The 57,671-nt window shown below is 38.9% G+C and carries 70 protein-coding genes and 2 other annotated features; all 70 genes read right to left on the bottom strand.

The features are described 5' to 3' along the window. Window positions 1-382: 382 nt before the first annotated feature. The gene (gene rpsI, locus GHT08_RS16845) at window positions 383-775 is read right to left on the bottom strand and encodes a 30S ribosomal protein S9 (protein ID WP_163582607.1); all 393 of its coding nucleotides are present in this window, start codon (window positions 773-775) and stop codon (window positions 383-385) included. A 20-nt stretch (window positions 776-795) separates the two neighbouring features. Continuing rightward, window positions 796-1,233: a 50S ribosomal protein L13 gene (gene rplM, locus GHT08_RS16840; protein ID WP_018934244.1), complete on the bottom strand. Its 438-nt coding sequence runs from the start codon at window positions 1,231-1,233 to the stop codon at window positions 796-798. 323 nt (window positions 1,234-1,556) lie between these two features. Further along, the gene (gene truA / locus GHT08_RS16835; protein WP_163582606.1) at window positions 1,557-2,309 is read right to left on the bottom strand and encodes a tRNA pseudouridine(38-40) synthase TruA; all 753 of its coding nucleotides are present in this window, start codon (window positions 2,307-2,309) and stop codon (window positions 1,557-1,559) included. Between the two features lie 13 nt (window positions 2,310-2,322). Further along, entirely contained in the window at window positions 2,323-3,120 is a 798-nt protein-coding gene (locus GHT08_RS16830) for an energy-coupling factor transporter transmembrane component T family protein (protein ID WP_163582605.1), read from the bottom strand. Beyond that, a complete protein-coding gene (locus GHT08_RS16825; RefSeq protein WP_163582604.1) occupies window positions 3,117-3,986 on the bottom strand; it encodes an energy-coupling factor ABC transporter ATP-binding protein in 870 nt (289 codons plus the stop codon). Before GHT08_RS16825 ends, GHT08_RS16830 begins: the two co-directional genes overlap by 4 nt. Beyond that, window positions 3,962-4,798: an energy-coupling factor transporter ATPase gene (locus GHT08_RS16820; protein WP_163582603.1), complete on the bottom strand. Its 837-nt coding sequence runs from the start codon at window positions 4,796-4,798 to the stop codon at window positions 3,962-3,964. Before GHT08_RS16820 ends, GHT08_RS16825 begins: the two co-directional genes overlap by 25 nt. 226 nt (window positions 4,799-5,024) lie before the next feature. Next, the gene (locus GHT08_RS16815) at window positions 5,025-6,455 is read right to left on the bottom strand and encodes a vWA domain-containing protein (RefSeq protein ID WP_163582602.1); all 1,431 of its coding nucleotides are present in this window, start codon (window positions 6,453-6,455) and stop codon (window positions 5,025-5,027) included. A 328-nt stretch (window positions 6,456-6,783) separates the two neighbouring features. Further along, the gene (gene rplQ / locus GHT08_RS16810; RefSeq protein WP_018934238.1) at window positions 6,784-7,137 is read right to left on the bottom strand and encodes a 50S ribosomal protein L17; all 354 of its coding nucleotides are present in this window, start codon (window positions 7,135-7,137) and stop codon (window positions 6,784-6,786) included. Window positions 7,138-7,180: 43 nt separating this feature from the next. Further along, a complete protein-coding gene (locus GHT08_RS16805; RefSeq protein ID WP_163582601.1) occupies window positions 7,181-8,125 on the bottom strand; it encodes a DNA-directed RNA polymerase subunit alpha in 945 nt (314 codons plus the stop codon). A gap of 207 nt (window positions 8,126-8,332) precedes the next feature. Then, the gene (gene rpsK / locus GHT08_RS16800) at window positions 8,333-8,722 is read right to left on the bottom strand and encodes a 30S ribosomal protein S11 (protein WP_018934236.1); all 390 of its coding nucleotides are present in this window, start codon (window positions 8,720-8,722) and stop codon (window positions 8,333-8,335) included. Between the two features lie 23 nt (window positions 8,723-8,745). Next, complete coding sequence (rpsM, locus tag GHT08_RS16795) at window positions 8,746-9,111, bottom strand: 30S ribosomal protein S13 (protein WP_018934235.1); 366 nt, start codon at window positions 9,109-9,111, stop codon at window positions 8,746-8,748. Between the two features lie 17 nt (window positions 9,112-9,128). Continuing rightward, window positions 9,129-9,242, bottom strand: a complete 114-nt coding sequence (gene rpmJ, locus GHT08_RS16790) for a 50S ribosomal protein L36 (RefSeq protein WP_003156543.1) — start codon at window positions 9,240-9,242, stop codon at window positions 9,129-9,131. 30 nt (window positions 9,243-9,272) lie between these two features. Then, window positions 9,273-9,491: a translation initiation factor IF-1 gene (gene infA / locus GHT08_RS16785; protein WP_018934234.1), complete on the bottom strand. Its 219-nt coding sequence runs from the start codon at window positions 9,489-9,491 to the stop codon at window positions 9,273-9,275. Then, window positions 9,469-9,804 (bottom strand): KOW domain-containing RNA-binding protein, encoded by a 336-nt coding sequence (locus GHT08_RS16780; protein ID WP_018934233.1) that lies wholly within the window; start codon window positions 9,802-9,804, stop codon window positions 9,469-9,471. The genes infA and GHT08_RS16780 overlap by 23 nt, the downstream gene beginning before the upstream one ends. Before the next feature lie 80 nt (window positions 9,805-9,884). Beyond that, complete coding sequence (locus GHT08_RS16775; protein ID WP_163582600.1) at window positions 9,885-10,535, bottom strand: adenylate kinase; 651 nt, start codon at window positions 10,533-10,535, stop codon at window positions 9,885-9,887. 43 nt (window positions 10,536-10,578) lie between these two features. Further along, the gene (gene secY, locus GHT08_RS16770) at window positions 10,579-11,874 is read right to left on the bottom strand and encodes a preprotein translocase subunit SecY (protein ID WP_163582599.1); all 1,296 of its coding nucleotides are present in this window, start codon (window positions 11,872-11,874) and stop codon (window positions 10,579-10,581) included. Then, window positions 11,874-12,311, bottom strand: a complete 438-nt coding sequence (gene rplO / locus GHT08_RS16765) for a 50S ribosomal protein L15 (RefSeq protein WP_163582598.1) — start codon at window positions 12,309-12,311, stop codon at window positions 11,874-11,876. The genes secY and rplO overlap by 1 nt, the downstream gene beginning before the upstream one ends. Window positions 12,312-12,341: 30 nt before the next feature. After that, window positions 12,342-12,524, bottom strand: a complete 183-nt coding sequence (gene rpmD / locus GHT08_RS16760; RefSeq protein WP_100362610.1) for a 50S ribosomal protein L30 — start codon at window positions 12,522-12,524, stop codon at window positions 12,342-12,344. Window positions 12,525-12,537: 13 nt separating this feature from the next. Next, on the bottom strand, window positions 12,538-13,044 hold the full coding sequence (rpsE, locus tag GHT08_RS16755) for a 30S ribosomal protein S5 (protein WP_018934228.1): 507 nt from the start codon (window positions 13,042-13,044) through the stop codon (window positions 12,538-12,540). 18 nt (window positions 13,045-13,062) lie between these two features. Beyond that, a complete protein-coding gene (gene rplR / locus GHT08_RS16750) occupies window positions 13,063-13,425 on the bottom strand; it encodes a 50S ribosomal protein L18 (RefSeq protein WP_153835623.1) in 363 nt (120 codons plus the stop codon). A gap of 32 nt (window positions 13,426-13,457) precedes the next feature. After that, a complete protein-coding gene (rplF, locus tag GHT08_RS16745; protein ID WP_018934226.1) occupies window positions 13,458-13,994 on the bottom strand; it encodes a 50S ribosomal protein L6 in 537 nt (178 codons plus the stop codon). Window positions 13,995-14,025: 31 nt separating this feature from the next. Then, window positions 14,026-14,424, bottom strand: a complete 399-nt coding sequence (gene rpsH, locus GHT08_RS16740) for a 30S ribosomal protein S8 (protein ID WP_163582597.1) — start codon at window positions 14,422-14,424, stop codon at window positions 14,026-14,028. A gap of 30 nt (window positions 14,425-14,454) precedes the next feature. Continuing rightward, on the bottom strand, window positions 14,455-14,640 hold the full coding sequence (rpsN, locus tag GHT08_RS16735; RefSeq protein WP_018934224.1) for a 30S ribosomal protein S14: 186 nt from the start codon (window positions 14,638-14,640) through the stop codon (window positions 14,455-14,457). 29 nt (window positions 14,641-14,669) lie between these two features. After that, on the bottom strand, window positions 14,670-15,209 hold the full coding sequence (gene rplE, locus GHT08_RS16730; RefSeq protein WP_163582596.1) for a 50S ribosomal protein L5: 540 nt from the start codon (window positions 15,207-15,209) through the stop codon (window positions 14,670-14,672). 27 nt (window positions 15,210-15,236) lie between these two features. Continuing rightward, complete coding sequence (gene rplX, locus GHT08_RS16725) at window positions 15,237-15,548, bottom strand: 50S ribosomal protein L24 (protein ID WP_163582595.1); 312 nt, start codon at window positions 15,546-15,548, stop codon at window positions 15,237-15,239. A 39-nt stretch (window positions 15,549-15,587) separates the two neighbouring features. Beyond that, window positions 15,588-15,956 carry a 50S ribosomal protein L14 gene (gene rplN, locus GHT08_RS16720; RefSeq protein ID WP_018934221.1) on the bottom strand — a complete coding sequence of 123 codons (369 nt, stop codon included), beginning with the start codon at window positions 15,954-15,956 and terminating at the stop codon, window positions 15,588-15,590. Window positions 15,957-15,999: 43 nt separating this feature from the next. After that, window positions 16,000-16,263 (bottom strand): 30S ribosomal protein S17, encoded by a 264-nt coding sequence (rpsQ, locus tag GHT08_RS16715; protein WP_153835621.1) that lies wholly within the window; start codon window positions 16,261-16,263, stop codon window positions 16,000-16,002. 22 nt (window positions 16,264-16,285) lie between these two features. Beyond that, window positions 16,286-16,486: a 50S ribosomal protein L29 gene (gene rpmC, locus GHT08_RS16710; RefSeq protein WP_018934219.1), complete on the bottom strand. Its 201-nt coding sequence runs from the start codon at window positions 16,484-16,486 to the stop codon at window positions 16,286-16,288. Continuing rightward, entirely contained in the window at window positions 16,476-16,910 is a 435-nt protein-coding gene (gene rplP, locus GHT08_RS16705; RefSeq protein ID WP_018934218.1) for a 50S ribosomal protein L16, read from the bottom strand. Before rplP ends, rpmC begins: the two co-directional genes overlap by 11 nt. 18 nt (window positions 16,911-16,928) lie before the next feature. Further along, window positions 16,929-17,570 (bottom strand): 30S ribosomal protein S3, encoded by a 642-nt coding sequence (gene rpsC, locus GHT08_RS16700; RefSeq protein WP_018934217.1) that lies wholly within the window; start codon window positions 17,568-17,570, stop codon window positions 16,929-16,931. A 3-nt stretch (window positions 17,571-17,573) separates the two neighbouring features. Further along, window positions 17,574-17,915, bottom strand: a complete 342-nt coding sequence (gene rplV / locus GHT08_RS16695) for a 50S ribosomal protein L22 (protein ID WP_018934216.1) — start codon at window positions 17,913-17,915, stop codon at window positions 17,574-17,576. A 19-nt stretch (window positions 17,916-17,934) separates the two neighbouring features. After that, a complete protein-coding gene (gene rpsS / locus GHT08_RS16690; protein WP_018934215.1) occupies window positions 17,935-18,213 on the bottom strand; it encodes a 30S ribosomal protein S19 in 279 nt (92 codons plus the stop codon). A gap of 57 nt (window positions 18,214-18,270) precedes the next feature. Then, window positions 18,271-19,101 carry a 50S ribosomal protein L2 gene (rplB, locus tag GHT08_RS16685; protein WP_153835620.1) on the bottom strand — a complete coding sequence of 277 codons (831 nt, stop codon included), beginning with the start codon at window positions 19,099-19,101 and terminating at the stop codon, window positions 18,271-18,273. Between the two features lie 26 nt (window positions 19,102-19,127). Beyond that, the gene (gene rplW, locus GHT08_RS16680) at window positions 19,128-19,418 is read right to left on the bottom strand and encodes a 50S ribosomal protein L23 (protein ID WP_153835619.1); all 291 of its coding nucleotides are present in this window, start codon (window positions 19,416-19,418) and stop codon (window positions 19,128-19,130) included. Then, a complete protein-coding gene (rplD, locus tag GHT08_RS16675; protein WP_153835618.1) occupies window positions 19,418-20,041 on the bottom strand; it encodes a 50S ribosomal protein L4 in 624 nt (207 codons plus the stop codon). The genes rplW and rplD overlap by 1 nt, the downstream gene beginning before the upstream one ends. A gap of 25 nt (window positions 20,042-20,066) precedes the next feature. Continuing rightward, window positions 20,067-20,699: a 50S ribosomal protein L3 gene (gene rplC / locus GHT08_RS16670; RefSeq protein WP_153835617.1), complete on the bottom strand. Its 633-nt coding sequence runs from the start codon at window positions 20,697-20,699 to the stop codon at window positions 20,067-20,069. A 31-nt stretch (window positions 20,700-20,730) separates the two neighbouring features. Then, entirely contained in the window at window positions 20,731-21,039 is a 309-nt protein-coding gene (gene rpsJ, locus GHT08_RS16665) for a 30S ribosomal protein S10 (protein WP_018934210.1), read from the bottom strand. A 242-nt stretch (window positions 21,040-21,281) separates the two neighbouring features. Further along, a complete protein-coding gene (locus tag GHT08_RS16660) occupies window positions 21,282-22,007 on the bottom strand; it encodes an alpha/beta family hydrolase (protein ID WP_163582594.1) in 726 nt (241 codons plus the stop codon). A 112-nt stretch (window positions 22,008-22,119) separates the two neighbouring features. After that, a complete protein-coding gene (gene tuf, locus GHT08_RS16655) occupies window positions 22,120-23,310 on the bottom strand; it encodes an elongation factor Tu (RefSeq protein WP_153835615.1) in 1,191 nt (396 codons plus the stop codon). Window positions 23,311-23,429: 119 nt separating this feature from the next. After that, a complete protein-coding gene (fusA, locus tag GHT08_RS16650) occupies window positions 23,430-25,508 on the bottom strand; it encodes an elongation factor G (protein WP_163582593.1) in 2,079 nt (692 codons plus the stop codon). A 42-nt stretch (window positions 25,509-25,550) separates the two neighbouring features. Next, window positions 25,551-26,021, bottom strand: a complete 471-nt coding sequence (gene rpsG, locus GHT08_RS16645; protein WP_018934207.1) for a 30S ribosomal protein S7 — start codon at window positions 26,019-26,021, stop codon at window positions 25,551-25,553. Between the two features lie 40 nt (window positions 26,022-26,061). Next, the gene (rpsL, locus tag GHT08_RS16640) at window positions 26,062-26,475 is read right to left on the bottom strand and encodes a 30S ribosomal protein S12 (protein ID WP_163582592.1); all 414 of its coding nucleotides are present in this window, start codon (window positions 26,473-26,475) and stop codon (window positions 26,062-26,064) included. Window positions 26,476-26,574: 99 nt separating this feature from the next. Continuing rightward, the gene (locus GHT08_RS16635; RefSeq protein ID WP_153835612.1) at window positions 26,575-26,826 is read right to left on the bottom strand and encodes a 50S ribosomal protein L7ae-like protein; all 252 of its coding nucleotides are present in this window, start codon (window positions 26,824-26,826) and stop codon (window positions 26,575-26,577) included. A gap of 231 nt (window positions 26,827-27,057) precedes the next feature. Further along, the gene (gene rpoC / locus GHT08_RS16630; RefSeq protein ID WP_153835611.1) at window positions 27,058-30,669 is read right to left on the bottom strand and encodes a DNA-directed RNA polymerase subunit beta'; all 3,612 of its coding nucleotides are present in this window, start codon (window positions 30,667-30,669) and stop codon (window positions 27,058-27,060) included. A 106-nt stretch (window positions 30,670-30,775) separates the two neighbouring features. Then, window positions 30,776-34,318, bottom strand: a complete 3,543-nt coding sequence (gene rpoB, locus GHT08_RS16625; protein ID WP_018934203.1) for a DNA-directed RNA polymerase subunit beta — start codon at window positions 34,316-34,318, stop codon at window positions 30,776-30,778. 464 nt (window positions 34,319-34,782) lie between these two features. Beyond that, on the bottom strand, window positions 34,783-35,376 hold the full coding sequence (locus tag GHT08_RS16620) for a class I SAM-dependent methyltransferase (protein ID WP_163582591.1): 594 nt from the start codon (window positions 35,374-35,376) through the stop codon (window positions 34,783-34,785). 607 nt (window positions 35,377-35,983) lie between these two features. Continuing rightward, window positions 35,984-36,349 (bottom strand): 50S ribosomal protein L7/L12, encoded by a 366-nt coding sequence (rplL, locus tag GHT08_RS16615; protein ID WP_163582590.1) that lies wholly within the window; start codon window positions 36,347-36,349, stop codon window positions 35,984-35,986. 63 nt (window positions 36,350-36,412) lie between these two features. Continuing rightward, window positions 36,413-36,913, bottom strand: coding sequence for a 50S ribosomal protein L10 (rplJ, locus tag GHT08_RS16610; protein WP_163582589.1), 501 nt, complete (start codon window positions 36,911-36,913; stop codon window positions 36,413-36,415). A 35-nt stretch (window positions 36,914-36,948) separates the two neighbouring features. Next, window positions 36,949-37,107: a sequence feature (ribosomal protein L10 leader region), on the bottom strand. A gap of 64 nt (window positions 37,108-37,171) precedes the next feature. After that, window positions 37,172-37,867 carry a 50S ribosomal protein L1 gene (rplA, locus tag GHT08_RS16605; RefSeq protein WP_163582588.1) on the bottom strand — a complete coding sequence of 232 codons (696 nt, stop codon included), beginning with the start codon at window positions 37,865-37,867 and terminating at the stop codon, window positions 37,172-37,174. A 171-nt stretch (window positions 37,868-38,038) separates the two neighbouring features. Continuing rightward, window positions 38,039-38,464: a 50S ribosomal protein L11 gene (rplK, locus tag GHT08_RS16600; protein ID WP_018934198.1), complete on the bottom strand. Its 426-nt coding sequence runs from the start codon at window positions 38,462-38,464 to the stop codon at window positions 38,039-38,041. Between the two features lie 168 nt (window positions 38,465-38,632). After that, on the bottom strand, window positions 38,633-39,169 hold the full coding sequence (gene nusG / locus GHT08_RS16595) for a transcription termination/antitermination protein NusG (protein ID WP_018934197.1): 537 nt from the start codon (window positions 39,167-39,169) through the stop codon (window positions 38,633-38,635). A gap of 136 nt (window positions 39,170-39,305) precedes the next feature. After that, a complete protein-coding gene (gene secE / locus GHT08_RS16590; protein WP_018934196.1) occupies window positions 39,306-39,485 on the bottom strand; it encodes a preprotein translocase subunit SecE in 180 nt (59 codons plus the stop codon). A 40-nt stretch (window positions 39,486-39,525) separates the two neighbouring features. Further along, window positions 39,526-39,672, bottom strand: coding sequence for a 50S ribosomal protein L33 (gene rpmG, locus GHT08_RS16585; protein WP_083939084.1), 147 nt, complete (start codon window positions 39,670-39,672; stop codon window positions 39,526-39,528). Between the two features lie 85 nt (window positions 39,673-39,757). After that, window positions 39,758-40,402 carry an RNA polymerase sporulation sigma factor SigH gene (gene sigH, locus GHT08_RS16580; RefSeq protein ID WP_018934195.1) on the bottom strand — a complete coding sequence of 215 codons (645 nt, stop codon included), beginning with the start codon at window positions 40,400-40,402 and terminating at the stop codon, window positions 39,758-39,760. Between the two features lie 106 nt (window positions 40,403-40,508). Further along, window positions 40,509-41,018 (bottom strand): NYN domain-containing protein, encoded by a 510-nt coding sequence (locus GHT08_RS16575; RefSeq protein ID WP_163582587.1) that lies wholly within the window; start codon window positions 41,016-41,018, stop codon window positions 40,509-40,511. Further along, window positions 41,018-41,764, bottom strand: coding sequence for a 23S rRNA (guanosine(2251)-2'-O)-methyltransferase RlmB (gene rlmB, locus GHT08_RS16570; protein WP_163582586.1), 747 nt, complete (start codon window positions 41,762-41,764; stop codon window positions 41,018-41,020). The genes GHT08_RS16575 and rlmB overlap by 1 nt, the downstream gene beginning before the upstream one ends. Beyond that, window positions 41,761-42,171, bottom strand: a complete 411-nt coding sequence (locus GHT08_RS16565) for a Mini-ribonuclease 3 (protein WP_163582585.1) — start codon at window positions 42,169-42,171, stop codon at window positions 41,761-41,763. The genes rlmB and GHT08_RS16565 overlap by 4 nt, the downstream gene beginning before the upstream one ends. Continuing rightward, a complete protein-coding gene (gene cysS / locus GHT08_RS16560; RefSeq protein ID WP_163582584.1) occupies window positions 42,171-43,571 on the bottom strand; it encodes a cysteine--tRNA ligase in 1,401 nt (466 codons plus the stop codon). The genes GHT08_RS16565 and cysS overlap by 1 nt, the downstream gene beginning before the upstream one ends. After that, the gene (cysE, locus tag GHT08_RS16555; protein ID WP_018934190.1) at window positions 43,561-44,220 is read right to left on the bottom strand and encodes a serine O-acetyltransferase; all 660 of its coding nucleotides are present in this window, start codon (window positions 44,218-44,220) and stop codon (window positions 43,561-43,563) included. Before cysE ends, cysS begins: the two co-directional genes overlap by 11 nt. A gap of 88 nt (window positions 44,221-44,308) precedes the next feature. Continuing rightward, window positions 44,309-44,522, bottom strand: a binding site (T-box leader). 38 nt (window positions 44,523-44,560) lie between these two features. After that, window positions 44,561-46,027 carry a glutamate--tRNA ligase gene (gltX, locus tag GHT08_RS16550; protein WP_163582583.1) on the bottom strand — a complete coding sequence of 489 codons (1,467 nt, stop codon included), beginning with the start codon at window positions 46,025-46,027 and terminating at the stop codon, window positions 44,561-44,563. An 82-nt stretch (window positions 46,028-46,109) separates the two neighbouring features. Further along, window positions 46,110-46,586 (bottom strand): 2-C-methyl-D-erythritol 2,4-cyclodiphosphate synthase, encoded by a 477-nt coding sequence (ispF, locus tag GHT08_RS16545; RefSeq protein ID WP_163582582.1) that lies wholly within the window; start codon window positions 46,584-46,586, stop codon window positions 46,110-46,112. Window positions 46,587-46,597: 11 nt separating this feature from the next. Next, entirely contained in the window at window positions 46,598-47,281 is a 684-nt protein-coding gene (gene ispD / locus GHT08_RS16540) for a 2-C-methyl-D-erythritol 4-phosphate cytidylyltransferase (RefSeq protein WP_163582581.1), read from the bottom strand. A gap of 615 nt (window positions 47,282-47,896) precedes the next feature. After that, complete coding sequence (locus GHT08_RS16535; RefSeq protein ID WP_163582580.1) at window positions 47,897-49,000, bottom strand: PIN/TRAM domain-containing protein; 1,104 nt, start codon at window positions 48,998-49,000, stop codon at window positions 47,897-47,899. Between the two features lie 122 nt (window positions 49,001-49,122). Beyond that, on the bottom strand, window positions 49,123-50,493 hold the full coding sequence (radA, locus tag GHT08_RS16530; protein ID WP_163582579.1) for a DNA repair protein RadA: 1,371 nt from the start codon (window positions 50,491-50,493) through the stop codon (window positions 49,123-49,125). A gap of 304 nt (window positions 50,494-50,797) precedes the next feature. Further along, window positions 50,798-53,224: an ATP-dependent protease ATP-binding subunit ClpC gene (clpC, locus tag GHT08_RS16525; RefSeq protein WP_163582578.1), complete on the bottom strand. Its 2,427-nt coding sequence runs from the start codon at window positions 53,222-53,224 to the stop codon at window positions 50,798-50,800. A 1-nt stretch (window position 53,225) separates the two neighbouring features. After that, complete coding sequence (locus tag GHT08_RS16520) at window positions 53,226-54,302, bottom strand: protein-arginine kinase McsB (RefSeq protein ID WP_163582577.1); 1,077 nt, start codon at window positions 54,300-54,302, stop codon at window positions 53,226-53,228. Next, window positions 54,299-54,841, bottom strand: a complete 543-nt coding sequence (locus tag GHT08_RS16515; protein WP_163582576.1) for a protein-arginine kinase activator protein McsA — start codon at window positions 54,839-54,841, stop codon at window positions 54,299-54,301. The genes GHT08_RS16520 and GHT08_RS16515 overlap by 4 nt, the downstream gene beginning before the upstream one ends. A 12-nt stretch (window positions 54,842-54,853) precedes the next feature. After that, the gene (locus tag GHT08_RS16510; RefSeq protein ID WP_163582575.1) at window positions 54,854-55,318 is read right to left on the bottom strand and encodes a CtsR family transcriptional regulator; all 465 of its coding nucleotides are present in this window, start codon (window positions 55,316-55,318) and stop codon (window positions 54,854-54,856) included. Window positions 55,319-55,441: 123 nt separating this feature from the next. Further along, window positions 55,442-56,137 (bottom strand): MgtC/SapB family protein, encoded by a 696-nt coding sequence (locus tag GHT08_RS16505; RefSeq protein WP_163582574.1) that lies wholly within the window; start codon window positions 56,135-56,137, stop codon window positions 55,442-55,444. Between the two features lie 111 nt (window positions 56,138-56,248). Beyond that, complete coding sequence (locus GHT08_RS16500; RefSeq protein ID WP_163582573.1) at window positions 56,249-57,430, bottom strand: GNAT family N-acetyltransferase; 1,182 nt, start codon at window positions 57,428-57,430, stop codon at window positions 56,249-56,251. Window positions 57,431-57,671: the final 241 nt, after the last annotated feature.

Raw genomic sequence — 57,671 nt, 5'->3', positions numbered from 1 at the left:
CTATGGCTACACATGCTTCTATGTTGTTTGCATCCGGGGCAAGAATCAAAGACATTCAGCAAAGATTAGGACATGCACGTATCAGTACCACAATGGATAATTTACGCACACATCACCGAAGATGTGGGCGGAAGTTTAAGTAAACTTTTGGCGAGCTACTTGAATTAAGAAACCGTCCCAAGCGAAGAAGATAATGAGGTATAAAAAGGTGTGACACACGCATGTTCGAATCCCTAAAAACAGCCGAGAGTGAGTCCTTCAAAATTTTTTTAAAAATACATTCAAATTACATTCACTTGGGCATTTTTCACCAGTTTTTGGTAAAATAAAGCCCATTTGAAATAAATTCCAAATGGGCGAAACCCTTGATACAAATGGGTTTTTAACGTTTTGAGAACTGTGGTGCACGACGAGCTTTTTTAAGACCGTATTTCTTACGTTCTTTAGCACGTGAGTCACGAGTTAAGAATCCAGCACGTTTAAGTGGTGTGCGGTATTCTGGATCAGCTTCTAATAATGCACGAGCAACGCCATGACGGATTGCACCAGCTTGACCAGTGTATCCTCCACCATCAACGTTTACTAATACATCATAGCTACCTTCTGTTTCAGTAGATGCTAATGGTTGCTTAATGATTGTACGTAGTGTTTCATATGGGAAGTAATCTTCCGCATCACGATTATTTACAACGATACGTCCACTACCTGGAACTAAACGTACACGTGCAGTTGAAGTTTTACGGCGTCCGGTACCGTAATATTGTACTTGTGCCACTATTCGTTACCTCCTTTTAATTATCCGCGAAGTTTGTAAACTTCTGGTTGTTGAGCTTCATGCTTATGTTCTGCTCCACGATAAACATGTAATTTTTTACCCATTTGACGACCTAATTTACCTTTTGGTAGCATCCCTTTAATGGTTAGTTCTAACATTTGTTCAGGATATTTTTCACGCATTTCGTTAGCAGTACGTGTTTTTAAACCACCTGGGTGATTAGAGTGACGGTGATATAACTTATCGCTAAGTTTTTTACCTGTAAGTTCGATTTTTTCCGCGTTGATAATGATAACATGATCACCAGTGTCAACATGCGGTGTATATGTTGGTTTGTGCTTACCGCGAAGGATTGTAGCAATTTCACTTGCTAAACGACCTAACGTTTGACCTTCTGCGTCGACAACAAACCATTTGCGTTCAATATTATTTTCATTTGCCATGAAAGTTGTGCGCATGATCGGTTACCTCCTAAATCAATGTTTCTAAAGTCTTTTTTAATTTGTCTAGCTCCGAGCGCCCAAAAACTAGTGCCTAACACTTGCGCTCTGTACGATAAGTCATCATCAGCTCCTTCGTCGCTGTGATTCCTTTATCTCCTACGCTTCAGTACAAGTCATACGTTTCTGAACGGGCGCTTACGCTTTTCTAGTTCCGAATTTATATTCTAACACGAGTAACTTTCCGGGGCTATTCGTGGTTTAGAAAATAAAATGCCATAGACCATAATATAATATACAACCCCAAATGTCAATAGATAGAACGCAAGGATTCGTTGTTTTTAGCCGCTTTTTTTATCGTAACTTACTTCCCATAAATACAATCCTTGTGGAGGAGCGGTTTTGCCAGCCTTAGAACGATCCTGAGCTGCGATGATTTCTGAGATTTCCTTTGACTCTCGTTTACCTAGTCCGATTTCAATTAAGGTGCCAACAATAATCCGTACCATATTATATAAAAAGCCAGTCCCTTTTACTCGAACAATAATGTCGTTTTCTTCTTTATTGACCGTAATGTCTGTAATCGTACGGACCTTATTTCCTTGTACATTACTGTTTGCTGCACAAAAAGAGGAAAAGTCATGACTGCCAAGAAAATGTTGACTTGCTTCATACATTGCGTCAGGATCAAGTTCGCCTTCTACAAAATGGGTATAATGGCGGCGAAACAAATTTTTCTCCGGTGCATTCAAGATATAATAACGATATTCCTTCTCACTAACATCATACCGAGCATGAAAATCATCCGGAACTTCTGTAATGGATACCACCTCGACATCATCCGGAAGCATGGTATTTAAAGCTCGCAACCAGTTTTCAGATGGGATCTTTAATTCCGTATCAAAGTGAATCACCTGACCCACAGCATGAACTCCCTGATCGGTTCTGCCTGATGCCGTTACACGGACGTGATCACCTTTATGCATTTTCGTTAAAACCTTTTCGATTACTCCTTGTACCGTTCGACCATTTGGCTGTACTTGATAGCCTGAAAAAAGCGTACCATCATATCGAATAATTGCTTTTAATCTCATTTTACTTTTCTCCTTAATTACGCAAACTGAAAAAGATAATGATAATCAAAACGTAGATAATCATCGCCATAAAATCTAACGACTTAAATTGTAATTGTCTTAATTTCGTTCGACCTTCACTTCCTCGATAACCTCTTGCTTCCATAGCCATCGCTAACTCTTCTGCACGTTTAAAGGCACTAATAAATAGTGGTACTAATAATGGAACTATCGCATAAATACGGTCTTTTATCGACCCTGTCCGTAAGTCCACACCTCGAGACGCTTGTGCCTTAGAGATTTTCTCTGTTTCATCTAGCAATGTCGGAATAAACCGGAGCGAGATCGACATCATAAGTGCTAATTCATGTACCGGTACTTTTATCTTCTTTAATGGTCCCAGAAGCTCTTCGATTGCATCTGTAATTTCCATCGGTGATGTCGTTAACGTTAATAAAGAAGTGACTAACACCAATAAGAAAAAACGCAACGAAATCGTTAACCCTTGCAGAACTCCACCCTCATGTATAGCAAAGCCGGCTATTTCTATTAAAACAGACCCTTCCTTTGTAATAATGAGATGAAGGATAAAGGTAAAGAAAATTAAAAACCATACAGGTGTAATACCCTTTAAGATATAACCGATACGTAATCTCGTTAATAGAACTAATATGAGTGCGAATAAAGTTAACCAACCATAACTCCAACTATTGTTTGCAAAGAAGACGATAATGACAAATGTAAAGATAACGATTAATTTGGTCCTAGGATCTAAGCGATGAATCAAGGAATTACCCGGTACATATTGTCCTATAATCATAAATGACTTCATAATGGCTTGTTCTCCCTTAATTGCTCCACTATTTCTTTAGCCAGTTCATCTGGTTTTTGTCGTTTATAGCAAAGATCAGTACCGAATTTTTGATTGATTTGATTCATTAATGAAAGGATATCAGGCATATTAAGCTTCGCCTCTTCTAGCGATTCCACTTGCGAAAAGATTTGCTCTGGAGATCCTTCCATATGCACACGACCATCTGCAAGTACAAAGATATGATCTGCATACTCAAGTGCGTGATTCATCTGGTGTGTAACTAAAATGGTAGTCATATGCTTCGTTTTATGCAAATCATAAAACATATTCATCACATCGTGTTGTCCCTTAGGATCAAGACCTGCCGTTGGCTCATCCAATATTAATACTTCTGGATCCATCGCAAGCACACCAGCAATCGCCACCCTACGCATTTGTCCACCACTTAATTCGAATGGAGATTTCTGTAAAACGTCATCTGATAAATGGACTTTTTCTAGCGCACTTGCAATCCTTGTTTGTGTTTCTTCAGCTGGCACTTGAAAGTTTTTCAAACCAAAACTTATATCACGCTCCACTGTCTCCTCAAACAATTGATGTTCCGGGTATTGAAAAACTACCCCTACTTTTTCCCGTAGTTTCTTCAAATCTTGTCTCCTATTGTCTCTTGAGAGTTGGAAATTCCCTACTTGTACTTGACCTTCAGTAGGAAGAAGTAATCCATTAATATGTTGGAGAAGTGTTGACTTGCCAGAACCTGTATGTCCAACTACTGCTACAAATTCCCCTGTTTTTATTTCCATGTTAATATCTTTTAGTGCTTGATAGGAAAAAGGTGTATTCATTTGATACGTATAACTCACTCTTTCAAATTGGATGTCCATAATGCTTTCAAAAACTCCTCATTATCTAATGGATATGTTGTAAATTGATAATCATATTGCCGCTCTAATTCTATTGCCAACTCAACCGTTAATGGTAATGACAAGCCGATAGACTGCAGCCCTTGATAATCATTGAATAATTGATTAACTGTAGTATCTTTATAAATCTGTCCTTGATTCATGACAATAACCCGATCAGTTAGGATAATCTCATGTAAATCATGGGTGATCATCACCATCGTAATCTCTAATTCTTCCTGCAGATCATGAATGGTCGATAGGATTTCCTTTCTACCTCTTGGGTCTAACATGGAGGTTGCTTCATCTAACAAAAGGATCTCTGGATATGTCGCCATGACACTCGCAATCGCTACCCGTTGCTTCTGTCCACCTGAAAGGTTGTGTGGTTCATGATCTTGATAGTTTTCCATTCCGACCTGGGTTAAAGAAGTATAAATTCGCTCAATCATTTCCTTACGTGGTATACCACGGTTTTCCAGACCAAACGCTACATCGTCTCTTACCGTTGTTCCAACAAATTGATTTTCAGGGTTTTGAAACACCATTCCGATGTTCTGCCGTATCTCCCATACGTTAGAAGCGGTCAGCCTTCTGCCATTAATCAAGATATCCCCAGCTTGTGGTACTAGTAAACCATTTGCTAATTTTGCGATGGTCGATTTACCTGATCCATTATGACCGATAATAGCAACAGTCTCATTTTCTTCTATTTTTAAATTGAACTTTTTTAATATCCATGGGGCATCTTCATTATATCGAAAATAAACATCACGAAATTCTATCGAAGTCATCATTACTTCTCCTTAAAGTCATTATTTCCCGGGTAATATTCATCAACGTCTATTGTATCATAATACACGCTTTATCAAGTTCTACAAATCTTGTTCTGGTTCATTTTTTTGAGATATTCTCTTTCCAAAAAGTGGATATTTATGCCAGTTTCAGTGTATCCTACATCCTGTTCAATTAGTCTCTAAATAGTTAAAAGGAGCTGACATATGCCAGCTCCTTTTTCTATTATGAAGAAGACGCCTCTCTTAATTCGCGCATTTCCTCAACCCATTCTTCTACTTCTTCTTTAATTTCTTTTGCTTCGGTATCTACTAGTGTTTTCTTTTCATCTCGTATTGAAGCGTTTAAATCTTCAAGCGCTTGTTTACGCTCTTCCAAAATCTCTTCCAATTGGGTTACTTTTTCTTCTGGTATCCATTCTTCTTCCTGTAACAAGCTCACAACAGAGCGAAAACGATGATCTTCTCGTGAAATAACAGCTGACCAATCACTGCTTACCTCATTAACTTCTTCTTGTTTTCGCATGATCTCCCAACCAACTGGTGCTAAGTTTACCGGTGCCCAAGCTAATTCTGTCATGGAAGGCAGCCATTCGTATTCAATCGTGGATTGTAATTCCTCACTATTATTGGCAGCGTAGTACTCCCCCTGGCCTGCTTCCGCTACCGCTGTCAACTGTTCTTCTGCCTCCTGATCGACTTGGAAACCGATTATATTCACCGTTCCCTGATCATCGCTATTTTTCACAAAGTTCTCGGCAGCTTTTACCGGGTCTCCATCACAAGTTTCTACTCCATCACTAACAATATAGACGGTAACATTTCCACCTTGTTCAGCACTTAATTCCATAACTTCCTCAATTGCTGCTGCCAACGGTGTCCATCCCTTTGCCTCAACAGATGAAACAGCCTCATGGAACTTCTCACCTTCAAAACTACCTAAAGGGTAAACCTCTTCGATTCCAGAACAGGATTTTTCTTTACCCGAATCGCTATCATCTCCTTCATGTCCAAAAGCTACTAATGATACGTCACTAGACTCACCAATTGTTTTGGCAAAACTCTCAACCGCATCTTTGGCAATAGCCATTCGTTGTTTGGAATCATCTTCAGCTTCCAGTAACATACTAGAGCTCGCATCCAATAAAATATAAGCGTAATCACTTGCTTCATTTTCCTCGCCTTCCACCGTTTCTGGTCGTGGTAATAATGGTTTTTGATAGTTAGGGTGATAGTCTTCTAATTCAGATAACAATTGGCTATGATATGGAGATCCAGCATAGTAAATCAGCGCCTTTAGGAATGTTTCTGGTTCATCGGTCTCTGTTAGATCAGATTGTATCGCATCCTTTAATTCTTCTAGAAAACCCTGATCTAAATCATCAATACCCCATAACACACCTTCTGTTTCTTCTTCATAACTGAGGTTTTCCGTTAATTGCCCTGCTGATAATTGCTTGATAACCTCTGGTTCACTTGAAATAGATATTTCTGAAAGAGTGCTGGAAACCTCGTCACTTTGATCTGTGTTCTCTTCATCTTTATTTACTTGTTCTTCCTTACTTTCTTCTTCCACTTCCTCTGATTGCTTAGCAGCCTCATTACTACATCCAATGGTAATAACGACTAATAATAACAACATTATATACTTTCTCATCTAACTCACTTCCTTAGCCCTTTTATAGACTATAACGTCTAAATGAACAAAAACGTTTCAGACTCCATTAAAATGAGTAAATAGTAACAAAATTGGGATAGAAAAACCAAATTCTCCTTCTATTCCTAAAGCAGAGAAGATAACTAGTGGAATAGATGTCCACCACCATAATAAGGGTATTGTTGTCACAAATAGCGGAGCAAATGTCCGTCAACGGCTTTCGTAGTATATGTAAAGTGTGCTCCATTCTTTTAGATCAACAAAAAAAGGGCTTGGATGCACCTCTTAAAGAGATTTGCTCCTGCCCTTGCCTTGCTTTGCTATGGAATTATACTAACTCGATTACTGCCATTTCAGCTCCGTCACCGCGACGGGGTCCTAATTTAAGCACTCTTGTATATCCACCTTGGCGATCTTCGTAGCGACCTGCAATGTCGTTGAAAAGCTTTTGTACAGCATCTTCGTTTTCGTTCGCTTCAGCATTGTATAAGAAAGATGCAGCTTGACGACGTGCGTGAAGGTCACCGCGCTTACCAAGTGTAATCATTTTGTCAACAACCGAGCGTAGTTCTTTAGCCTTTGCTTCTGTTGTTTCTAAACGTTCATGGATAATAAGATCCGTTGCTAAACCTCGAAGCAAAGCCATACGTTGATCCGTTGTACGTCCTAATTTTCTAGCCATGGAATATCCCTCCTTCGTTCGAAATCTCTAAAAGGTGTCGTGATTAATCTTCGTTTCGTAGTCCGAGACCTAGATCTTCTAATTTATGCTTCACTTCTTCTAGTGATTTACGACCTAAGTTTCGTACCTTCATCATATCTTCTTCTGACTTATGAGCTAATTCCTGTACAGTATTAATTCCTGCTCGTTTCAAGCAGTTATAAGACCTTACAGATAAATCAAGCTCTTCGATTGTCATTTCAAGAACTTTTTCTTTTTGGTCTTCTTCTTTTTCGATCATAATTTCAGCGTTCTTCGCTTCATCTGTTAAACCAACAAAAATATTCATATGTTCCGTGAAGATTTTAGCTCCTAAAGAAACTGCTTCTTCAGGACGAATACTTCCATCTGTTAACACATCAAAAGTAAGCTTATCATAATTGGCATCTTCACCAACACGGGTATTTTCTACTTGATAGGTTACTTTTGAAACTGGAGTGAAGATAGAGTCCACTGGAATAACACCAATCGGACGATCCTCATGGTTATTAGTGTCAGCTGGGCGGTATCCTCGGCCGCTTTGAGCTGAAATTTTCATTTTTAAATGGCCATTACTACCAACCGTAGCAATATGAAGATCCGGATTTAAAATTTCGACATCACTATCAAAAATGATATCCGCAGCCGTAACTTTCCCTTCTCCCTGTACATCTACTTCAAGAGTTTTCTCTTCATCTGAATAGATTTTAAGAGCTAGTTTCTTTAAGTTTAGGATAATAGTTGTCACATCTTCGACAACACCTTCAACCGTAGAGAACTCATGTAAAGCTCCATCAATTTGAACAGAAGTAACAGCAGCGCCAGGAAGTGAAGATAATAGGATACGACGCAAGGAGTTACCAAGTGTAGTACCATATCCACGCTCTAGTGGTTCTACAACGAATTTGCCATAAGTAGCATCATCACTGATTTCTACTGTTTCTATTTTTGGTTTTTCAATTTCGATCATCTATTAAACCCTCCTCTAAAACGTCGAAACCCCGGTTAGACTCAGGGTCTAACCGAAATTCCCCAGGTAGGCAGTTCCCGTTTCTGCACTATGCAATTGTGATTTTGTGTCTGTCGAAAGCAATGGTGTCATTAATAAACATCTAAAAAACTTTATTAAGCTATCATAAACCATTATAGACAGATTAACAAATAATATACTGTGTGATTATACTCGACGACGTTTTGGCGGGCGACAACCATTGTGAGGAACTGGTGTTACATCACGAATGGCAGTTACTTCAATACCTGCTGCTTGAAGTGAACGGATTGCTGCTTCACGTCCAGCACCAGGTCCTTTCACTGTAACCTCTAAAGATTTTACACCATGATCCTGAGCCGCTTTTGCTGCAGCTTCAGCAGCCATTTGCGCTGCGAAAGGAGTAGATTTACGAGAACCTTTGAAACCTAACGCTCCTGCACTGCTCCAGCTAACCGCGTTTCCTTGAACATCAGTAATCGTTACGATTGTGTTATTGAATGTAGAACGAATATGCGCAATACCCGTGTCTATATTCTTTTTCACACGACGTTTACGTGTATTTGTTTTACGAGCCATAAGTAAGCAAACCTCCTTTTATCTTATTTCTTTTTGTTAGCCATTGTTTTTCTAGGACCTTTACGAGTACGTGAGTTGTTTTTCGTTTTTTGTCCTCGAACAGGTAAACCACGGCGATGACGTACACCACGATAGGAACCAATTTCAATTAGACGCTTAATGTTTAAGGATACTTCACGACGAAGATCACCTTCTACAGTATAGCTGTCAATTGTTTGACGAATTTGACCTAATTCTTCTTCTGTTAAATCACGAACACGAGTGTCCTCATTAACACCAGCTTCTTCCAATACTTTCTTAGCAGTTGTTTTTCCAATACCGTAAATATAGGTTAAAGCAATCACTACGCGCTTATCACGCGGAACATCTACACCAGCAATACGTGCCATAGAGTGATTACACCTCCTTATCCTTGTTTTTGTTTATGCTTAGGGTTTTCGCAAATTACCATTACTTTACCTTTACGACGAATAACCTTGCATTTTTCACAAATTGGTTTTACAGATGGTCTTACCTTCATCTTCCATACCTCCTCTTGTGTCGGAGCATTTTATTTATAACGGTACGTAATGCGACCTCTTGTTAAATCATATGGAGAAAGTTCAACCGTTACTTTGTCACCAGGTAAAATTCGAATAAAGTGCATTCTGATTTTACCAGAAACATGTGCTAACACGGTGTGACCATTCTCTAATTCTACTTTAAACATTGCATTCGGTAATGTATCAATTACCGTACCTTCGACTTCAATTGCATCGTCTTTCGCCATCGAGTTGATCTCCCTTCTTCAAATCTGTCTCCATTTCTTCGACAAATTTATTAATAGCATAACGCAATTTACCATTGGTTACGCGCCCTGTTTCGAGAAGGCTTCTTTGAACTTCAGGAGATATAAAGCTTGTGTACGCAACATGATGAACATTCTTCTTCTTTGGTCGATCATATTTGCGTTTATCTCCATCTGCCAACAACACAAAACGACTGTCTACTTTTCCAATTACAATTGCAAACTGACCTGCTTCGCGTCCCTGTAGGATTTGAACAACCTGACCTAATTCCGGATAACTCTCCGTCTCGCTCAACCATCATCACCTTCATTTAGGTTTTACGTTATACCTATTTTCATTGTTAGTAACATTATACCAACTTTGGCAACATTTCATTAAGAAATTGTTTTTAATTTCTCATCAATATCGCTGAACACTTCATCAATCTCTTGAGATCCGTTAATTGTCACTAAGTCACCTTTATTAGAGTAAAAGTCTAACATTGGTTGTGTTTGTTCAAGATTAACCTCTAAACGATTTCTAACTGTACTAGGTTGATCATCTTCACGTTGGATAAGTTTTGCACCATCTTTATCACATACTCCTTCAACCTTAGGAGGATTGAATACTACGTGATATGCAGTGCCACATTCAGGACAAATACGGCGTCCAGTAAGACGTTCTATCAATTCATCCTTATCAACATCTACATGTAAAACATAATCAATCGAGCGGTTCATGCTAGAAAGTAGTTCATCCAATGCTTCAGCTTGTGCCAAAGTACGTGGGAAACCATCTAACAAGAAACCTTTTTGACAGTCATCTTTGCTTAATCTTTCTTTTACGATACCAATTGTTACTTCATCTGGAACAAGAGCACCTTCATCCATATAGCTCTTTGCTTTTTGGCCAAGTTCAGTTCCTTCTTTAATAGCCAACCGAAACATATCTCCAGTTGAAATATGAGGGATGTCATATTTTTCTACAATTTTTTCTGCCTGCGTCCCCTTACCAGCACCAGGTAGTCCCATAAGGATTAGATTCAACGATTTTCCCCTCGCTCTCTGTCTAGTCCGTTCTATAGAAACTTTACTTAATAAAGCCTTTATAGTTACGTTTTACTAACTGCCCTTCTAATTGCTTCATCGTTTGTAAAGCAACACCAACAACAATTAAAAGTCCTGTTCCACCGATTTGCACGGATTGTGGTAGACCTGCCAGATCACCTAATACTAACGGTAAAACAGCGACAGCAGCTAAGAATAATGATCCAACAAATGTTAGTCGATACATAACACGTGTTAAATAAGTCTCCGTTGTTTTTCCTGGTCGAATACCAGGGATATAGCCACCTTGCTTCTTCAAGTTATCAGCCATTTGCTCAGGATTAACTTGAACAAATGTATAGAAATACGTAAATGCGATGATTAGCACAACGTAAATAATCATACCGGTTGGGTTTGAATAATCAAAAATATTGGAGATCGTTATCGCAACTTCATTATTCTCAAAGAACCCTGCGATTGTACGCGGTGCAATGATAAATGAAATTGCAAAAATGACTGGGATTACCCCTGCAGCATTTACTTTCAACGGTAAATGAGTAGAGTGTCCTCCTACTGGTGAACGATTCACTAAACGTTTCGCATATTGTACTGGAATTTTACGTAATGCTTGTTGTATAAAAATAACACCTACTATTACAGCAAGTATAAGCAATACAATCAACAGCACAATGACGATGTTTAAGAAAAGTTCATCTCCTACACCAGATCCAAAGTATTGTGCGTAAATTTGATTAATACCATTGGGAATGGCAGCTACGATACCGGCAAAGATAAGGATAGAGATACCATTACCTACACCATTTGCAGTAATTTGTTCCCCTAACCACATTAAAAATGCAGTACCACTTGTCAATACTAGCGCAATTACTATAAACTTCCCTACGCCAGGATCATTAATCAAAAGGCCACCTGACATTGCATTAAAGCCTACTGACATTGCACAAGCTTGAATAAATGCTAACCCAATGGTTGCATAACGAGTAACCTGCGCAAGTTTTTTACGTCCCATTTCCCCTTGTTTTTTCCACTCAGAGAATTTCTGAACGACATCCATTTGCAATAATTGCATAATGATGGATGCCGTGATGTAAGGCATAATCCCCATTGCGAAAATGGAGAAGTTTTGTAATGCTCCACCACCAAATGTATTCAGTAACCCAAAAACATTTTGTTCATTCATAAAGTCAATAGCAGTTCGGTCTGTAAATGGAACTGGAATGAAAGTACCAATACGAAATACTACTAACATGAGAAGTGTAAAAATAATCTTTTGTCTAATATCAGCCACACGCACAAAATTGGAGATTGTACGAAACATTAAATCACCTCAGTTTGACCGCCCGCTGCTTCAATTGCATCTTTAGCTGAAGCAGAAAACTTATGAGCTTTTACGGTTAATTTCTTTTCTAACTTGCCGTTTCCAAGAATCTTAACACCAGTATTGACCTTGCTAATGGTACCAGTCTCAAGTAAAAGCTCAGGTGTCACTTCGGTACCTTCGTCAAAATTATTCAATGTTTCAAGGTTAACAATTGCGAAATCTTTACGGTTGATGTTTGTAAAACCTCGCTTCGGTAAACGTTGGAAGAGTGGCATTTGTCCACCTTCGAATCCTGGACGTACACCTCCGCCAGAACGTGCCTTTTGACCTTTGTGACCACGTCCAGATGTTTTACCATTACCTGATGACATACCGCGACCAACGCGGTTGCGTTGTTTCTTCGCTTGTGATGGTTTTAATTCATGAAGTTTCATGCGAGCACCTCCTCTTTACAACAATTTTTATTAAACTTCTTTCACGTCAACTAAATGTGATACTTTGTTAATCATGCCTCGCACGACAGGAGTATCTTCACGGACTACTGACTGATGAATCTTTTTAAGACCTAGTGTTTGAACAGTAGCTTTTTGTACTTCTGATCTACCGATGACACTGCGTTTGAGGGTAATTTCTAATTGATTAGACATTTCGTTTCCCTCCTTATCCTAACAATTCTTCTACAGACTTGCCACGAAGTTTTGCTACTTCTTCAGCACGTTTTAATTCGCTAAGTCCATTGATTGTTGCACGAACCATGTTAATTGGTGTGTTAGAACCTAGTGATTTAGAAAGAATATCACCTACACCAGCTAGTTCTAATACGGCACGTACAGGTCCACCTGCGATAACTCCGGTACCTTCAACAGCTGGTTTCATTAAGATGTTACCAGCTCCGAATTGTCCGTGAATTTCGTGTGGAATTGTAGTTCCAACGATCGGTACATTGACTAAGTTTTTCTTTGCATCATCAATTGCCTTTTTAATAGCATCTGGTACCTCTTGTGCTTTACCTGTACCAAATCCTACATGACCGTTTTTATCTCCAACTACTACCAATGCAGCAAAACGAAAACGACGTCCACCTTTTACAACTTTTGCTACACGGTTAATTGTTACAACGCGTTCTTCTAAATCTAATTTGTTTGGGTCGATGTTAGTACGCAACATATGTCCCTCCTTTTTTGATTAAAATTCAAGACCTGCTTCGCGAGCAGCATCTGCTAGAGATTTAACTCGACCATGATATAAATATCCACCACGATCAAAAACAACATTTGTCAATCCTTTATCGATTGCACGTTTTGCGATAAGCTCACCAACTTGCTTTGCAGCTTCTACATTTCCTGTTGCTTCTAAGTTTAACTCATTATCTACCGTAGATGCACTAACTAATGTTACATTGTTAACATCATCGATTAGTTGTGCGTAGATGTGTTTATTTGAACGAAATACGTTTAGACGTGGGCGTTCCTGTGTTCCGAATAGATTCTTACGGATACGCTGATGTCTTTTTTTACGTACACTATTTTTATCAGGCTTTGTGATCATCTAGGTCACTCCTTTCTGCTTGCTACCTAAACTTACTTAGCAGTTTTACCTTCTTTACGACGTACATATTCACCTTCATAACGGATACCTTTACCTTTATATGGTTCTGGTGGGCGAATAGCGCGAATGTTTGCTGCAACAGCACCAACTAATTCTTTGTCGATACCTTTTACAACTACTTTTGTATTAGCTGGAACTTCAATGTCGATACCGTCAATTGGTTCCAATTCTACAGGGTGAGAATAACCAGCATTAACAACAAGTTTATTTCCTTGTTTTTGTGCACGGTAACCTACACCTTGAATCTCAAGAGCTTTTTCGAAACCTTTATGGACACCTTCCACCATATTACCGATTAGGCTTCGAGTTGTACCATGTAATGCTTTATGTTGTTTAGAGTCACTTGGACGCTCAACAGTCAATACATTATCCTCAATATTTACTTTCATATCACTGTCGAAAGAACGGCTCAATTCACCTTTTGGTCCTTTAACAGTAATGTTATTTCCATTTACTTTGATTTCCACACCTTCTGGAATCTCTAAAAGTTTTAAACCTATACGAGACATGCTACTACACCTCCTGTCTTCTAAGAATATCTTACCAAATATATGCTAGCACTTCGCCACCGATTGCTTGCGTGCGTGCTTCTTTATCAGATAATACCCCTTTTGAAGTAGAAACGATCGCAATACCTAAACCATTTAATACTTTAGGAAGCTCATCAGCTTTTGCATAAACACGTAAACCTGGTTTACTGATTTTCTTTAAACCTGAAATTACACGCTCTTCGTTTGTACCATACTTCAAAAAGATACGAAGGATTCCTTGTTTGTTATCCTCTACATACTCATAGTCACGGATAAAACCTTCACGTTTTAAAATATCTGCGATTTCTTTCTTAAGATTCGACGCTGGGAACTCCAATTTTTCATGGCGAACCATATTAGCGTTACGAATACGAGTAAGCATATCTGCAATTGGATCTGTCATAACCATTTCTCATTACCTCCTTCCCTAATCGGGGATTTACCAGCTTGCTTTTTTAACACCAGGAATTTGACCTTTATATGCAAGTTCACGGAAACAAATACGGCAAAGCTTGAATTTGCGGATTACAGAGTGTGGACGTCCACAACGTTCACATCTAGTGTATTCTTGCACTTTGAATTTCGCTTTGCGTTGTTGCTTTGCGATCATTGATTTTTTAGCCACTCTTTTCCCTCCTTATTTTAGCTTTTCGCTTATTTTTGGAAAGGCATGCCAAGTTGTGTTAAGAGATCCGCAGCTTCTTCGTCAGAATCAGCTGTTGTTACGATAACAACGTCCATCCCTCTCACTTTGTTTACTTGGTCATAATTAATTTCTGGGAAAATTAATTGTTCTTTTACACCTAAAGTGTAGTTACCACGGCCATCAAATGCTTTTTTAGAGATACCACGGAAGTCACGTACACGTGGTAGTGATACGTCGATAAGCTTTTGAAGGAAGTCATACATACGCTCTCCGCGCAATGTTACCTTCGCACCGATTGGCATTCCTTCACGTAAACGGAAGCCTGCGATTGATTTCTTTGCTTTTGTTACAACAGGTTTTTGACCAGTGATTTGTGCCAATTCTTCTACTGCAGCATCAAGTGCCTTAGAGTTTTGCACTGCATCACCAACACCCATGTTCACAACTATTTTTTCGACCTTTGGTACTTCCATTACGGATTCATAATTAAATTTCTCAACTAATGAAGAAACAATTTCATTATTGTACTTTTCTTTTAAAGTGTTCATCACGTAAACCTCCTTTCATCGCTAAGACTATTTATCTAAAGATTCACCAGATTTTTTAGCGATACGAACTTTCTTTCCATCACGTACTTCATATCCAACTCGAGTTGGTTCGCCAGATTTAGGGTCTACTGGCAATACATTTGATACATGAATCGTTGCTTCTTGATTTAAGATACCACCTTGTGGGTTTTCCTGAGAAGGCTTAGCGTGTTTCTTCACAACATTAACACCTTCTACAAGCACACGATCTTTTTTCGGAAATGCAGCTAAAACAGTACCCTGCTTTCCTTTATCTTTACCTGTAATTACTTGTACTTTATCACCTTTTTTGACATGCATGCTATCCGCACCTCCTTACACGGTTTTTCCGTAACGTGCTTATAATACTTCTGGAGCTAGAGATACGATTTTCATGAATTTCGCATCACGCAATTCACGTGCAACTGGTCCAAAAATACGAGTACCTCTTGGACTTTGGTCATCACGAACGATGACAGCTGCATTCTCATCAAATCGAATATAAGAACCGTCTTTACGTCTTACTCCGCTCTTAGAACGTACGATTACTGCTTTTACGACTTCACCTTTTTTAACAACGCCACCTGGTGTTGCTTGTTTTACCGAGCAAACAATTACATCACCAATGTTCGCTGTTTTGCGACCAGAACCACCTAGTACTTTAATCGCTTGTACTTCACGAGCACCAGAGTTATCTGCTACTTTTAAACGAGATTCTTGTTGGATCATATTCGTGTACCCTCCCTTCGGAACTTATCCGAGCGAACTTAAATTAAATAATTACTGCTTCTTCCACAACTTCAACTAGACGGAAACGTTTTGTCTTAGATTGTGGCTTAGTTTCCATGATGCGTACAACATCGCCAATTTTTGCTTGGTTGTTTTCATCATGAGTTTTGAATTTTTTAGAGTATTTAACACGTTTACCATATAAAGTGTGAAATTTATATGTCTCAACTACAACAGTGATTGTCTTATCCATTTTGTCAGATACGACACGTCCGGTATAGACCTTACGATTATTACGCTCACTCATCTGAGGCTAACCTCCTTTATTATCAGTTATTTACGCTTAGCTCTCTTTCGCGAACAACAGTCTTCATACGTGCAATGGACTTACGTACTTCGCGTAGACGTGCTGTGTTTTCCAACTGACCTGTTGCAAGTTGGAAACGCAAATTGAAAAGCTCTTCTTTTAACGACTTGATCTTTTGTTCAATTTCGGCAGTGGTTAGTTCTCTAATTTCATTAGCCTTCATTGATTTCACCACCAATTTCTTCTCGTTTTACGAATTTCGTTTTGATTGGTAATTTGTGAGATGCAAGACGAAGTGCTTCACGTGCTACCTCTTCCGATACACCCGCAATCTCAAACATTATCTTACCAGGTTTTACAACTGCTACCCATCCTTCAGGAGCACCTTTACCAGAACCCATACGAACCTCTAGAGGCTTAGCTGTATAAGGTTTATCTGGGAAAATTTTAATCCATACTTTACCACCACGTTTCATATAACGAGTCATCGCTATACGAGCTGCTTCGATTTGACGGCTAGTAATCCATGCAGCTTCAACAGCCTGAAGACCGTATTCACCAAATGCTACTGACGTACCGCCTTTCGCTTTACCTTTCATATTACCACGATGTTGCTTACGATGTTTTACACGTTTTGGCATTAACATAATGCTTTGCCCCCTTCCTTAGTTATTGTTTTTAGTTGGAAGGACTTCTCCACGATAAATCCATACTTTAACACCTAGTTTACCGTAAGTTGTGTCTGCTTCTGCAGTACCATAATCGATATCTGCACGCAAAGTATGAAGTGGAACTGTTCCTTCACTATAACTTTCAGCTCTCGCCATATCTGCACCACCAAGACGACCTGATACTTGTGTACGAATACCTTTCGCACCTGCACGCATAGCGCGTTGGATCGTTTGTTTCTGTGCACGACGGAATGATACACGGTTTTCTAATTGACGTGCGATATTTTCTGCTACTAATTTAGCATCTAAATCAGCTTTTTTCACTTCGACAATATTAATGTGTACTCTCTTACCAGTTAGTTGGTTTAGTGATTTACGTAGTGCTTCTACTTCAGAACCACCTTTACCAATTACCATACCTGGCTTAGCTGTAGAAATAGAGATATTTACACGGTTTGCTGCTCTTTCGATTTCAACTTTAGATACAGCACCATCTTTTAAACGTCCTTCGATATATTCACGAATTTTAATATCTTCATGTAAAAGGTCTGCGTAATCTTTACCTGCATACCACTTAGATTCCCAATCACGGATAACTCCGACACGAAGACCAGTTGGATTTACTTTTTGACCCACAGATTATCCCTCCTTTTTCTCAGATAAAACCACTGTAATGTGGCTAGTTCGTTTGTTGATTTGTGTTGCACGACCTTGTGCACGTGGGCGGAAACGTTTCAAAGTAACACCTTCATTTACAAACGCTTCTGACACTACTAAATTCTCAGGGTTCATTTCATAATTGTGCTCTGCATTTGCGATCGCAGAGTTTAATAATTTCTCCACAACTGGTGAAGCACCGCGTTGTGTATGTTTTAAAATCGCAATTGCTTCTCCTGCATCTTTGCCTCGGATTAAGTCAATCACTAGGCGGACTTTACGAGGAGCAATACGAACTGATTTTGCAACAGCTTTTGCTTGCATTAGGAGTACCTCCTCTCAATTAACGTTTTGTTTTCTTGTCGTCTCCAGCGTGTCCTCTATACGTACGTGTTGGAGCGAATTCACCTAATTTGTGTCCAACCATATCTTCTGTTACGTATACTGGCACATGTTTGCGACCATCATATACCGCAATCGTATGACCGACAAAGTTAGGGAAAATGGTAGAGCGACGAGACCACGTCTTCACTACTGTTTTTTTGTCATCCTCGTTCAATTTATCGATCTTTTTCATTAAATGGTCATCTGCGAAAGGTCCTTTTTTTAAGCTACGACCCATGGATAAGCCTCCCTTCGCGATTGTCGGACGGGTATTAATGCCCGTCGTTCAACCCCGTTATTTTTTACGTTTACGTACAATAAATTTATCTGATTGTTTGTTACGCTGACGTGTTTTGTAACCAAGTGTTGGTTTGCCCCAAGGTGACATTGGTGATTTACGTCCGATAGGTGCACGTCCTTCACCACCACCGTGAGGGTGATCGTTAGGGTTCATTACAGAACCACGAACTGTTGGACGCTTGCCTTGCCAACGAGAACGTCCAGCTTTACCTACATTGATTAATTCGTGCTCTAAGTTACCTACTTGACCTACAGTCGCACGGCAAGTCGCTAAGACTAAGCGTACTTCTCCTGAAGCTAAACGTACTAATACGTATTTACCTTCACGTCCAAGGATTTGTGCTTGAGCACCAGCAGATCTAGCTAATTGTGCACCACGACCTGGTTTTAATTCAATGTTATGAATAGTTGTACCTACTGGAATATCACCAAGTGGTAAAGCATTACCTAATTTAATATCTGCGTCTGGACCAGATACAATTTCATGACCTACTTGGATACCTTTTGGTGCAATAATATAACGTTTTTCTCCATCTGCATAATGGATTAGTGCGATGTTTGCAGAACGGTTTGGATCGTATTCGATTGTAGCAACTTTGCCTGGTATTCCATCTTTGTCACGTTTGAAATCGATAATACGATACTTACGCTTATGTCCACCGCCTTGATGACGAACTGTTAATTTACCTTGATTATTACGACCACCACGTTTGCTTAATGGTGCAAGTAGTGATTTTTCTGGTTGATCAGTAGTGATTTCAGCATAATCTGATACCGTCATACCTCTACGACCATTGGAAGTTGGTTTATACTTTTTAATCGCCATCTGTTTTCCCTCCTTTGTGATTCAAATTATAATGTTTCAAAGAAATCTAGTTCTTTACTGTCTTCAGATAACTGAACAATTGCTTTTTTACGGTTAGGGCGATAGCCGCCATAACGTCCCATGCGCTTGAACTTACCTTTTTTGTTTAATGTGTTTACATTCAAGACTTTCACACCAAAGATTTCTTCTACTGCATCTTTGATTTGTGTTTTGTTTGCTTCTTTACTTACTTCAAAAGTATATTTCTTTTCTGCCATTAAATCTGCAGAGTGTTCAGTTATGACCGGGCGCTTAATAATATCACGTGCATCTGCCATTATGCAAGCACCTCCCCTGCTTTTTCAGCTGCTTCTTTCGTTAAGATCAGCTTGTCATGCGTAAGCAAGTCTAATACATTCACTTCGCTTACTGATAGTACTTTTACATTTTGAAGATTATTAGCTGATTTTGCTAATACATCGTCTTTATCTGCTGTAACGATTAATGCTTTTGCATCAACATTTAATGAAGAAAGCATTGAAACAACTTCTTTTGTTTTTGGTGTTTCGATTGCAATTCCTTCTAATACTACTAAGCTATCTTCTTTCACCTTAGAAGAAAGAGCAGATTTAAGCGCTAATCTACGCACTTTCTTAGGTAATTTGTAGCTATAGCTTCTTGGTGTAGGACCGAAAACAGTTCCACCGCCTACCCATTGTGGTGAGCGAATTGAACCTTGGCGTGCACGACCTGTTCCTTTTTGGCGCCATGGTTTACGTCCACCACCACTTACGTCAGAACGGTTTTTCACTGCATGTGTACCTTGACGTAAAGATGCGCGTTGCATTAAAACAGCGTCATGTAGTACATGTTCATTTGGTTCGATTCCGAACACCGCGTCGTTGATTTCTACATCACCAACTTGTGATCCACTTTGATTATATAGTGCTACTTTAGGCATGACATATCCTCCCTTCGATTAATAATTAGTTAGCCTTTATTGCACTCGTAACTTTCACGAATGATTTTTTTGCACCTGGAACGTTACCTTTAATTAATAGAAGGTTACGCTCTGCGTCCACTTTTACTACTTCTAAGTTTTGGATTGTAATTTGCTCTCCACCCATTTGTCCAGGGAGTTTTTTACCTTTAAAAACTCGTGCTGGGTCAGCGGCAGCTCCCATTGAACCTGCTGATCTGTGGTAGTGAGAACCATGAGTTTCCGGTCCACGTTGTTGGTTGTGGCGCTTGATCGCACCTTGGAAACCTTTCCCTTTAGAAGTACCTGTTACATCGATTTTATCTCCTGCTTCAAAAACCTCTACGTTTATCTCTTGACCTAAATCATATTCATCAAGATTTACGTCACGGATTTCACGAACGAAGCGCTTAGGAGTAGTATTTGCTTTTTCAGCATGTCCTTGCTCTGGTTTGTTAGCGCGATTTTTCTTTTCGTCTGCAAAACCAATTTGGATTGCTTCATATCCATCATTTTCTTCTGTACGCTTTTGCAGCACAACGTTTGGTTCAGCTTGAACTACTGTTACAGGGATTAATTCGCCCTCTTCAGAGAAAATCTGTGTCATGCCGACTTTGCGACCTAAGATTCCTTTCGTCATCCGTTACACCTCCTAGAATGTTAAATTTATATTATAGTTTAATTTCAATATCTACACCTGACGGTAAATCCAAACGCATTAATGAATCAACCGTTTTTGGTGTTGGACTTACAATATCAATTAGACGTTTATGTGTGCGCATTTCGAATTGCTCACGAGCGTCTTTGTATTTGTGAGTCGCACGCAAAACTGTGTATACCGATTTTTCCGTTGGTAATGGAATCGGTCCTGAAACTCCTGCACCAGATCTTTTTGCAGTATCTACAATTTTATCTGCAGACTGATCTAAAATACGGTGATCATACGCTTTTAAACGAATTCTAATTTTTTCTTTTGCCATTATTTTCCCTCCTTTTCGCCCATTTAGATAATAGACTTTCTCCGCGAAAATTCCTTGATACACCCGCCATGGCAAAGGGGCCGGGTGTGCCAACAACCTTCCGCATCATCGCCTGTTTTATGACCAACATTGTTTATTATATAGAAATAACGCGATGAATGCAAGATTTATATGAAATTTTTTAAGAAATTATTTAGGTTGATTTCTTAGCCGAAAGACTTTGGTGATTATGAATGAACATATCAATCAATACTACTAATCCAACTATCTATGCCATCGATAATTTCGTTCTGCTGTTCTTTCACCTTTATCACAGCATCATTATCGCCCTTTTGCGGACCATATATACCAAACTGTGCGTGGTTGCCACCTTCTATTTCAAAAAAAGCAGCTTGCTCAGAGAAGTATTCTTTACTTTCTTCAACATCATCCAGCGTAGTAAGTCCATCACGTTCTCCATATATAGATAGCATCGGCAAAGTTGTTCCTGAGAAATCTTGACTTTTGGTCGAATAGGATCCTAAAAAAAATAATCCACTTATTATTTCTTTGTTCTCTTTTGTGTACATGGAAGCTGCTACTCCACCTAAAGAGTGTCCACCTATATACCAATCTGATACTTGTTTGTATTTAGCCTGAAGTTCTTTTGCTACATCCTTATCAATTATCGCAAGGTTCAAACGGAAAGTAGGTATTCCTACCACATATCCTCGTTCACTTAACTCTTGTGCTAAGTAACTATATGCTTCTGGCTCAACTTTAGCACCGGGATAAATAATAATTCCCTTTTCATAATTGGTGGTCGGCTCAAATATTAACCACCCATCTTCTTCGTCTATCTGATCCACTAATTGATAAAGCTCCCCTGTTGCTTCATATGTTTGTTGTGTCCAAATATAAAAACCAACTACTGCTATAAATAAAATAGAAAACACTATGAATATGCTGTACTTTAAAAACCTTTTCATCTGTTACTCCTATTCATGTATTATCTCTCTTTGAGTTACTTAATGTTCTATTTTCTTATAACGAAAAAAAGCAGGTAGTCATAAGGCTACCTGCTTTTATATATATCATTGATTACTCAATGATTTCTGCTACGACACCAGCACCTACTGTACGTCCACCTTCACGAATTGAGAATTTAGTTCCATCCTCAATCGCGATTGGAGAGATAAGAGATACTGTCATTTCGATATTATCACCAGGCATTACCATTTCCACACCTTCTGGTAACTCGATAACACCAGTTACGTCAGTTGTACGGAAATAGAATTGCGGACGATAGTTTGAGAAGAATGGAGTGTGACGTCCACCTTCGTCTTTAGAAAGTACATAAACTTCCGCTTTGAATTTTGTGTGTGGAGTAATAGAACCAGGCTTAGCTAGTACTTGACCACGGTTGATTTCTTCACGTGCAACACCACGAAGTAGTGCACCAATGTTGTCACCAGCTTCTGCATAGTCAAGAAGCTTACGGAACATTTCAACACCAGTGATAGTAGTTTTAGAAGCTTCTTCAGCAAGACCGATGATTTCTACTTCGTCACCTACTTTTACAACACCACGCTCAACACGTCCTGTTGCAACAGTACCACGACCAGTGATAGAGAATACGTCCTCTACTGGCATCATGAATGATTTCTCAGTATCACGGTCTGGACGAGGAATATAGTCATCAACAGCTTCCATAAGTTCAAGGATTGCGTTAACGTATTGCTCTTCACCTTCAAGTGCTTGAAGTGCAGAACCTTTGATTACTGGTACATCATCACCAGGGAAATCATATTCGCTTAATAGATCACGTACTTCCATTTCAACTAGTTCTAGAAGTTCTTCGTCATCTACCATATCACATTTGTTTAAGAATACAACGATCGCTGGTACACCTACTTGACGAGAAAGTAAGATGTGCTCACGAGTTTGTGGCATTGGACCATCCGCTGCAGATACTACAAGGATAGCGCCGTCCATTTGTGCAGCACCAGTGATCATGTTTTTAACATAGTCAGCGTGACCTGGGCAGTCAACGTGTGCATAGTGACGGTTATCAGTTTCGTACTCAACGTGTGCTGTTGAGATTGTGATTCCACGTTCTTTTTCTTCTGGAGCACCATCGATTTGGTCATAAGCACGAGCTTCCCCGCTACCATATTTGTTGAAAAGAACGTTTGTAATTGCTGCAGTTAAAGTTGTTTTACCATGGTCAACGTGTCCAATTGTACCAATATTTACGTGGTCTTTGGAACGGTCAAATTTTTCTTTAGCCATGTATATTTCCTCCTTTAATTAAGTAAAAAGTTTTTTTATATTTTCATGTATCTCGGCTTAGGCATTTGAATGCTTAAGCCTATAATACAAGTTATACTTTAGATTAAGAAAAAAATCAATTATTCGCCAGCATTTTTCTTAATAATTTCTTCTGCAATGCTCTTAGGAACTTCTTCGTAGTGATCGAAGTGCATAGTGTAAGTACCACGACCTTGTGTATTAGAACGAAGTGCAGTTGCATAACCAAACATTTCTGAAAGTGGGACAAATGCTTTTACTACTTGAGCAGGTCCACGAGCTTCCATTCCTTCTACACGCCCACGACGGGAAGTTACGTCACCCATAATGTCACCCATGTATTCTTCTGGGATAACAACCTCAACCTTCATCATTGGTTCAAGGATTACTGGGTTACATTTGTTTTTCGCTGCTTTAAGCGCCATAGATGCTGCTACTTTAAATGCTGTTTCGTTAGAGTCAACATCGTGATAGCTTCCATCGTAAAGTGTCGCTTTCACATCGATTAATGGATAACCAGCAAGTACACCATTTTCCATTGATTCCTTAATACCAGCCTCAACAGATGGAATGTATTCACGTGGTACAACACCACCAACGATGTTATTTACGAATTCAAAACCTGCACCTTCTTCGTTAGGTTCAAATTTAACCCAAACGTGACCATATTGACCACGACCACCAGATTGGCGAACGAATTTACCTTCTACTTCCGCAGAACCACGGAACGTTTCACGGTAAGATACTTGTGGAGCACCAACGTTAGCTTCTACTTTAAACTCACGCTTCAGACGGTCCACGATGATGTCAAGGTGTAACTCACCCATACCTGAGATGATCGTTTGACCAGTCTCTTGGTTTGTTTCAGTTTTGAATGTAGGATCCTCTTCAGCAAGCTTACCTAATGCAATCGCCATTTTGTCTTGGTCAGCTTTTGATTTAGGCTCGATTGCTACAGAGATAACTGGTTCAGGGAATTCCATAGATTCTAGAATAACCACGCTTTTCTCTGCACATAACGTATCACCAGTACCAGTATCTTTCAGACCAACAGCACCAGCAATATCACCAGCGTAAACCTCAGCAATTTCCTCACGAGAGTTAGCGTGCATTTGTAGGATACGTCCTACACGTTCACGTTTATCTTTCGTAGAGTTTTTGATGTATGAACCTGATTTTAATGAACCAGAGTACACACGGAAGAATGTAAGTTTACCTACAAACGGGTCTGTTGCAACTTTAAACGCAAGTGCAGAGAATGGCTCTTTGTCGTCTGCCTTACGAACTATTTCTTCATCTGTTCCTGGAACAATACCTTCAATCGGAGGAATGTCTAATGGTGATGGTAAGTAATCCACAACACCATCGATTAGCAATTGCACCCCTTTGTTTTTGAAGGCAGATCCACAGAATACCGGATAGAACTCAACACTTAAAGTTGCTTGACGAACAGCAGCTCTTAATTCATCATTAGAGAACTCTTCACCTTCTAAGTATCGTTCCATTAGATCTTCATCTAATTCAGCTACTGCTTCAATTAGATTTGTGCGGTATTCTTCAGCTTGCTCTTTATACTCATCAGGAATCGGCTTCGCTTCTGCACGAGTACCTAAGTCATCCAAGTAATAGTAAGCTTCCATCGTAATAAGGTCGATGATTCCTTCAAATTCATCCTCAGCACCGATTGGAAGCTGTACTGGATGAGCGTTTGCTCCCAGACGATCACCAATTGTACCTACAGAATAAAGGAAGTCAGCTCCTACTTTATCCATTTTGTTTACAAAAACAATACGTGGAACACCATATGTTGTCGCTTGGCGCCACACTGTCTCTGTTTGTGGTTCTACACCAGACTGAGCGTCTAGAACAGCTACCGCACCATCAAGTACACGTAATGAACGCTCAACTTCTACTGTGAAGTCTACGTGTCCAGGTGTATCGATGATGTTAATACGGTGACCTTTCCACTGAGCAGTTGTTGCTGCTGAAGTGATGGTAATACCGCGTTCTTGTTCCTGCTCCATCCAGTCCATTTGAGAAGCACCTTCATGTGTTTCCCCAATTTTGTGGATACGTCCCGTATAAAATAAGATACGTTCTGTTGCAGTTGTTTTACCAGCATCGATGTGTGCCATGATACCGATATTACGTGTATTCTCCAAGGAGAACTCTCTAGGCATGAATCTTTCTCCTTCCTACATGAAATATTGTTAGTTTGATGATTACCAGCGATAGTGAGCAAATGCTTTATTTGCTTCTGCCATCTTGTGCATATCTTCGCGTTTTTTAACAGATGCACCTGTATTATTTGAAGCATCTAGAATTTCATTCGCTAAACGCTCTTCCATTGTTTTTTCGCCGCGAAGACGAGAATAATTCACAATGTAACGCAAACCTAATGCTTGACGACGTTCTGGTCTAACCTCAACTGGTACTTGGTAGTTAGAACCACCAACACGACGTGCACGAACTTCAAGTACTGGCATAACGTTTTTCATAGCTTGTTCAAACACATCCATAGCGTTTTGACCGCTACGTTCTTGAACTAATTCAAAAGCACGATACAAAATCTTTTGTGCTTTACCTCTTTTTCCATCAATCATAATCTGATTAATTAAACGTGTAACAAGTTTTGAGTTGTATAACGGATCTGGTAAGACATCACGCTTTGGTACTGGTCCTTTACGTGGCATATCTCCCCCTCCTTTCTATTGTGTTTTTATCAGAAATCACTTATTTTTTAGGTCTTTTCGCACCGTATTTTGAACGGCCTTGCATACGTCCTTCTACACCTGAAGTATCAAGCGCACCACGAACGATGTGATAACGAACCCCTGGTAAGTCTTTTACACGACCACCACGAATTAATACAACACTGTGTTCTTGAAGATTGTGACCAATTCCAGGAATATAAGCTGTTACCTCGATTTGGTTGGACAAACGAACACGCGCATATTTACGAAGTGCAGAGTTCGGTTTCTTTGGTGTAAGTGTACCCACACGAGTACATACACCACGTTTTTGTGGGGCAGATTGATCAGTCGCTACTTTTTTACGACTATTGTACCCTTTATTTAAAGCAGGTGAATCTGATTTTTTACCTCTAGATACACGGCCTTTACGAACTAATTGATTAATAGTTGGCATCTATATTTCCTCCTCTCTGTTCTTAAGATGTAATACCACACATCCAGGTGGTTCATAATAGAGCAAAAAACAAAGTCTTCGCAAATAATTGCCAAAACTTTATTGTTTGATCACTACTGTTGCTGCACCGACATCTATCCCACATGCTTTTCCAAGTTCTTTCATAGAATCAACATAGAAATAAGGGACATTATGTTCAGTTGCAACTCGTAAAACTTTACTAGTAATATGTGAATCAGCATCACTAGCAACGATTACCTCTTTTGCATAACCATTTTTAATGGCTTTTAAAACTTGTTTCGTTCCGACTATCTTTTCAGTATTTACCTGTGCCACTTTTTCATAAGACATCTGCATATCCTCCAAAGTAACAAGGATAACGGAAGCACCTTAAATATACTATCATCACAAAAAATTAATGTCAACTTTTATTTGTAAAAATAAATAATTATTTAAAGTGTTTCATGCATACCTTGTTTTCTTTCAAGTAAATGTAATAGTGGATTACCTGCAATACTTCTTGCAGGTAACCCTGTTGTGTTGCCTAACTTCAGTGAGTAATGGCAACTAGACCTTTTATTATTACTGAATCACTTCTTCAGAGTCTGTTTCCTCTTCTTGTACGGGATCAACGGCCAGTTTTTCCTGGATACGTCGATAGCGTTGCATACCAGTACCTGCTGGCACAAGTTTACCAATAATAACATTCTCTTTCAGTCCAAGTAATTCATCTCGTTTACCTTTGATCGCTGCATCTGTTAGGACTCTTGTAGTCTCCTGGAAGGAAGCAGCAGATAAGAATGAATCTGTTTCAAGAGATGCTTTCGTAATACCTAGTAGTACCGGACGGCCTACTGCTGGTTGACCACCTGTTACGATCGCTTGTTTGTTTGCATCTTTAAACTGGTGGATTTCTAGTAGAGATCCTGGTAATACTTCTGTATCTCCGGAATCAGCTACACGTACTTTACGAAGCATTTGTCTAACCATTACTTCCACGTGTTTATCGCCGATTTCTACCCCTTGCATTCGGTATACTTTCTGTACTTCTTTTAATAAGTAAGATTGTACGCCGTCAATACCTTGAACTTTCAAGAGTTCTTTTGGATCAATAGAACCTTCTGTTAATGCTTGACCTGCTTCTACTTCATCTCCGATAGAAACTTTAAGTCGCGCACCATACGGCGCTGTGTAGGTTTTGGTTTCCACCGCACCTTGAACAACAATTTCTTGTTTGTCTTTCACTTCGGTCACATCTTGAACAGTACCGAAAATCTCGGAAATAACTGCCTGACCTTTTGGATTACGCGCTTCGAAAATCTCTTGAATACGCGGTAAACCTTGAGTAATATCGCTTCCTGCAACACCACCAGTGTGGAATGTACGCATTGTTAACTGTGTACCTGGTTCACCAATAGACTGAGCTGCAATAATACCTACAGCTTCGCCCACTTCTACTTCCTCACCAGTAGCTAAGTTACGGCCGTAGCATTTTTTACATGCGCCATGTTTCGTATTACATGTAAAGGCGGTTCTAATGGTTACTTCTTCAATTCCTGATTCTACGATTTCTTTTGCTGCATCTTCAGAGATGACTTCGTTTTTCGCAACGATTAATTCGTTTGTTTCAGGATGCTTCACATTCTGGAATACCGTTCTACCGATGAGACGATCAATAAGTGGTTCGATCATTTCTGTACCCTCTTTAATAGCAGATACAGTTAAACCACGGTCTGTTCCGCAATCATCTTCACGGATAATCACATCTTGTGCAACATCTACAAGACGTCTTGTTAAATAACCAGAGTCTGCTGTCTTAAGGGCTGTATCGGCTAGACCTTTACGAGCACCGTGTGTAGAAATAAAGTACTCTAGTACCGTTAAACCTTCACGGAAGCTTGATTTGATCGGTAATTCAATGATTCGACCAGCCGGGTTCGCCATTAATCCACGCATACCTGCTAGCTGTGTAAAGTTAGACGCGTTACCACGCGCACCGGAATCACTCATCATAAAGATCGGGTTACGCGGGTTCAAGGATTTCATCAGTTTCTCTTGAATGGTATCTTTCGCTTGTGACCATACAGAAATAACACGGTCATAGCGTTCTTCATCGGTAATTAAACCTCTACGGAATTGCTTCAATACTTTATCTACTTTATCTTGTGCTTCCGCCAGAATTTCTTCTTTCTCAGCAAGCACGACGATATCTGATACACCTACTGTGATACCAGCTTTTGTAGAGTAAGCAAAACCTAAGTCTTTCATACGGTCCAACATTTTTGAAGTTTCGCTGATCTTGAACTTCTTGAATACTTCCGCAATGATATCACCGAGAATCCCTTTTTTAAATGGTGGAATAATATCGCGTTGGGCGATTTCTTCTTTAATATTAGCTCCAGGCTCAACGAAATACTTATCTGGTGTTGCAACCTCTAAGTTTTGTTGTGTTGGTTCATTCATGTATGGGAATGACTCTGGCAGCATATCGTTAAAGATTAACTTACCAACGGTTGTGATCATTAATTTATTTGTTTGTGCTTCGCTAAATGATTCTTTATTTAGTGATGCTGGTTGAATAGCAACACGTGTGTGTAAATGTACAAAACCATTCTGATATGCGATTAATGCCTCGTTTAAATCCTTAAACACCATACCTTCACCAATCGCATCCTCACGTTCCATTGTTACGTAATAGTTACCAAGTACCATATCCTGTGATGGAGTAACAACTGGTTTACCATCTTTCGGATTAAGAATGTTTTGGGCAGCGAGCATTAAAATACGTGCTTCAGCTTGTGCTTCTGCTGATAAAGGAACGTGTACCGCCATTTGGTCACCATCGAAGTCTGCGTTATATGCAGTACAAACAAGTGGGTGCAAGCGGATAGCGCGACCTTCTACAAGTGTCGGCTCAAATGCTTGAATACCTAAACGGTGTAGTGTTGGTGCACGGTTTAATAGTACAGGGTGTTCTTTAATAACGTCTTCTAAGACATCCCATACTTCCTCATGCAACCTCTCAATTTTACGTTTTGCTGATTTAATGTTATGAGCTAACCCTCGCTCTACTAATTCTTTCATAATAAACGGTTTGAATAACTCAACAGCCATTTCTTTCGGTAGACCACATTGATACATCTTCAAGTGTGGACCTACAACGATTACGGAACGACCGGAATAGTCAACACGTTTACCTAATAAGTTTTGACGGAAACGACCTTGCTTCCCTTTTAACATATGGGATAGTGATTTTAATGGACGGTTCCCTGGTCCAGTTACCGGACGTCCACGGCGTCCATTATCAATCAACGCATCTACTGCTTCTTGAAGCATACGTTTTTCGTTTTGCACGATAATACTAGGTGCCCCAAGGTCAAGCAGGCGTTTCAAACGATTGTTTCGGTTGATTACACGACGATATAAATCGTTTAAGTCTGAAGTTGCGAAGCGTCCACCATCTAATTGCACCATTGGTCTTAATTCAGGTGGAATGATCGGTAGAACATCCATAATCATCCAGCTTGGATCATTACCAGAGTTACGAAATGCTTCTAATACTTCTAAACGTTTGATCGCACGGGTTCTACGTTGACCTTGTGCAGATTTTAATTCTTCACGTAACAATTCTACTTCTTTTTCAAGATCGATATCTTGCAAGATTTTCTTGATTGCTTCAGCACCCATTGCTGCTTTAAAAGAATTACCGTATTTATCACGATAAGCACGGTATTCTTTTTCAGATAATAATTGCTTTTTCTCTAATGCTGTATCACCTGGGTCTGTCACAATGTATGCTGCGAAGTAAATAACTTCTTCCAGTGCTCTAGGTGACATATCTAATACTAGCCCCATTCGGCTTGGGATACCTTTAAAGTACCAGATATGTGAAACAGGGGCTGCTAGTTCAATGTGACCCATGCGTTCACGACGAACTTTTGCTTTGGTTACTTCGACACCACAACGGTCACATACGACACCTTTGTATCTTACACGCTTATACTTTCCACAATGACATTCCCAGTCTTTTTGAGGACCGAAAATTCGTTCACAAAACAGACCATCTTTCTCTGGTTTAAGTGTACGGTAGTTAATAGTTTCAGGCTTTTTCACTTCACCAAATGACCAAGAACGAATTTTATTTGGTGATGCTAATCCGATTTTCATAAATTCAAAATTATTTACATCTAACAAGGGGTTAACCTCCCTTTTAGTCTTTGGGTTTCGTTCACTTTAAGCTTTATAGACACCTCTCACCCGGTCAGCCTTGGTGAAAGAATGACCGGGTTTGAGTATTTCATTAACTAGTAGTTTCTTCAATTTCTAGGTTAAAGTTATCTGCTGATTGATTATCATCTTCTTCGTCATCACGAAGTTCGATTTCCTGCTCATCTCCAGATAACATCTTTACATCCATACCTAGACTTTGTAATTCCTTAATCAGTACTTTAAATGACTCTGGAATTCCTGGTTCAGGAACATTATCGCCTTTAACGATCGCTTCATATGTTTTCACACGACCTACTGTATCATCTGATTTAACCGTTAGGATTTCTTGTAGTGTATAGGCTGCACCATAGGCTTCTAATGCCCATACCTCCATCTCACCGAAACGCTGACCACCAAATTGTGCTTTACCACCTAGTGGTTGTTGCGTAACAAGTGAATATGGACCTGTTGAACGAGCGTGCAACTTATCATCTACCATGTGTGCTAGCTTGATCATATACATTACACCAACAGATACACGGTTATCAAACGGTTCACCTGTACGTCCATCATAAAGGATTGTTTTCGCATCTCTTGGTAGACCAGCTTCTTCTAAAGTCTCCCAAACATCTTCTTCGCGCGCACCATCAAATACTGGTGATGCAACGTGAATACCTAGTTGTCTCGCTGCCATACCTAAGTGTAGTTCAAGTACTTGCCCGATGTTCATACGAGATGGTACCCCTAATGGGTTTAACATGATATCGATCGGCGTTCCGTCTGGTAAGAATGGCATATCTTCTTCTGGTAAAATTTTCGAGATAACACCTTTATTACCGTGACGACCAGCCATTTTATCCCCTTCGTGAATCTTACGTTTTTGAACGATATATACACGGACTAACTGGTTTACACCTGGTGGTAATTCATCACCATCCGCACGATTGAAGATTTTAACATCTAGTACAATTCCTCCTGCACCGTGAGGTACTCGAAGTGATGTATCACGAACTTCTCGTGCTTTCTCACCGAAAATAGCGTGTAACAAACGTTCTTCGGCTGATAATTCCGTTACCCCTTTAGGTGTAACTTTACCAACTAATAAGTCACCGTCTTCTACTTCAGCACCTACACGGATAATGCCTCGTTCATCTAAGTCACGTAATGCATCTTCTCCTACGTTAGGGATGTCACGTGTGATTTCTTCAGGTCCTAATTTCGTGTCACGTGCTTCTGATTCATATTCTTCAATGTGAATGGACGTATAGACGTCGTCTTTTACCAGGCGCTCACTCATAATGATCGCATCCTCGTAGTTATAACCTTCCCATGTCATAAAGCCTACAAGCACGTTTTGACCAAGTGCTAGTTCACCTTTTTCCATTGAAGGACCATCCGCTAAAATTTCACCTTTGGTCACGCGGTCACCTTTAGATACGATAGGACGTTGGTTGTAACAAGTACCTTGGTTGGAACGAATAAATTTCTGTAGACGGTAACGGTCTAGGTCACCTTCAACTTCTTTTCCATCTACTTCTGTAATTCGACGAACCAGAACTTCTTTCGCCTCTACTCGTTCTACAACACCTTCATGCTTACAAATTACGGCTGCACCAGAGTCTTTCCCTGATACATATTCCATTCCTGTACCAACAATCGGTGATTTAGGCTGCATAAGTGGTACTGCTTGACGCTGCATGTTTGCTCCCATTAATGCACGGTTTGAGTCATCGTTTTCCAAGAACGGAATACATGCTGTCGCAGCAGATACAACCTGCTTAGGCGAAACGTCCATATAGTCTAATTTTTCACGTTTAACAATCGTGTTTTCACCACGGAACCTTGCAATTACTTCCTCATCAGTAAATGTGCCATCTTCATTCAACTTAGCATTCGCCTGTGCAACGACGTAGTTATCTTCCTCATCCGCCGTTAAGTAGTCCATTTGGTTAGTAACTTGACCTGTTTCAGGGTCAACTCTACGATAAGGCGTTTCGATAAAACCAAATTTATTGACTTTCGCATAAGATGATAAGGAGTTGATTAACCCAATGTTTGGTCCCTCAGGTGTCTCGATCGGACACATACGACCATAGTGAGAATAGTGAACGTCACGCACTTCAAACCCTGCTCGTTCACGAGTCAGACCACCTGGTCCTAATGCAGATAAACGTCTTTTATGCGTTAACTCTGCTAACGGGTTCGTTTGATCCATAAATTGAGATAACTGTGAACTACCAAAGAACTCTTTGATAGATGCAATGACAGGGCGTATATTGATTAACTGTTGTGGAGTGATGGAAGATGTGTCCTGAATAGACATTCTCTCACGAACCACACGCTCCATACGTGACAGACCGATTCTAAATTGATTTTGTAGTAACTCTCCAACTGAACGAAGACGACGATTTCCTAAGTGGTCAATATCGTCGGTATCTCCAACCTGATGTAAGATGTTAAAGAAATAACTGATGGCAGAAAGAATGTCAGCTGGTGTAATGTTTTTAATACCGTCATCTACATTACAATTGCCTAATACAGTTAATGTTCTTTCCCCTTCAGGATCAGTTGGATCCATAATCTTAATCGATTGGACACGAATTGGATCCTCTAATACACCTTCATTTGGCTCTAGCACTCTCTCACCGAAACGATTTTCGTCAGAGTCTAGTATTGGTAATATTTTATCTAACAAGCGTCTATCTAACTTATCTCCTCTGTTAGCAATCACTTCACCCGTTTCCGGATCCACTAGTGGCTCTGCAAGGATTTGGTTAAATAAACGATTTTTCAAATGCAATTTTTTATTTATTTTATAACGACCAACATGTGCTAAATCATATCTTTTTGGATCAAAAAATCTGGAAACCAATAAACTTTTAGCATTTTCTACTGTTGGCGGTTCTCCAGGACGAAGGCGTTCATAAATTTCTAATAATGCCTTTTCACTTGTTTCTGTGTTGTCCTTTTCCAACGTATTCTTTAAATACTCATTTTCGCCAAATAAATCTAAAATTTCTTGGTCATCACCGAAACCTAACGCTCTAAGTAATACCGTAATAGGTAATTTTCTAGTACGGTCAATTCGTACGTGTACAACATCTTTTGCGTCTGTTTCAAATTCTAACCAAGCACCTCTATTTGGGATAACAGTAGCGCCATAACCACGTTTTCCATTCTTATCAATTTTTTCGTTAAAATAAACGCTAGGTGAACGAACAAGCTGTGAAACAATAACACGCTCTGCACCATTAATAATAAAAGTACCTGTTTCAGTCATTAATGGGAAATCACCCATAAAGACTTCTTGCTCTTTCACTTCACCTGTTTCGTTATTCAATAAACGAACCTTTACTCGAAGAGGAGCGTTGTATGTTACGTCTCTTTCTTTGGATTCATCGACTGGATACTTTGGTTCTCCAAGGCTGTAATCAACAAATTCTAGTGACAAATTGCCGGCAAAATCCTCGATTGGAGAAATATCCTGGAACATTTCTCTTAAGCCCTCATCTAAGAACCATTGATAGGATGCAGTTTGAATCTCAATTAAATTTGGTAATTCTAATACCTCGCTGATACGCGCATAGCTTCTGCGTTGGCGGTGTCGTCCGTATTGAACTAGTTGACCTGTCAACTGATTCACCCCTCGATCAATATTAAAGATAGTTGCTATAAAAATAGCACAAATGAAACCACACTTACTATTTATACATAACTTACTATAGGCATTTGACATTTTTCTATAGATCGTATAAATTTAGTAAGTGTTAAACACTCGTCCGGTTAGCATACCGAACAAACCTGTGATCTTTTTAGGACACAAGCTTTATATAGACACTTGCGATAAGCAAATGTTATTCAATTACTAATAGTTCTGTGGAAAATAATAAAAGGATTTCTAAAAGGTTAAGTAGACAATCTCTATTAGCTAATAGCCGTTTAATAGTAACAACAAAGATGCCAAGTTACAAAAGTCTCATGTTGAATAGTTTTGCCTATTTTTTAAAAAAATATACAATTTTCCAACATTTTCACTTGACAAACCTTCCGTCCTATTGGCATTTTTCAATATTACCACAAACACCTAACAGAGTCAAATTATTTTGCACAGAAAATAAAGTATCCCTTTTCCTTCTTTACTACTTCTACCTCATCAAATAATTCTGTTAGCTTCTTCTTAGCCGAAGGTGCTCCTTGCTTTTTTTGAATAACAACCCAAAGTTCGCCATTTGGTAACAAAGCTTCTTTTGCTTCTTCAAACATCTTGTGTACAATTTGTTTACCAGCTCTGATCGGTGGATTGGTTAAAATGGCAGCAAATGATTGGCCCGTTACATTGGATAATATATCGCTCTCTTTGAAGGATACGTTGGCGATTTTATTGTGTTTCGCATTTTTTTCTGCTAATGATAAAGCTCTTTCGTTAACATCTACTCCAACGACAGAACGTTCGGGTAGGAATGCAGCCAAGGCAATAGTAATAGGTCCATAACCACAACCTAAGTCAAGTAACGGACCATTTATATCTGGTACACGAAAAGCTTCAATCAAAACACGAGAGCCGAAGTCAACTTCATTCTTAGAAAAGACGCCGTTATCTGTAGTAAAAGTGAACTTCTTTCCCCTTAATAGATATTGCCACGTTTGCGGATCACTAGCAACATCAGGGGACTGTGAAAAATACTGATCCATTTCCACACCCACTTTCCATTCTTAAATCTTATTCCCTATAGATACAAACTGCGAACTAATGAAAATTCTGTTTAGTATAGCTTTTTTCCATTCTGTTTTTTGTTGAGTGTTTGCATACGCTACGGGAAAATACTTCGCTTTCCACGGGCACGGCCTCAGCCTCCTCAGAAACCAAAGAACGGTTTCTTGCGGGGTCTTCGGACACGTGCTAATCCCGTAGGAGTCTACGTATTTTCCCTACGCTTAGTTCAGTGTTTTGATTATAGTAAGAATGATCAATAGTAATTAATGTCTATGGATTTCCACTTTCTAAAGATAACTCCATTTCATTAGCGTAGGCAGAATACGTAGACTCCTGTGGGAACAGCACGAGCTGAAGATCCACTTGGTAAAGCGGTTTTCTTTACCAAGTTAGCTGAAGCCGTGCCCACGGAAAGCGAAGTATTCTGCCGAAGCGGTGTTCCAGCACTCTCTTGGAAATATTGGAAAAGCGCAAATCTTCGTTAGAATTAGTTCGCTGTTTATGTTTTATATGATGATTGTTAAAATTCTTAGTTGTAAAGAAAAGCTCGCCATTGTGCATAGCGAGCTTTTCTGTGTTTCTTACTTATTTTAATTCTACTGTTGCGCCAGCTTCTTCTAGCTTAGATTTCATTTCTTCAGCTTCTTCTTTGTCAATGCCCTCTTTGATTGCTCCAGGTGCGTTATCTACAAGGTCTTTAGCATCTTTAAGTCCAAGACCAGTGATTTCGCGAACAGCTTTAACAACTTTAATTTTAGAAGATCCAGCACTTTCAAGTACTACATCAAATTCAGTTTGTTCTTCAGCTGCTTCTCCGCCTGCTGCTCCACCTGCTACTGCTACAGGAGCCGCTGCAGTTACTCCAAATTCTTCTTCGATTGCTTTTACTAAGTCATTTAATTCAAGAACGGACATTTCTTTAATTGCTTCAATAATTTGTTCTTTAGACATGTTCAATTCCTCCTAATTTTATTTTATATTCACGAACATATTTTGTCTTCTGATAAGAAACTCTTACGCACCTTGTTCTTCTTTTTGCTCTGCAACAGCTTTTGTTGCATATGCAAAGTTTCGTACTGGTGCTTGTAGTACGCTGAGTAGCATAGAAAGCATTCCTTCGTAATTTGGAAGATCTGCAAGTTCTTTGATCTGCTCAAGTGATGCTACAGATCCTTCGACCACGCCACCTTTAATTTCTAATGCTTCATGCTCTTTCGCAAAGTTATTTAAAACTTTAGCCGGAGCCACAACATCATCTTTACTGAACGCGATAGCAGTAGGACCTACTAAAACATCATTTAAGTCAGTAAGTTCAGCTTCTTCTGCCGCACGACGAGTCATTGTGTTTTTGTACACTTTGAATTCCACGCCAACTTCACGTAGTTGTGAACGTAATTCCGTAACCTCTGCTACATCAAGACCTCTGTAGTCTACAAGGATCGTTGATTGGCTGTCACGAAGTTTTTCTGCAATTTCAGAAACAACTTGTTTCTTTTGTTCAATCACCTTTGACATGATTCCACCTCCTAGAACGCGATCATTATACCGCCCGTATAAAACGAAAACCTCCATATCTTTGTAGACATGGAGGTTTATGACTGTACACAGGATCCCTTACAAAAAGGATTTCTGCCATTTATTCAGACACACCTCGGTAGGAAATTAAGCTTAACAGCACCTACTGTCTACGGTATAATGTTATTCATTTATTTTTAAAGTAGTCAACTTGACCCTTAAGAATTATATAAAACCTTTAAGCAAAAGTCAAGTAAATTATTTAGCGAAATTTGATGAATCTACTTTAACGCCAGGTCCCATTGTAGATGAAACGGCTACGTTACGAATATACGTACCTTTGGCAGCTTGTGGTTTTGCTTTTACAACTGTATCTGCTAATGCATTAAAGTTGTCAACAAGCTTGTCAAGATCAAATGATACTTTACCAATTGGTACATGAATATTTGATTGTTTATCTACACGGTACTCTACTTTACCTGCTTTGATTTCATTAACAGCTTTTTCTACTTCGAAAGTAACTGTTCCTGTTTTAGGGTTTGGCATAAGACCTTTTGGTCCTAATACACGACCTAGCTTACCTACTTCTGCCATCATATCAGGAGTTGCTACAACAACATCAAACTCGAACCAACCTTGGTTGATTTTGTTGATTAATTCTTGATCTCCTACATAATCAGCGCCAGCAGCTTCTGCTTCTTTCGCTTTATCCCCTTTTGCGAATACAAGAACTGTTTGTGTTTTACCTGTTCCGTGTGGAAGCACCATTGCTCCACGGATTTGTTGGTCTGCTTTCTTAGGATCCACCCCAAGACGGAATGCAGCTTCAACTGTTTCGTCAAAATTTGCTGTAGAAGCTTTTTGTACTAATTCCAATGCTTCTTTTGCTTCGTACGTTTTTGTACGGTCAACAAGTTTTAATGCTTCTTGTTGCTTTTTTGTTTTCTTTGCCATTTTTAATTTCCTCCTTCTGTGGTTTTAACGGTTATACCTCCCACTTACTTAAGCGGAAAAGTTAGATTCGAACGCGACATCCGTTGCTAACTAAACCTCAAAGATAAAGGTTGCGGTTGATGAAGCATTCTCCACTACCGCAACCTTCCGCTTTTGTACAACGCTGTGAGATTAGTCTTCGATAACGATACCCATACTACGTGCAGTACCTTCGACCATACGCATTGCAGCTTCAACATCAGCAGCATTTAAGTCTGGCATTTTTAATTCTGCGATTTCTTTAACCTTATCGCGGTTTAGTGTTGCCACTTTGTTACGATTTGGTTCACCTGACGCAGTTTCAATACCAGCTGCTTTTTTAAGCAATACTGCTGCTGGTGGAGTTTTCGTAATAAATGTAAATGAACGGTCTTCATATACCGTGATTTCTACTGGAATAATCATACCAGCTTGATCTTGGGTTTGAGCGTTAAACTCTTTACAGAATCCCATGATGTTAATACCTGCTTGACCTAAAGCTGGCCCAACTGGTGGTGCGGGATTTGCTTTTCCTGCTGGAATTTGTAGCTTTACAACTGAATCTACTTTTTTAGCCACGAGACACACCTCCTTAAGTCCGTGATGTGGTAATAGGGCTTTTGCCCTCCCACTCGATTACATATGCGAAAAATAACCTTATACTCGAGGCATAAAGAACATAAGAATTTTAGCATTATATAAGCAAAAATGCAAGTGGTTTTCCTATATTTTTATATTTGAAGTTCCTTATGATAACTTCTTAACTTGTGAAAAGTCCAATTCAACCGGTGTCTCTCTTCCAAACATATTAACATGAACTTTTACTTTTTGTTTATCTAAATCTATATTTTCAATAGAACCAGAAAAACCGTTAAATGGACCATCTATTACTTCTACCGTTTCTTTCATTTCAAAGTCTACTTCTGTAACAGGCTCATCATAACCCATACGCTTCAAGATAGTTTCCACTTCTTCTTCCAGCAGTGGCGTCGGTTTGGATCCCGAACCTGCAGATCCTACGAAACCTGTAACACCAGGTGTATTACGCACTACATACCAAGAGTCATCTGTCATGACCATTTCCGCTAACACATATCCTGGGAATACTTTCTTTTTAGCTACTTTCTTTTTTCCGTTCTTGATTTCTGTTTCCTCATCTTCTGGGACTAATACACGGAAAATCTTATCTTCCATCCCCATAGATTCTAATCGTTTTTCTAGATTGGTTTTTACTTTGTTTTCATAACCTGAATAAGTATGCACGACATACCATCTTTTTTCCATAATATTGAGGGCCTCGCTCGCCCTTCCCTCCCTTAATTGAACTTCTCCTTCAGTCGATTTCTTTGCATTTAAAAAACCCGCCAAACGGGTTCTTTTCTTACATATTTAATTACAGTATAACATATATTATAGCGAATTATTCAAATAACAAATTAAGAAGTTGTGTAATACCTAAGTCAATAAGTGCAAAAAAAACTGTTACAAAAGCAACGGTTAATACTACTGTAATCGTATAACGAGTTAATTCACGACCTCTTGGCCATGAAACTTTCTTCATTTCCCGATTGACGTTCTTTAAAAAAGTAACTGGTTTCACAGAAGGTACCTCCAAACTGTCTTCTAACTACCGTCATGATCTACTTTGTTTCGCGATGAATGGTATGTCGATTGCATCTCTTACAAAATTTCTTTATTTCAATCCGGTCAGAAATCGATGGATTCTTTTCCGTACTATAATTTCTACTATGACAAACCTCGCACGCTAATGCTATCTTTTTACCCAAATTTCCCACCTCTTATATGGGTTTTTACACTTATTATAATGTAGCATGGTTAAAGATTACTGTCAACGACAACTAGTAGAATAGTTTAAGATATGTGTATACCGCTTGCTTCTAGATATTTTTCTAGCTTCCTTTTGACACGTTGCAAAGCATTATCAATAGATTTAGCATGGCGATTTAATTCAGAAGAAATCTCTTGATAAGATTTCCCTTCAAGGTAGAGTAATAACACTTCACGCTCTAACTTACTTAGCAATTCTGCTAACTTATTTTCCATATCACCATAACGTTCTCTATTCACTAGCAATTCTTGTGGATCCATTGCAATAGTCGCTTCTAAAACATCTAACAATGTCCGCTCAGATTCATCGTTATAGATCGGTTTATCCAAAGATACATAAGAGTTCAATGGCATATGTTTTTGCCTTGTAGCTGTTTTAATAGCGGTAATAATTTGTCTGGTAATACATAATTCTGCAAAAGCTTTAAAGGAAGAAAGCTTGTCCTCTTGAAAATCACGAATCGCTTTATAAAGACCGATCATACCCTCTTGTGCAATATCTTCGTGATCAGCTCCTACGAGAAAATACGTCTTGGCTTTCGCTCGAACGAATGATTTATATCGTTGAATTAAAAATTCGAGCGCTTGTGTGTCTCCGTCCTGCACTAGCAATACTAATTCATTGTCGTCTAAATGCTGAAAGTCAGTATCTCTATTTTCTACTCGCATGATAGTTATTGGGACTCCTCCCGGCTCAATGCCAAAAATTAGGTATTGCAGACCATAATAGCAACATTATACAGGAAGCGCTTTATTTACGTCAACTGCTCTTCTGTTATTTATTACCACGGCGCCATTTCTCAAACACTTGCAACACAGTGTCGTCCAACGGAATTTTACTCTTTATTTTATTTTGTTGATGTTCTTCTATATCTACCTCAATCTCCTTTTGAATATTTCTTAATTCGATATCCAGTTCCCTCGCAGAGATTCGAAATGCCCCCTGCGCAAAAATCGTACGCTGTTCTGTATAATCAGAAGTCGCTACAAAAACCTTTGTCCGTACATTCTTAAACTCTTTGACAAGGCGCTCAATACATTGGTCAGCTGTTTCATTCTCTTTCGTGAAGATAACCTCTACTTTATATTGCTGGTGTCTATTCTCCAGCCCTCTCACTTCATAGGCATCAAAAACAACGATTACTTTTCTTTTACGGTATGCTTGGTATTCCGCCATTTTGTCGATCAATAGTAATCTGGCTTGCTCTAAGTCCTTATCCTTTAACACTTTTAATTCTTCCCAGGCACCAATCATGTTGTATCCATCTACTAAGAGTACATCCATTAGGACTCACCATGTTTGTCTCTTTTTCGGAACACTTCATACATTAATAGGCTTGCCGCAACAGAGGCGTTTAATGATGAAACCGACCCTATCATTGGTAAACTAACTGTCCAATCACAATTTTTCTTCACTAAACGGCTAATTCCTTTTCCTTCGTTGCCGATCACAAGAGCAATAGGGAGTTGACCATCTAGTTCACGATAATCCTCTGTCGCTTCTGCTCCCGTACCAACAATCCACACATTTCGCGATTTTAATTCCTCTATTGTCTGTGCGATATTGGTTACTCTCACAACTGGAATATGTTCAATCGCTCCAACCGATGTCTTGGCAACCGTAGCAGTTAATCCTACAGCTCTCCGTTTCGGAATAATTACACCATGGACACCTGTTGCATCAGCACTACGAAGAATGGAACCTAAATTATGTGGATCTTCTATTTCGTCTAAAATTAAAAAGAATGGCGCTTCACTCCTTTTTTCTGCTACTTCGAACAACTGATCTAGTGATGCATAGTCATAAGCGGCCACCAGCGCGGCAATACCTTGATGATTCCCTTCAACCATTTGATCCAGTTTCTTTTTTGGTACACGTTGAACAGGGGCATTTTTTGCCTTTGCTAATCCTTGCAACTTATTTGCTAAGGAAGCATTTAGATTTTCAGTCAGATATAATTTTTGGATAGAACGTTCATATTCCAATGCTTCGATTACAGTATTCTTGCCAATGATCCATTCTCCGCTCATTCTTGACCATCTCCTTTCTCTGTAATGGCTATCGCCTGTTTGATTAGTAACTCTAGCCGTTCATGCTGCTGGTCCAAATATAGGAACCCGATTAACGCCTCAAAAGCTGTACTGTAGCGATAAGCTTGTACGCTTGTATTCTTGGGGACGGATCCAGATTTGGCATTTCGTCCCCTTTTTACTACAGCCAATTCTTCTGTTGTAAGCTGATTGGTTTCGATCCAATGATGTACTACTTTTGCTTGGGAAGTTGCTTTTACAAATCGGACAGCATGTTGATGTAATTGTTGTACTTTGACAGTGCCCATACAAATTAAATATTCCCTCACATATTTCTCGTAAATAACATCTCCCATATAAGCGAGGGCTAGACTTTTCATTTCTCTTGGCTGCTGCTTTGTCATCATTAACCTCGTTTCCACCTTGTGCCTTGTGGTGTATCCTCTAGAATGATATTACGTTCTTTTAAATCATCTCGAATTTTATCTGCTAGTTGAAAATCTTTGTTTTTTCTTGCTTCGATTCTTTGTTCTATTAATGCTTCTATTTCTTCATCGAGCAATTCTTCTTCTTGATTCTGTGGAATACCTAACACTTCTAACCAAGCTGTAAGTGTATCGATAAATGTATCGATGACGGCGACATGTGTATGATCTGACTTCAGATATACATTGGCTTCTTTAACAAGATCAAAGATTACCGCTATTGCATTCGCGGTGTTAAAATCATCATCCATTTCTTGTTCAAATAGTTGTTGCAGTGCGTTTATTTTATCCAACCATTGTTGATTATCATCAGCTAAATTCACACTTGATTCTTTGCGGTGCTCCAGATTTGTTAACGCATTTTCAATACGATCATAGCTGTTTTTCGCACTTTCTAATAATGCATCACTAAAATTGATCGGGTTACGATAGTGGACACTTAACATAAAGAAACGCAATACTTTTGGGTCATGCTTTTGAATGAGATCATGAGCTAACACAAAGTTTCCGAGTGATTTCGACATTTTTTCATTATCGATATTAATATACCCATTGTGCATCCAATAATTTGCGAATGATGTCCCATTTGCTGCTTCAGATTGGGCAATTTCGTTTTCATGATGCGGGAATGTTAAATCTTGGCCACCAGCATGGATATCAATCGTATCCCCGAGATACTTTTTCGCCATTGCTGAGCATTCGATATGCCAGCCGGGACGACCTTTACCCCACGGAGAGTCCCACGCTATTTCTCCATCTTTTGTTTGTTTCCATAAAGCGAAATCTATTGGGTCTTGTTTTTTCTCGCCTACTTGAATACGCGCCCCCGACCTTAATTCATCAATTGATTGGTGAGATAGCTTACCATAATGGTCAAATGACCTTGTTTTAAAATAGACATCCCCATCCGCTTCATACGCATGCCCTTTGTCGATTAAGGTAGAAATAAAGCTAATAATATCATCCATTGTTTCGGTTACTCGTGGGTGATGAACAGCTTCCTTTACCCCCAATACACCAACATCTTCTTTATATGCTTGAATAAAACGTTCGGCAATCGTTGGTACTTCCTCTCCCAATTCCTTAGCAGCGTTGATTAGCTTATCATCGACATCTGTGAAGTTGAGAACGTAGTCTACTTGATAACCTTTATATTCAAAATATCTCCTCACGGTATCGAAAACAATCGCTGGACGTGCATTTCCGATATGAATGTAGTTATACACGGTAGGACCACACACATACATTTTGACACGATTCGGTTCTATTGGTTCAAATTTCTCTTTTTTCCGTGTTAGTGTGTTGTATATATTAATGGTCATCTTGATTCGCTCCTTTTAAGTCTTCTAGCTCTTTCTTTAATCGGTTTATCTCATCATCCATTCCCTTCAACACTTCACTAATAGGGTCTGGGAGTTTATGGTGATCTAAATCCTTACGTACTTTCTCTCCGTTTTGTATGACGATTCTTCCTGGTATCCCGACAACAGTTGAATGATCCGGAACATCTTTTAACACAACAGAACCAGCACCTACTTTAGAACTTTCTCCGATTGTAATCGAGCCTAATACTTTTGCTCCTGTTGCAACCAGTGCATTATCTTTAAGCGTTGGGTGTCGTTTTCCTTTTTCTTTCCCCGTACCACCTAATGTGACACCTTGGTATATGGTTACATTATCTCCGATTTCACATGTTTCACCAATTACTACGCCCATTCCATGATCAATGAAGAAACGTTTGCCGATTTTCGCACCTGGATGAATTTCGATACCAGTAAAAAAGCGGCTGATTTGTGAAATAACTCTAGCAATGAAAAAGAATTTTTTTCGATAGAAGGCGTGTGCAATACGGTGTGCCCATATCGCATGTAAACCGGAATATGTTAAGCAAACTTCAAAATAGGTTCTTGCTGCCGGGTCTTGATCAAAAACAACTTCGATGTCTTCTTTGAGTAATTTGAAGAAACCCACGGATCATTATCCCCCCTATTGTGTATATATGATTGCTTCTAGCTCAGTTCTTTTTTTCTAACTAAAAAAGCGTCTCTGGGTTTAATACCTCAGAGACGCTATTGGCGCGGTTCCACTCTGTTTAGGGGAAGATTCTCCCCTCCACTTCGACCGATAACGGCGGTATACCGTCCTTCCATACTTGATTCAGGAAGAAACTCTGAGGTGCATTTCAAAGAAACGTGCTTTAACCATTCTCAGCCTGTGATGGTTTTCTCTGTACAAGCGGGGTTTCTTTTACTTCTCCTCGTCAACGTACCTTATTACTTACTATTATAGTGATTTTACTAAATTTTGCTACTTATTTGATTAATTCTAACACATTTTTCACTCTTGTTCTGATAATATCTTCGCCTAAAAGATAAATCGCATTCGGTAATTCTGGGCCATGCACTTGTCCAGTAGTTGCGACACGAATCGGCATAAATAGTTTTTTACCTTTTTGTTTGGTAGCTTTTTGGGTTGCCTTAATACTTGCTTTAATTGCTTCTGGTGACAATTCTTCTATATTGCTGAACTGCTCTAGGAAGCCTTGCAACACTTCTGGTACTTGTTCTTCTCTTAATACAGCCATTGCCTCTTCACTATAGTTAATCTCTGTTTGGAAGAAAAGATCTGTTAACTCAACAATTTCAGCACCATAAGATAATTGCTCATGATATAAGCTGATTAAGTCCACTGCCCATTCTTTTTGCTTTTCGTTCATGTCAGCTGGCAGTTTACCTGCTTCGATTAAGTGTGGCAAGCTTAATTCCACCACTTCGTCTAAAGAAGCCTGTTTAATATATTGATTATTCATCCATTTTAATTTTGCCGGGTCAAAGATTGCTGGAGATGTTGACAAGCGTTCTGGATCAAATATTTTAATAAATTCTTCTTGTGTAAACAATTCCTCTTCGCCAACTGGTGACCAGCCAAGTAAGGTAATAAAGTTGAACAACGCCTCTGGTAAGTAACCGAGATTTTTATATTGTTCAATGAATTGCAAGATGTGCTCGTCACGTTTACTTAACTTTTTGCGATTTTCATTTAAAATTAATGTCATATGACCATATTGAGGTGCATCCCAACCAAATGCTTCAAATATCATCATTTGTTTCGGCGTGTTGGAAATATGCTCTTCCCCACGTAATACATGGCTTATTTTCATATGATGATCATCGATAGCAACAGCAAAGTTGTATGTTGGAATCCCATTTTTCTTTACAATAACCCAGTCTCCAAAGTCACTAGATTCAAAGGTAATATTCCCACGTACAATATCATTAAATGTATAGGTTTTATTCTGTGGTACACGGAAACGAATACTAGGCTTACGACCTTCCGCTTCGAATTGCTTTATTTGATCTTCAGTTAAGTCGCGATGTGCTCCAGAATACTTCGGCACTTGCCCATTAGCACGCTGTTCTTCACGTTCCGCTTCCAATTCTTCTTCTGTCATATAACACTTGTAAGCTAAACCGCGTTCTAACAACTCATCGACATATTTCTGATAGATATCTAAACGTTCTGTTTGACGGTAAGGTCCATATTCACCACCAATATCTGCACCTTCATCCCATTCTAAACCGAGCCACTTCAAATAGCGTAGTTGGCTTTCTTCGCCACCTTCCACATTACGTTTGTCGTCCGTATCTTCTGTACGAATAATGAATGATCCACCTAAATGTTTGGCATATAAATAATTAAAAAGTGCTGTTCTTGCGTTTCCAATATGCAAATGCCCTGTTGGACTTGGTGCATAACGTACGCGTACTTCGTTTCCCATGATTATTGTCCCTCCATCATTTGTTAACGGTCTTTTTCACCTGTTCTTATTTTACCATTATTTTCGACATAATGTTACGTTTTTATTTCTTCATCAGAAGGACAACAGCTTGTGCAGCTATCCCTTCTTTTCTCCCGGTAAAACCGAGTTTTTCTGAAGTTGTCGCTTTAACATTAACTTGTTCTTTATCAGATCGCAATAGACGAGCGATATTATCTTGGATTGGCTTAATATATGGTGCAAGCTTAGGAGCTTGTGCTATAACTGTACAGTCGAGATTACCAAGCTTATAACCTTTTTCCTCTACAAGTTCCCATACTTCTTGTAGTAACTTTTGTGAATCAGCATCTTTAAATGCGGGGTCTGTATCGGGAAAATGCTTCCCTATATCCCCTTCACCAATTGCACCTAGACACGCATCTGCAATCGTATGTAATAACACATCTGCATCAGAGTGTCCTAACAAACCATGTTCATTCGGTATATCAATACCTCCGATAATACAAGGCCTGCCTTCAACTAACTGGTGTACATCAAAACCTTGTCCGATACGAAACATTATTTTTCCTCCTATCGCTCTAAGATTATTTCTGCTCGCACAATATCCTCTTGGGTAGTTAATTTAACATTTTGATAAGTGCCATGAACAATATCTACTGGTTTTCCCAATGCCTCGACGAGCGACACATCATCTGTGCCAAGATATTTTGATGCTATTGCTTGCTCATGGGCTTTTTTAATTAGTGGGTAGTTAAAAGCCTGTGGTGTTTGTGCAGCCCATAAGGTTGAACGATCCAATGTTTCTATTTTGTCCCCATTTTTTCGTTTTATTGTATCGGTAACAGGAACGGCAAGCAATGCTGCTTTTTTCTCCTTTGCGGCTTGAGCAAGCTCATGTAATTGTGACTCCTCCACAAAAGGTCTTGCTCCGTCGTGAATCATGACAATCATATCCTGTTGTTCTTCACTGATGGCGAGCAACCCTTGATAGCCGCTCTCTTGTCGTTCTTTACCACCATGCACAAAAGTGATTTGGTCCTGCCATTGATAAGAAACTATTAACTCTTCCATTTGCTCTTGCTCATTTGGATTGATGACTAAGTAAATGTTTTGGCACCAACTGTCCTGTATAAAGTTTTTTAAGGTATGTATAATTAAAGGCTCATTTAATAGTTCGATAAATTGTTTGTTTTTGCCTGCATTCATGCGTTTACCTTGTCCTGCCGCTAACACGATCACATTATATTTTACCATGCGGCCACCCCAATCTCTAATTAACTAGCTTATCATTCTCTCCCAATCTCGTTCTAAACATCTTTTATTATTTTTCCTCTATTGATTGTAACATCTCCATAGAACAGAATGAATCGGATTTTATTTACCCATTCTATATAGTTCCCACTCTGATTAATGATGAGTGCTCAAATACGCTTCGGCAGAATACTGCGCTTTCCGTGGGCTCGGCTTCAGCTACATCTAGTGTTCTGAACTAGGAATTAGAAAGAATTACTGGAATATATACGCTTGCTTCCCTCTCTTTTTTCCAGAACACTATTCGAAGCTGCGGAAAAATGCGACACTCCTGGGGAACAGCGCGAGCCGAAGATCCACTTTGCAAAGTGATTTTCTTTGCAAAGTTAGCTGAGGCCGTGCCCCCGGAAAGGGAGTGTTTTTCCGCAGCGACGATTATGCACTCATCAAAATTCAGTACGGAGGAGAACATATCCTTGCTCACGTTACTGGGCAGTTTATGAATTATCTGTGGGTTTGTATTCATTTTGCAAGTATCCGAAGGTGAATTATAAACTAACAAAAAGTGATAACAATCATGTTATCACTTTTGTCTATCCTTTATAAGTTATACCTTTTTTAGAGTGCTTTTTCAAGCAATTTTGGTTTGGCAAAGATCATTCGGCCTGCTGATGTTTGTAACACACTTGTAATCACGACTTCGATGTTCTGTCCGATATAGTTCTTACCTTCTTCTACGACAATCATCGTACCATCATCTAAGTAAGCAACACCTTGGTTCTGTTCTTTCCCGTCCTTAATAACCTGTACCGCTAGTTCTTCACCTGGTAACACAATCGGTTTAACGGCATTTGCTAGGTCATTAATATTTAAAACAGGCACCTTCTGAAACTCACAAACTTTATTTAAATTAAAGTCATTCGTTACGACAATTCCATTCATCACTTTTGCAAGCTTAACTAATTTACTGTCGACTTCTTGGATTTCCTCGAAATCACCTTCATAAATTTCCACATTAATAGGTAAATCCTTCTGGATGCGATTTAGTATATCCAAGCCTCTGCGACCTCTATTACGTTTTAATGCATCTGATGAATCCGCGATATGCTGTAATTCTTCTAAAACAAATTGAGGAATAATAATGGTTCCCTCTAAAAAGTTTGTTTGGCATATATCCGCAATTCGTCCATCAATGATTACACTCGTATCTAATATTTTTGGCTTTGGCAATTCAGGATGAGATTCTTCAGTTGTCAAAACTTTTTTCTTTTCCTTTTTTGGTAAAGTAAATAAATTTAAAAATTCATCTCTTCTTCTAAACCCTACTTGGAATCCAAAATAGGCAAGTAATACACTTAAAAAGATCGGTACCACCTGTGAAACAACTCGGATATCAATCGATTGAATCGGGTCGTTTAAGAAATACGCAATAATCAAACCAATGATAATACCTAAACTACCAAATAATAAATCCGACACCGGAGCTTTCATTAATAGCTCTTCAATCCAAGCAAAGAATCTCATAATGTAATCAGAAATCCATAAAGAAAGAATAAATAAAATAATTGCTCCTAATACTAACCCCACATAGGGTCCTATATAATGAGACGTTAACCATGTACCTTCAGCAAACCCTATTAACTCCAATAATCTTGGAATATATAAATATCCAGCGGTACCACCTGCAATAATAAAAAATAGTTGCACAAATCGTCTTAGCACCACAGTCACCTCCTATAGACTAGTCTCTCCTATTACTAAAATTTTAAACATTTTTTTAGTACTTTTTAGAAAGAATAACTCTTTCTTAGAGAGCACACTTTGAAACCATACCCCTAAAACTTTCAATCTCCTAATGCTACTTTAATTGCCTCTTGCACAGAATTTACCCCTATGATTTCAATAGACGCCGGGACTGTCCAACCATCCATGTTCTTAGCAGGAATGATAGCTCTTTTAAACCCTAATTTAGCGGCTTCTTGTACACGTTGTTCAATGCGCGATACTCTTCTGACTTCTCCCGTAAGTCCAACTTCACCTACCAATACATCATCTGTATGTGGAGCTCGATCTCTAAAACTAGATGCAATACTAATCGCCACCGCTAAGTCAATGGCAGGTTCATCTAATTTCACTCCGCCTGCTACCTTCACATATGCATCTTGATTTTGCAACATTAAACCTACTCTTTTTTCTAATACAGCCATTAATAATGGAACACGATTATGATCAATTCCTGTCGCCATTCTCCGTGGGTTACCAAAGCTGGTAGGAGAAATTAGTGCCTGAATCTCCACTAACACTGGTCTTGTTCCTTCCATCGATGCGACAATAGTGGAACCAGCGACACCTTGTGATCGTTCTTCTAAAAAAATTTCAGATGGGTTTAATACTTCTGTTAACCCTTCTTCTTTCATTTCAAATATGCCCATTTCGTTTGTGCTACCAAATCGGTTTTTGACTCCCCGTAAGATTCGGAAAGTATGGTGTCTTTCCCCTTCAAAATACAATACAGCATCTACCATATGCTCAAGCAATCTGGGTCCGGCTATCGATCCTTCTTTCGTCACATGCCCAACAATAAAAATAGGTATATGATTATGCTTCGCAAGGCGCATTAGTTCACTTGTACACTCGCGAACTTGTGAAACACTACCCGGAGCACTTGTTACTTCTTCTTTATAAATAGTTTGAATCGAATCAATCACAACAAAACCTGGTTTCAGTTGATCAATTTGATTTGCAATATCTACTAGATTTGTTTCAGAAAGTACGTATAGTTTTTCAGATGAAATATCTAACCTGTCTGCTCTTAGTTTTGTCTGTCTTGCTGATTCTTCTCCAGAAATGTATAACACGTCTAAATCACGCTGTGACAATTGGCTGGAAACTTGCAATAATAACGTAGATTTCCCGATACCAGGATCCCCACCAATTAGCACTAGCGAACCAGGTACGATCCCACCACCAAGCACTCGGTTTAACTCTTGCATTTTCGTTTTAATTCTTGGTTCTTCTTGTGTTTGAATACTCGATATTTTTTCTGGTTTGTGTGTTGTACCTGAGCCTGTTGCCCAATTACCTCTTGCTGTTTTGGTAGCTTCCACTTCTTCTACCAACGTATTCCATTCATGACATCCAGGACATTTTCCCATCCATTTTGGTGATTCATAACCACAAGATTGACAAACAAATTTAGATTTTCGCTTAGCCAAAAGTATCGCTCCCTTTCATTATATACGAAAAGACCCCCTTATAAGTTACAGAGATCTATCAATTTAGTTAAAGATGTATGTAAAAAGTGTAAAAAAGGATAATCTTTAAACTCTGCCTTCTTGCACATAAATGCATTGTACTTTATACACTATTCTAAATACAAACCATTATGGGCAAACCGCTCAGTCCTTATGACTAAAAGCTAAAGATTTATCATCTCTCTAGCATCCATTATAAAGGTGATCGAAGGGGAATGATCCTTATTGAAAAAATCGGAAGGGAACCCCTTCCGATTTTTAAGATTTATACGACTTTGAATTCACCTGATTCATCAATGTCAATGGTTACTTTTTGACCTTTTTTAATGGTTTCTTTTAACAACTCTTCTGATAGTAAATCTTCCACGTTCTTTTGAATGGATCTGCGCAATGGTCTTGCACCATATTCAGGATCAAATCCTTCATTTGCAATTTTTTCAATTGCCTTATCTGATAATACAAAGTCTATTTCCTGTTCAGTTAAACGTTTCTGTAATTCTTTTACCATTAGCTCTACAATATGTTTCATGTGTTTCTTCTCTAATGAGTGGAAAACAATCGTTTCATCTATACGATTTAAGAATTCTGGACGGAAGGCTTTCTTCAATTCCGCAGTTACCTTAGAACGCATATCTTTATAATCTTGTTCCTCATCACCAAGGCTAAAGCCTACATACTTATTACGTTTTAATTCATTTGCCCCAACATTGGATGTCATAATTAACACTGTATTTCGAAAGTCCACCGTACGTCCTTTAGAATCGGTTAAGCGGCCATCTTCTAATACCTGAAGTAAGATATTAAATACTTCTGGATGTGCTTTCTCTACCTCATCTAATAGTACTACAGAGTATGGTTTTCTTCTTACTTTTTCGGTTAACTGTCCACCTTCTTCATAACCAACATATCCTGGAGGTGAACCTACAAGTCGTGATGTTGCATGTTTCTCCATGTACTCTGACATATCAATACGAATCATTGCGTCTTCATCACCAAACATAGATTCAGCTAATGCACGTGCCAGCTCTGTTTTACCGACACCAGTTGGTCCTAAGAAAATAAACGATCCGATTGGGCGCTTTGGATCTTTTAAGCCTGATCTAGCACGACGAATTGCCTTGGAAACAGATTTTACTGCTTCTTCTTGGCCAATTAATCGATCATGCAAGATTTCTTCCATGTTTAATAACCTTTCACTCTCATCCTTAGTAAGTGCCGATACCGGTACCCCAGTCCATGTCGATACAACACTAGCAATATCTTCTACACTTACTTCTGAATTCTCCTGTCCTTGTTTTTCTTTCCATTTCGCTTCCGTCTCTTCTAATTCTTTTCTTAATTGTTGTTCGTCATCACGTAACGCTGCAGCTTTTTCAAACTCTTGACTTTGAACTGCGGCGTCTTTTTCTTTACGTACTTCTTCTAAATTCTGTTCTAATTCTTTCAAGTTAGGAGGTGTGGTATAAGAACGTAATCTTACCTTAGAGCCTGCCTCATCAATTAAATCAATAGCCTTATCTGGCAAGAATCGATCCGTAATATAACGATCCGAAAGCTTTGCTGCCGCTTCAATTGCCTCATCTGTAATCGTCACTCGATGGTGTGCTTCATAACGATCTCTTAAACCTTGTAAAATTTGGATGGATTCTTCAACAGATGGCTCATCAACTTGAATTGGCTGAAAACGTCGTTCTAATGCCGCATCTTTTTCGATATACTTGCGGTACTCATCCAATGTGGTTGCACCAATACATTGCAATTCTCCTCGAGCTAATGATGGTTTTAAGATATTGGATGCATCAATAGCACCTTCTGCACCACCTGCACCAATTAGTGTGTGCAATTCGTCAATAAAAAGAATCACATTACTTGCCTGACGTATTTCTTCCATCACTTTTTTCAAGCGATCTTCAAATTCACCGCGATATTTAGTACCTGCTACTACCGTTCCCATATCAAGTGTCATAACTCGCTTATCACGAAGGATCTCTGGCACGTCATTTTGAACAATTTGTTGTGCCAAGCCTTCCGCTACTGCTGTTTTACCAACACCTGGCTCACCAATCAAGACAGGGTTGTTTTTTGTACGACGACTTAATACTTGGATAACGCGTTCGATTTCTTTCTCACGACCGATCACAGGGTCGATGTTCCCTTCTTTGGCAATCGAGGTTAAATCACGGGCAAGCGAATCCAATGTTGGGGTGCTCGCACTATTACTTGAGCTGTTACGACCATTTTGAGAACCACCAGATTCTGAGCTCCCTAAAAGTTGTAACACTTGTTGACGTGCCTTATTAAGACTAACACCCAAGTTATTTAGTACACGAGCAGCTACCCCTTCACCTTCTCGAATCAACCCTAACAAGATATGTTCTGTGCCTACATAAGAATGACCCAATTTACGTGCTTCATCCATCGATAACTCAATGACTTTCTTTGCTCGTGGGGTATAGTGAATCGTTTGGGATACTTCACTGCCTTTACCGATTAAAGATTCGACTTCATCTCTGATTTTATCTGCGCCAAGACCAATCGCTTGAAGTGCTTTGGCCGCAATACCTTCTCCCTCACTTACAAGTCCTAATAAAATATGTTCAGTGCCAATATTATTATGGCCTAATCGTACCGCTTCTTCTTGTGATAATGCCAAAACTTTTTGCGCTCTTTCTGTAAATCGTCCAAACATCATTTTAATATTCCTCCTTTTGCTCCAATGTAAAGCGTTCCCGAATTAAGGACGCTCGAAAAACATCGCGTTCATTCGGTGTCAGCATTTTTTTCGCATATTGTTGTAAGAATGCCGGTTGTGTCAAGACAACTAATTCGTTCAGAATAGATTTAGAGATGTGATGGATGAATCCTAAATCAATACCTAGTCGGACATCAGATAAGCATTTTGCTGTTTCTTTTGATTCGATAATCCGACTATGCTGCAATATGCCATAGGAACGAAATACTCGATCCTCTAATTCCAGTTCTGATTGCTCCATCAGTAATTTCCGAGCATGTCGTTCATGCTCAATTAATTTATCGACAACACCTTTCAAATCTTCGATAATATCCTCTTCAGACCGTCCTAATGTTACCTGATTGGAAATTTGAAAAATATTACCTAAAGCTTCACTGCCTTCACCATAAATACCACGAACTACTAGACCTAATTGATTGATAGCAGGGATCATCCGGTTGATTTTACGCGTAATCGCAAGTGCTGGTAAATGCATCATCACAGATGCTCTTAACCCCGTACCCACATTCGTAGGGCAGCTTGTAAGGTATCCTCTATTTTCATCAAAGGCATAATCTATTTTTTCTTCTAACCAGTCATCTAATTGAAACGCCTGTTCCAAAGCTTTTTCTAATTGAAAACCTGGAAAATATAATTGAGCTCTAATATGGTCCTCTTCATTAACCATGATCGATACTTGTTCATTTTTAGAAATAAGTGCAGCACCTTGCTTCGACTTATCAGCTAAATGTGGACTTATTAAATGTTTTTCCACTAATACTTGCTTTTCTACCTGCTTTAACTCAGCCATTTTGACAAATTCTAAATCTTTATATTGTAAATAAGAGCGGTGATTAAATTCCTTTTCCATAAAATAAAGAATATTCTCCATATGCTTTTCATCCGCAATTAATGGGAAAGGGGACTGCTCAAAATTTCGCGCTAAACGAACACGACTGCTCATGACAATATCACTGTCAGGACCGTCCTCTTTTAACCATGGACTAATCGCTTCATTGATAAATTGCTCTAAACTCACGAATCATCACGCTCCTCGTGGTGATTTAGATTCTTCTCTAATGACCTTATTTCATCGCGAATTTTAGCTGCTTCTTCAAAAGCTTCCTCTGCAATTGCTTGCTGTAATTTCACTTTTAAATCTCGCAACTTTTTACGTTGATAAATATCGGACCCTACGCGTTTTGGTACTTTCCCCTCATGGGCAGTATTACCACTATGCACTTTTCGAAAGAGCGGATTTAAATGTTCAGAGAATGTATGATAGCAAGATGCACACCCAAACTTCCCAATTCTAGCAAACTGTTGATACGTCATGCCACACTTCTCACATTGTAATTCTTTACCTGCTGTTTTATGTGACTGATGATTTATTGCATTAGGTTTGGGGTTGAACAGTCCTGATAAAAGGTGGTGTAGTGAATAGGCATCTTCTTCTTGTGACACATAACCCTTTTCTTTTGCGCATTGCTGACAAACATGAATTTCTGTTTTCTCACCGTTTATCACTTGTGCGAAATGAACGGTTGCCGGATTTTGTTTACACTCTTGGCATTCCATACCGTACACCTCCTAAAATTGATATTTTAAGGCATTAAGCATTGCTGATAAAATTCTGGCACGAATCTCATCCCGAATTGGCAATTGAAATGAGAGGGTATTACGATCAATCGCACCAACCATTAATTTTGCTTCCCGTTCGGTAATTAATTCTTCTTCCAAGAGACGCTCTAATATATTGACCGCCTTTTGCTGTGATATCTTAGGTTGGATCATTTCAATAATCTCGTCTATTAATTTTGCTTTATCTTCATTGGTAATGCGACTAATGCGGATATAGCCCCCACCACCACGTTTACTTTCTACTAAGTACCCTTTTTCCAAAGTAAACCGCGTGTTGATGACATAATTAATTTGAGAAGGTACACATTCAAAGCGATCAGCAATTTCACTTCGCTTTATCTCAATGATTTTATGCTGGTTACTGTGCATGATCTCTTTCAAATATTCTTCAATAATATCTGAAATATTACGCATTTTCCCTCCTCCAATCTGACTTTGACTATATTTGACTATATATATTTATTATACTGTAAGTTGGTCTTATTGAAAACTATTTGGTCTTCATTATTATAACCTTTCTTGCTGTCTCTCAAACCCTTATGAACGAAAACGGATTTTAATCTTTTTTACTTCTTCCTGCTCTAATAACCATTCATACAAATTTTCACGTTTTTTCTGATGAATGGCGTCAATATACATTTTAATTTTTGTTGTATCGGTACTTTCATTAGAAATATCAAATTCACGTATTTCAATCGGAAATGATTGTACACGGTTAAGGAATGTTGAAGTATTTTTTCCCTTAGAAAGCTTCACTTCGAAGACAATATGATGACTCTTACGGTGTAGCCTTTTTTCAAATTTATTCAAGACAACTAAACTAATTAGAATGATCAATGTTGTCACTAAAGCCTCTTTATACATACCAATACCAACAATCAACCCTAGACCGGCAACTGCCCAAATAGATGCAGCTGTTGTCAGACCTCTAATCGTACCTCCATGGACAATAATTGTACCTGCCCCTAGAAATCCAATACCACTAATGACATAGGAAGGAATACGAGCTGGATCAAATTGAATGTTCTGGTAATTTTCAATAAAGTGTTGAAAGCCATTAACAGATAAAAGCATCATCAAGCAGGAACTGACTCCTACTAATATATGTGTTCGAAAGCCAGCAGAATGTTTATTTACTTCCCGCTCAAAACCAATCAATCCTGATAAAAAAAGCGATATCATCAGCTTTGTAACAGACTCTACAAACTCCGCATCAAATAGTTGATCCCACATAAAAAGCCCCCCTTTACATTTATATATACTTATAAATCTTGATACCAACCATATACCCTGTATTTATAAAACAACACAGAAATGTACTGAGGGACAGAAAACCGACCTATCTTAGAAGAAATCAGGAAAGTATGTATGACTGGTTGGAATGATTTCCTCCAACTGTCCAATAGCTTTTTGATCACCATCCAACAGTTCTAATCGTGATAATTCATAAGGGCGTTTATAACCAAGAAAAATCTGTGCCATTTGCTGTATGTTCATTGTTACCGTTGGTAAGGAATCTTGATTATCTACTTGATCAATTTTCATCTCATCATGATCATTCATGGATAACTGATATACCCCTGTATTCTCCTGAAGAAATTCATCTTCTATATGAATAGCAAAAGTAGAAAAATAATCTGATTTCTTGTATGGAAATTGTCTAAGAAATGCTCCTGCATCGACAATACGAGACATGAAATAAGGTGTTACCCTCTGTTCAAATCTAGGCTCTTCAACTAAAAGCATAATTCCATCGTTAGTTGGTAAACTAACAACTATGTCGTCCACCATGGAATCATGATCATGCATATATTGTAACAGTAGCTTCTGGCCATTTATGGTTGAAAATGCAATATCTTTAACTGTAAAAATATTATCTTTTACATTGTATACTATATATCCTTCTGGTGTATGATCATCATGATATGCAATCGCTATAAAGTCATCTTTGTTAAGAATCCGATGTTTCCACCAATGTTGATCTCTGGCTAATGGACCTGTAAACGCACTCGCATATTCTGTATATATATTTTCTAACATTGATATTGTCTGATCATTATTATTACCTCTTTTTACAAATCCAATCCCATCCCAACGTTTCTTTAAGCTTCGAATTGGTATTTTACAATCTGCTTTGTCAAAGGTTATTTCCCAGCCATATTTTCGATAAAATGGTACAGAAAATGGATGTAGATAGGAGATTATTTGCCCTTTCGTTTTCATTTCCTGTAACGCTCTCTTAAGCAGTTGTTTCACTTTTCCGCCTCTGCGATATTCAGGCCATGATGCAACTGAAGCAACACCTCCCATTTTCATTATTTCACCTTGAATACATACTTTTAAGGGAACAACATGAACCTTCGCAGCCAATTGTTCATTTTCCAACCATCCCCATACAGTATGATTGCTCATTTGTTCTTTCTTCGCTGCTATTTCTTCTTCTGACAATCTATATTGAAAGGCATATTGTGATAAATCCATTATGTCTCCATAGTACGTTTCATTGAGTTTCGATATATGGTTCATTTACATTACTCCTTTTTTGGTTTTGTTCTATTATATATATTATGTCCTGTCACAAAAATAAATAAATTTTAACAAACTTTTGTCTTCTAACCTGAAGTGTGTAAATATTCTCCTGTTTAAATCTAAAGAGCACTTCCGTGATATGGAAGGGATCGTTACGTATCTTCAAGAAGAATCTTAGATATCTCCTTTCAATTATATTTTAGCATACAAAAAAACTCCCTAGTCCCTATGACTAAGA

This window comes from Gracilibacillus saliphilus (assembly GCF_010994085.1).
GTDB classification, from domain to species: Bacteria; Bacillota; Bacilli; order Bacillales; family Amphibacillaceae; genus Gracilibacillus; species Gracilibacillus lacisalsi.
Note: the sequence above shows the minus strand (reverse complement) of the source record. Positions and strands in the feature narration are given on the sequence as shown.

Bases quoted from the DNA above. Each gene is read 5' to 3' on its own strand.
- rplJ (WP_163582589.1), bottom strand. From the start codon at position 36,913: ATGTCAAAGGTGATTGAACAAAAGAAACAAGTTGTTTCTGAAATTGCA.
- rpsK (WP_018934236.1), bottom strand. From the start codon at position 8,722: ATGGCTCGTAAAACAAATACACGTAAACGTCGTGTGAAAAAGAATATA.
- rplM (WP_018934244.1), bottom strand. From the start codon at position 1,233: ATGCGCACAACTTTCATGGCAAATGAAAATAATATTGAACGCAAATGG.
- rpsH (WP_163582597.1), bottom strand. From the start codon at position 14,424: ATGGTTATGACAGATCCAATTGCAGATATGCTTACTCGTATTCGTAAC.
- rplE (WP_163582596.1), bottom strand. From the start codon at position 15,209: ATGAACACTTTAAAAGAAAAGTACAATAATGAAATTGTTTCTTCATTA.
- rplW (WP_153835619.1), bottom strand. From the start codon at position 19,418: ATGGCAGATGCACGTGATATTATTAAGCGCCCGGTCATAACTGAACAC.
- rpsM (WP_018934235.1), bottom strand. From the start codon at position 9,111: ATGGCACGTATTGCTGGTGTAGATGTTCCGCGTGATAAGCGCGTAGTG.
- nusG (WP_018934197.1), bottom strand. From the start codon at position 39,169: ATGGAAAAAAGATGGTATGTCGTGCATACTTATTCAGGTTATGAAAAC.
- rpsJ (WP_018934210.1), bottom strand. From the start codon at position 21,039: ATGGCAAAAGAAAAAATTAGAATTCGTTTAAAAGCGTATGATCACCGT.
- gltX (WP_163582583.1), bottom strand. From the start codon at position 46,027: ATGGGAAACGAAGTACGCGTACGTTATGCACCAAGTCCAACAGGGCAT.
- GHT08_RS16660 (WP_163582594.1), bottom strand. From the start codon at position 22,007: ATGAAAAGGTTTTTAAAGTACAGCATATTCATAGTGTTTTCTATTTTA.
- GHT08_RS16635 (WP_153835612.1), bottom strand. From the start codon at position 26,826: ATGTCTTATGAAAAAGTGGCACAGGTAAATACTGAAAAGATAGTCGGA.
- GHT08_RS16825 (WP_163582604.1), bottom strand. From the start codon at position 3,986: ATGGACATCCAATTTGAAAGAGTGAGTTATACGTATCAAATGAATACA.
- truA (WP_163582606.1), bottom strand. From the start codon at position 2,309: ATGAGATTAAAAGCAATTATTCGATATGATGGTACGCTTTTTTCAGGC.
- GHT08_RS16510 (WP_163582575.1), bottom strand. From the start codon at position 55,318: ATGCGTAATATTTCAGATATTATTGAAGAATATTTGAAAGAGATCATG.
- rpsS (WP_018934215.1), bottom strand. From the start codon at position 18,213: ATGGGTCGTAGCTTAAAAAAAGGACCTTTCGCAGATGACCATTTAATG.
- GHT08_RS16620 (WP_163582591.1), bottom strand. From the start codon at position 35,376: ATGGATCAGTATTTTTCACAGTCCCCTGATGTTGCTAGTGATCCGCAA.
- rpmD (WP_100362610.1), bottom strand. From the start codon at position 12,524: ATGTCTAATCAATTAGAAATTACCCTCAAACGCAGTGTCATCGGTAGA.
- secY (WP_163582599.1), bottom strand. From the start codon at position 11,874: ATGTTTCGTACAATCTCCAATTTTGTGCGTGTGGCTGATATTAGACAA.
- rplQ (WP_018934238.1), bottom strand. From the start codon at position 7,137: ATGGCTAGAAAATTAGGACGTACAACGGATCAACGTATGGCTTTGCTT.
- ispF (WP_163582582.1), bottom strand. From the start codon at position 46,586: ATGTTTCGTATCGGACAAGGTTTTGATGTACACCAGTTAGTTGAAGGC.
- rpmJ (WP_003156543.1), bottom strand. From the start codon at position 9,242: ATGAAGGTAAGACCATCTGTAAAACCAATTTGTGAAAAATGCAAGGTT.
- rplV (WP_018934216.1), bottom strand. From the start codon at position 17,915: ATGCAAGCAAAAGCTGTTGCAAAATCAGTTCGTATTGCTCCTCGTAAA.
- rpsQ (WP_153835621.1), bottom strand. From the start codon at position 16,263: ATGAGTGAGCGTAATAATCGTAAGGTCTATACCGGACGTGTCGTATCT.
- rplX (WP_163582595.1), bottom strand. From the start codon at position 15,548: ATGCATGTCAAAAAAGGTGATAAAGTACAAGTAATTACAGGTAAAGAT.
- GHT08_RS16575 (WP_163582587.1), bottom strand. From the start codon at position 41,018: ATGGATGTACTCTTAGTAGATGGATACAACATGATTGGTGCCTGGGAA.
- rplO (WP_163582598.1), bottom strand. From the start codon at position 12,311: ATGAAACTTCATGAATTAAAACCATCACAAGCGAAGAAACAACGCAAC.
- tuf (WP_153835615.1), bottom strand. From the start codon at position 23,310: ATGGCTAAAGAAAAATTTGACCGTTCCAAAGACCACGTAAATATTGGT.
- clpC (WP_163582578.1), bottom strand. From the start codon at position 53,224: ATGATGTTTGGACGATTTACAGAAAGAGCGCAAAAAGTTTTGGCATTA.
- rplL (WP_163582590.1), bottom strand. From the start codon at position 36,349: ATGTCTAAAGAACAAATTATTGAAGCAATTAAAGAAATGTCCGTTCTT.
- GHT08_RS16805 (WP_163582601.1), bottom strand. From the start codon at position 8,125: ATGATCGAAATTGAAAAACCAAAAATAGAAACAGTAGAAATCAGTGAT.
- rpsL (WP_163582592.1), bottom strand. From the start codon at position 26,475: ATGCCAACTATTAATCAATTAGTTCGTAAAGGCCGTGTATCTAGAGGT.
- GHT08_RS16515 (WP_163582576.1), bottom strand. From the start codon at position 54,841: ATGGAATGCCAAGAGTGTAAACAAAATCCGGCAACCGTTCATTTCGCA.
- rplD (WP_153835618.1), bottom strand. From the start codon at position 20,041: ATGCCTAAAGTAGCACTATATAATCAAAGTGGATCACAAGTTGGTGAT.
- GHT08_RS16500 (WP_163582573.1), bottom strand. From the start codon at position 57,430: ATGAACCATATATCGAAACTCAATGAAACGTACTATGGAGACATAATG.
- rpsG (WP_018934207.1), bottom strand. From the start codon at position 26,021: ATGCCACGTAAAGGACCAGTACCAAAGCGTGATGTCTTACCAGATCCG.
- rplB (WP_153835620.1), bottom strand. From the start codon at position 19,101: ATGGCGATTAAAAAGTATAAACCAACTTCCAATGGTCGTAGAGGTATG.
- fusA (WP_163582593.1), bottom strand. From the start codon at position 25,508: ATGCCTAGAGAGTTCTCCTTGGAGAATACACGTAATATCGGTATCATG.
- rplN (WP_018934221.1), bottom strand. From the start codon at position 15,956: ATGATCCAACAAGAATCTCGTTTAAAAGTAGCAGATAACTCTGGTGCT.
- rpmC (WP_018934219.1), bottom strand. From the start codon at position 16,486: ATGAAGGCTAATGAAATTAGAGAACTAACCACTGCCGAAATTGAACAA.
- rpsE (WP_018934228.1), bottom strand. From the start codon at position 13,044: ATGTTGCGTACTAACATCGACCCAAACAAATTAGATTTAGAAGAACGC.
- sigH (WP_018934195.1), bottom strand. From the start codon at position 40,402: ATGCGAGTAGAAAATAGAGATACTGACTTTCAGCATTTAGACGACAAT.
- GHT08_RS16820 (WP_163582603.1), bottom strand. From the start codon at position 4,798: ATGACTTCGATAGAATTTCGTGATGTTTATTTTCGATATAATGAAGAT.
- GHT08_RS16505 (WP_163582574.1), bottom strand. From the start codon at position 56,137: ATGTGGGATCAACTATTTGATGCGGAGTTTGTAGAGTCTGTTACAAAG.
- rplA (WP_163582588.1), bottom strand. From the start codon at position 37,867: ATGGCAAAGAAAACAAAAAAGCAACAAGAAGCATTAAAACTTGTTGAC.
- infA (WP_018934234.1), bottom strand. From the start codon at position 9,491: ATGGCGAAAGACGATGCAATTGAAGTCGAAGGTACGGTAATTGATACA.
- cysS (WP_163582584.1), bottom strand. From the start codon at position 43,571: ATGACCATTAATATATACAACACACTAACACGGAAAAAAGAGAAATTT.
- GHT08_RS16565 (WP_163582585.1), bottom strand. From the start codon at position 42,171: ATGATGACAAAGCAGCAGCCAAGAGAAATGAAAAGTCTAGCCCTCGCT.
- rplP (WP_018934218.1), bottom strand. From the start codon at position 16,910: ATGTTAATGCCAAAACGTGTAAAACATCGTAAGCAACATCGTGGTAAT.
- rlmB (WP_163582586.1), bottom strand. From the start codon at position 41,764: ATGAGCGGAGAATGGATCATTGGCAAGAATACTGTAATCGAAGCATTG.
- rplF (WP_018934226.1), bottom strand. From the start codon at position 13,994: ATGTCTCGTATAGGTTTAAAACTTTTAGAGATTCCAGAAGGTGTGGAA.
- GHT08_RS16815 (WP_163582602.1), bottom strand. From the start codon at position 6,455: ATGAGAAAGTATATAATGTTGTTATTATTAGTCGTTATTACCATTGGA.
- GHT08_RS16830 (WP_163582605.1), bottom strand. From the start codon at position 3,120: ATGAAGTCATTTATGATTATAGGACAATATGTACCGGGTAATTCCTTG.
- ispD (WP_163582581.1), bottom strand. From the start codon at position 47,281: ATGGTAAAATATAATGTGATCGTGTTAGCGGCAGGACAAGGTAAACGC.
- rplR (WP_153835623.1), bottom strand. From the start codon at position 13,425: ATGATCACAAAGCCTGATAAAAATAGTGTACGTAAAAAAAGACATCAG.
- rplC (WP_153835617.1), bottom strand. From the start codon at position 20,699: ATGACGAAAGGAATCTTAGGTCGCAAAGTCGGCATGACACAGATTTTC.